The 54546-nt window shown below is 68.4% G+C and carries 58 protein-coding genes and 1 tRNA gene (2 of these 59 cut by a window edge); 23 read left to right on the forward strand and 36 right to left on the reverse strand.

The features are described from left to right. Window positions 1-221, forward strand: the 3' end of a protein-coding gene (locus tag ACO073_RS26445; RefSeq protein ID WP_422001767.1) for a lysozyme. 547 nt of this gene lie to the left of the window's left edge; only the last 221 of its 768 coding nucleotides appear in the window; its start codon lies off the left edge, out of view; it ends in the stop codon at window positions 219-221. Beyond that, complete coding sequence (locus tag ACO073_RS26450; RefSeq protein ID WP_422001769.1) at window positions 218-445, forward strand: hypothetical protein; 228 nt, start codon at window positions 218-220, stop codon at window positions 443-445. Before ACO073_RS26445 ends, ACO073_RS26450 begins: the two co-directional genes overlap by 4 nt. Before the next feature lie 156 nt (window positions 446-601). Here ACO073_RS26450 and ACO073_RS26455 read toward each other — a convergent pair whose 3' ends face one another. The 13 genes from ACO073_RS26455 to ACO073_RS26515 form a co-directional block, all read right to left on the reverse strand. Then, on the reverse strand, window positions 602-1630 hold the full coding sequence (locus ACO073_RS26455; protein ID WP_422001771.1) for a class I SAM-dependent methyltransferase: 1029 nt from the start codon (window positions 1628-1630) through the stop codon (window positions 602-604). Between the two features lie 191 nt (window positions 1631-1821). Further along, on the reverse strand, window positions 1822-2670 hold the full coding sequence (locus tag ACO073_RS26460; RefSeq protein WP_422001772.1) for a phytanoyl-CoA dioxygenase family protein: 849 nt from the start codon (window positions 2668-2670) through the stop codon (window positions 1822-1824). Window positions 2671-2703: 33 nt separating this feature from the next. Further along, window positions 2704-2780: transfer RNA gene (locus ACO073_RS26465), tRNA-Arg, on the reverse strand. A gap of 434 nt (window positions 2781-3214) precedes the next feature. Next, entirely contained in the window at window positions 3215-4078 is an 864-nt protein-coding gene (locus ACO073_RS26470; protein ID WP_422001774.1) for a phytanoyl-CoA dioxygenase family protein, read from the reverse strand. A 120-nt stretch (window positions 4079-4198) separates the two neighbouring features. Continuing rightward, the gene (locus ACO073_RS26475; RefSeq protein ID WP_422001776.1) at window positions 4199-4450 is read right to left on the reverse strand and encodes a hypothetical protein; all 252 of its coding nucleotides are present in this window, start codon (window positions 4448-4450) and stop codon (window positions 4199-4201) included. Window positions 4451-4552: 102 nt separating this feature from the next. Next, window positions 4553-5617 carry an HlyD family secretion protein gene (locus ACO073_RS26480; RefSeq protein ID WP_422001777.1) on the reverse strand — a complete coding sequence of 355 codons (1065 nt, stop codon included), beginning with the start codon at window positions 5615-5617 and terminating at the stop codon, window positions 4553-4555. Between the two features lie 108 nt (window positions 5618-5725). After that, window positions 5726-6244, reverse strand: coding sequence for an invasion associated locus B family protein (locus ACO073_RS26485; protein WP_422001779.1), 519 nt, complete (start codon window positions 6242-6244; stop codon window positions 5726-5728). Between the two features lie 2 nt (window positions 6245-6246). Next, the gene (locus ACO073_RS26490; RefSeq protein ID WP_422001780.1) at window positions 6247-6990 is read right to left on the reverse strand and encodes an RraA family protein; all 744 of its coding nucleotides are present in this window, start codon (window positions 6988-6990) and stop codon (window positions 6247-6249) included. A 134-nt stretch (window positions 6991-7124) separates the two neighbouring features. Then, window positions 7125-8213 (reverse strand): calcium:proton antiporter, encoded by a 1089-nt coding sequence (locus ACO073_RS26495; RefSeq protein WP_422001782.1) that lies wholly within the window; start codon window positions 8211-8213, stop codon window positions 7125-7127. 27 nt (window positions 8214-8240) lie between these two features. Further along, window positions 8241-9176 carry a branched-chain amino acid ABC transporter permease gene (locus ACO073_RS26500; RefSeq protein ID WP_422001783.1) on the reverse strand — a complete coding sequence of 312 codons (936 nt, stop codon included), beginning with the start codon at window positions 9174-9176 and terminating at the stop codon, window positions 8241-8243. Further along, a complete protein-coding gene (locus tag ACO073_RS26505) occupies window positions 9173-10054 on the reverse strand; it encodes a branched-chain amino acid ABC transporter permease (RefSeq protein WP_422001784.1) in 882 nt (293 codons plus the stop codon). The genes ACO073_RS26500 and ACO073_RS26505 overlap by 4 nt, the downstream gene beginning before the upstream one ends. Window positions 10055-10057: 3 nt before the next feature. Beyond that, a complete protein-coding gene (locus ACO073_RS26510; RefSeq protein ID WP_422001786.1) occupies window positions 10058-10792 on the reverse strand; it encodes an ABC transporter ATP-binding protein in 735 nt (244 codons plus the stop codon). Next, window positions 10755-11528 (reverse strand): ABC transporter ATP-binding protein, encoded by a 774-nt coding sequence (locus tag ACO073_RS26515; RefSeq protein WP_422001787.1) that lies wholly within the window; start codon window positions 11526-11528, stop codon window positions 10755-10757. Before ACO073_RS26515 ends, ACO073_RS26510 begins: the two co-directional genes overlap by 38 nt. Before the next feature lie 130 nt (window positions 11529-11658). Between ACO073_RS26515 and ACO073_RS26520 the strand changes: the two genes are divergently transcribed. After that, the gene (locus ACO073_RS26520; protein WP_422001789.1) at window positions 11659-12882 is read left to right on the forward strand and encodes an ABC transporter substrate-binding protein; all 1224 of its coding nucleotides are present in this window, start codon (window positions 11659-11661) and stop codon (window positions 12880-12882) included. Window positions 12883-12959: 77 nt separating this feature from the next. Here ACO073_RS26520 and ACO073_RS26525 read toward each other — a convergent pair whose 3' ends face one another. Next, window positions 12960-13430, reverse strand: coding sequence for a hypothetical protein (locus tag ACO073_RS26525; RefSeq protein ID WP_422001790.1), 471 nt, complete (start codon window positions 13428-13430; stop codon window positions 12960-12962). Between the two features lie 203 nt (window positions 13431-13633). On the opposite strand from ACO073_RS26525, the gene ACO073_RS26530 reads away from it, so the two are divergent. From ACO073_RS26530 to ACO073_RS26545, 4 genes are all read left to right on the forward strand, one after another. Continuing rightward, window positions 13634-14242 (forward strand): RNA polymerase sigma factor, encoded by a 609-nt coding sequence (locus ACO073_RS26530; RefSeq protein ID WP_422001791.1) that lies wholly within the window; start codon window positions 13634-13636, stop codon window positions 14240-14242. A 48-nt stretch (window positions 14243-14290) separates the two neighbouring features. Continuing rightward, window positions 14291-15130, forward strand: coding sequence for a hypothetical protein (locus ACO073_RS26535; RefSeq protein ID WP_422001793.1), 840 nt, complete (start codon window positions 14291-14293; stop codon window positions 15128-15130). Beyond that, a complete protein-coding gene (locus ACO073_RS26540) occupies window positions 15127-19125 on the forward strand; it encodes a CHAT domain-containing protein (RefSeq protein WP_422001794.1) in 3999 nt (1332 codons plus the stop codon). The genes ACO073_RS26535 and ACO073_RS26540 overlap by 4 nt, the downstream gene beginning before the upstream one ends. Before the next feature lie 138 nt (window positions 19126-19263). Continuing rightward, entirely contained in the window at window positions 19264-20520 is a 1257-nt protein-coding gene (locus ACO073_RS26545; RefSeq protein ID WP_422001796.1) for an MFS transporter, read from the forward strand. Window positions 20521-20537: 17 nt separating this feature from the next. On the opposite strand, the gene ACO073_RS26550 is transcribed toward ACO073_RS26545, so the two are convergent. After that, window positions 20538-20987 carry a GNAT family N-acetyltransferase gene (locus tag ACO073_RS26550; protein ID WP_422001798.1) on the reverse strand — a complete coding sequence of 150 codons (450 nt, stop codon included), beginning with the start codon at window positions 20985-20987 and terminating at the stop codon, window positions 20538-20540. Window positions 20988-21048: 61 nt separating this feature from the next. On the opposite strand from ACO073_RS26550, the gene ACO073_RS26555 reads away from it, so the two are divergent. Next, window positions 21049-22032: a Bug family tripartite tricarboxylate transporter substrate binding protein gene (locus ACO073_RS26555; protein WP_422001800.1), complete on the forward strand. Its 984-nt coding sequence runs from the start codon at window positions 21049-21051 to the stop codon at window positions 22030-22032. Between the two features lie 6 nt (window positions 22033-22038). Here the strand turns inward: ACO073_RS26555 and ACO073_RS26560 are convergent, their stop codons facing one another. From ACO073_RS26560 to ACO073_RS26575, 4 genes are all read right to left on the reverse strand, one after another. Then, window positions 22039-22365 (reverse strand): NIPSNAP family protein, encoded by a 327-nt coding sequence (locus tag ACO073_RS26560; protein WP_422001802.1) that lies wholly within the window; start codon window positions 22363-22365, stop codon window positions 22039-22041. A 38-nt stretch (window positions 22366-22403) separates the two neighbouring features. Then, window positions 22404-23291 carry an MBL fold metallo-hydrolase gene (locus ACO073_RS26565; RefSeq protein ID WP_422001804.1) on the reverse strand — a complete coding sequence of 296 codons (888 nt, stop codon included), beginning with the start codon at window positions 23289-23291 and terminating at the stop codon, window positions 22404-22406. Between the two features lie 86 nt (window positions 23292-23377). Continuing rightward, on the reverse strand, window positions 23378-23686 hold the full coding sequence (locus ACO073_RS26570) for a hypothetical protein (protein ID WP_422001805.1): 309 nt from the start codon (window positions 23684-23686) through the stop codon (window positions 23378-23380). Between the two features lie 43 nt (window positions 23687-23729). Beyond that, on the reverse strand, window positions 23730-23888 hold the full coding sequence (locus ACO073_RS26575; protein WP_422002235.1) for a hypothetical protein: 159 nt from the start codon (window positions 23886-23888) through the stop codon (window positions 23730-23732). Between ACO073_RS26575 and ACO073_RS26580 the strand changes: the two genes are divergently transcribed. Further along, window positions 23833-25230, forward strand: coding sequence for an amidase (locus ACO073_RS26580; protein ID WP_422002223.1), 1398 nt, complete (start codon window positions 23833-23835; stop codon window positions 25228-25230). The genes ACO073_RS26575 and ACO073_RS26580 overlap by 56 nt on opposite strands. 28 nt (window positions 25231-25258) lie before the next feature. Here ACO073_RS26580 and ACO073_RS26585 read toward each other — a convergent pair whose 3' ends face one another. Beyond that, window positions 25259-26158 carry an SDR family NAD(P)-dependent oxidoreductase gene (locus ACO073_RS26585; protein ID WP_422001807.1) on the reverse strand — a complete coding sequence of 300 codons (900 nt, stop codon included), beginning with the start codon at window positions 26156-26158 and terminating at the stop codon, window positions 25259-25261. Window positions 26159-26232: 74 nt separating this feature from the next. On the opposite strand from ACO073_RS26585, the gene ACO073_RS26590 reads away from it, so the two are divergent. The 4 genes from ACO073_RS26590 to ACO073_RS26605 are packed head-to-tail and all read left to right on the forward strand — an operon-like array spanning window position 26233 to window position 30284. Next, complete coding sequence (locus ACO073_RS26590) at window positions 26233-27462, forward strand: serine hydrolase domain-containing protein (protein WP_422001808.1); 1230 nt, start codon at window positions 26233-26235, stop codon at window positions 27460-27462. A gap of 14 nt (window positions 27463-27476) precedes the next feature. Beyond that, window positions 27477-28352, forward strand: a complete 876-nt coding sequence (locus tag ACO073_RS26595) for a TauD/TfdA dioxygenase family protein (RefSeq protein WP_422001810.1) — start codon at window positions 27477-27479, stop codon at window positions 28350-28352. A gap of 3 nt (window positions 28353-28355) precedes the next feature. Continuing rightward, a complete protein-coding gene (locus ACO073_RS26600) occupies window positions 28356-29744 on the forward strand; it encodes an MFS transporter (protein ID WP_422001812.1) in 1389 nt (462 codons plus the stop codon). 24 nt (window positions 29745-29768) lie between these two features. Continuing rightward, window positions 29769-30284 carry a hypothetical protein gene (locus ACO073_RS26605; protein WP_422001814.1) on the forward strand — a complete coding sequence of 172 codons (516 nt, stop codon included), beginning with the start codon at window positions 29769-29771 and terminating at the stop codon, window positions 30282-30284. Window positions 30285-30302: 18 nt separating this feature from the next. Here the strand turns inward: ACO073_RS26605 and ACO073_RS26610 are convergent, their stop codons facing one another. After that, window positions 30303-31256: a GlxA family transcriptional regulator gene (locus tag ACO073_RS26610; protein WP_422001815.1), complete on the reverse strand. Its 954-nt coding sequence runs from the start codon at window positions 31254-31256 to the stop codon at window positions 30303-30305. A gap of 78 nt (window positions 31257-31334) precedes the next feature. On the opposite strand from ACO073_RS26610, the gene ACO073_RS26615 reads away from it, so the two are divergent. Further along, window positions 31335-32033, forward strand: a complete 699-nt coding sequence (locus ACO073_RS26615) for a DJ-1/PfpI family protein (RefSeq protein ID WP_422001816.1) — start codon at window positions 31335-31337, stop codon at window positions 32031-32033. Between the two features lie 82 nt (window positions 32034-32115). Here the strand turns inward: ACO073_RS26615 and ACO073_RS26620 are convergent, their stop codons facing one another. From ACO073_RS26620 to ACO073_RS26640, 5 genes are all read right to left on the reverse strand, one after another. Continuing rightward, window positions 32116-32664 carry a hypothetical protein gene (locus ACO073_RS26620; protein WP_422001817.1) on the reverse strand — a complete coding sequence of 183 codons (549 nt, stop codon included), beginning with the start codon at window positions 32662-32664 and terminating at the stop codon, window positions 32116-32118. 52 nt (window positions 32665-32716) lie between these two features. Further along, complete coding sequence (locus ACO073_RS26625; RefSeq protein WP_422001819.1) at window positions 32717-33877, reverse strand: acyl-CoA dehydrogenase family protein; 1161 nt, start codon at window positions 33875-33877, stop codon at window positions 32717-32719. A gap of 9 nt (window positions 33878-33886) precedes the next feature. Continuing rightward, window positions 33887-34924, reverse strand: a complete 1038-nt coding sequence (locus ACO073_RS26630; RefSeq protein WP_422001821.1) for an ABC transporter substrate-binding protein — start codon at window positions 34922-34924, stop codon at window positions 33887-33889. Between the two features lie 3 nt (window positions 34925-34927). After that, a complete protein-coding gene (locus tag ACO073_RS26635) occupies window positions 34928-35701 on the reverse strand; it encodes a YdcF family protein (RefSeq protein ID WP_422001823.1) in 774 nt (257 codons plus the stop codon). Window positions 35702-35832: 131 nt separating this feature from the next. After that, window positions 35833-36129 (reverse strand): HU family DNA-binding protein, encoded by a 297-nt coding sequence (locus ACO073_RS26640; RefSeq protein ID WP_422001824.1) that lies wholly within the window; start codon window positions 36127-36129, stop codon window positions 35833-35835. Between the two features lie 180 nt (window positions 36130-36309). On the opposite strand from ACO073_RS26640, the gene ACO073_RS26645 reads away from it, so the two are divergent. From ACO073_RS26645 to ACO073_RS26660, 4 genes are all read left to right on the forward strand, one after another. After that, window positions 36310-37212 (forward strand): acyl-CoA thioesterase, encoded by a 903-nt coding sequence (locus ACO073_RS26645; RefSeq protein WP_422001826.1) that lies wholly within the window; start codon window positions 36310-36312, stop codon window positions 37210-37212. A gap of 11 nt (window positions 37213-37223) precedes the next feature. Then, window positions 37224-37421: a hypothetical protein gene (locus ACO073_RS26650; RefSeq protein WP_422001828.1), complete on the forward strand. Its 198-nt coding sequence runs from the start codon at window positions 37224-37226 to the stop codon at window positions 37419-37421. Next, the gene (locus ACO073_RS26655) at window positions 37421-38836 is read left to right on the forward strand and encodes an amidase (RefSeq protein WP_422002225.1); all 1416 of its coding nucleotides are present in this window, start codon (window positions 37421-37423) and stop codon (window positions 38834-38836) included. The genes ACO073_RS26650 and ACO073_RS26655 overlap by 1 nt, the downstream gene beginning before the upstream one ends. A gap of 75 nt (window positions 38837-38911) precedes the next feature. Next, window positions 38912-39961, forward strand: a complete 1050-nt coding sequence (locus ACO073_RS26660; RefSeq protein WP_422001830.1) for an amidohydrolase family protein — start codon at window positions 38912-38914, stop codon at window positions 39959-39961. A gap of 19 nt (window positions 39962-39980) precedes the next feature. Here the strand turns inward: ACO073_RS26660 and ACO073_RS26665 are convergent, their stop codons facing one another. The 4 genes from ACO073_RS26665 to ACO073_RS26680 form a co-directional block, all read right to left on the reverse strand. Then, a complete protein-coding gene (locus ACO073_RS26665; protein ID WP_422001831.1) occupies window positions 39981-41474 on the reverse strand; it encodes an aldehyde dehydrogenase family protein in 1494 nt (497 codons plus the stop codon). Window positions 41475-41535: 61 nt separating this feature from the next. Beyond that, window positions 41536-42087 carry a carboxymuconolactone decarboxylase family protein gene (locus ACO073_RS26670; RefSeq protein ID WP_422001832.1) on the reverse strand — a complete coding sequence of 184 codons (552 nt, stop codon included), beginning with the start codon at window positions 42085-42087 and terminating at the stop codon, window positions 41536-41538. Window positions 42088-42092: 5 nt separating this feature from the next. Beyond that, window positions 42093-42632 carry a peroxiredoxin gene (locus ACO073_RS26675; RefSeq protein WP_422001834.1) on the reverse strand — a complete coding sequence of 180 codons (540 nt, stop codon included), beginning with the start codon at window positions 42630-42632 and terminating at the stop codon, window positions 42093-42095. Window positions 42633-42724: 92 nt separating this feature from the next. Continuing rightward, on the reverse strand, window positions 42725-43177 hold the full coding sequence (locus ACO073_RS26680) for a VOC family protein (RefSeq protein WP_422001836.1): 453 nt from the start codon (window positions 43175-43177) through the stop codon (window positions 42725-42727). An 85-nt stretch (window positions 43178-43262) separates the two neighbouring features. On the opposite strand from ACO073_RS26680, the gene ACO073_RS26685 reads away from it, so the two are divergent. Both ACO073_RS26685 and ACO073_RS26690 read left to right on the forward strand, forming a co-directional pair. Beyond that, window positions 43263-44132, forward strand: a complete 870-nt coding sequence (locus ACO073_RS26685; protein ID WP_422001838.1) for an amino acid ABC transporter substrate-binding protein — start codon at window positions 43263-43265, stop codon at window positions 44130-44132. Between the two features lie 23 nt (window positions 44133-44155). Further along, window positions 44156-45163: an LLM class flavin-dependent oxidoreductase gene (locus ACO073_RS26690; RefSeq protein ID WP_422001840.1), complete on the forward strand. Its 1008-nt coding sequence runs from the start codon at window positions 44156-44158 to the stop codon at window positions 45161-45163. A gap of 3 nt (window positions 45164-45166) precedes the next feature. Here the strand turns inward: ACO073_RS26690 and ACO073_RS26695 are convergent, their stop codons facing one another. From ACO073_RS26695 to ACO073_RS26705, 3 genes are all read right to left on the reverse strand, one after another. After that, complete coding sequence (locus ACO073_RS26695; RefSeq protein WP_422001842.1) at window positions 45167-45748, reverse strand: hypothetical protein; 582 nt, start codon at window positions 45746-45748, stop codon at window positions 45167-45169. Window positions 45749-45759: 11 nt separating this feature from the next. Next, window positions 45760-46731, reverse strand: a complete 972-nt coding sequence (locus tag ACO073_RS26700) for a D-2-hydroxyacid dehydrogenase (RefSeq protein ID WP_422002227.1) — start codon at window positions 46729-46731, stop codon at window positions 45760-45762. Window positions 46732-46805: 74 nt separating this feature from the next. Continuing rightward, a complete protein-coding gene (locus ACO073_RS26705) occupies window positions 46806-48047 on the reverse strand; it encodes an NAD(P)/FAD-dependent oxidoreductase (protein WP_422001844.1) in 1242 nt (413 codons plus the stop codon). A 65-nt stretch (window positions 48048-48112) separates the two neighbouring features. Between ACO073_RS26705 and ACO073_RS26710 the strand changes: the two genes are divergently transcribed. Then, window positions 48113-49018, forward strand: a complete 906-nt coding sequence (locus ACO073_RS26710) for an HpcH/HpaI aldolase family protein (RefSeq protein WP_422001846.1) — start codon at window positions 48113-48115, stop codon at window positions 49016-49018. Between the two features lie 46 nt (window positions 49019-49064). Here the strand turns inward: ACO073_RS26710 and ACO073_RS26715 are convergent, their stop codons facing one another. Together ACO073_RS26715 and ACO073_RS26720 are read right to left on the reverse strand one after the other, a co-directional pair. Continuing rightward, window positions 49065-49535: a hypothetical protein gene (locus ACO073_RS26715; RefSeq protein ID WP_422001847.1), complete on the reverse strand. Its 471-nt coding sequence runs from the start codon at window positions 49533-49535 to the stop codon at window positions 49065-49067. A gap of 157 nt (window positions 49536-49692) precedes the next feature. After that, window positions 49693-50088, reverse strand: a complete 396-nt coding sequence (locus tag ACO073_RS26720) for a hypothetical protein (RefSeq protein ID WP_422001849.1) — start codon at window positions 50086-50088, stop codon at window positions 49693-49695. A gap of 336 nt (window positions 50089-50424) precedes the next feature. Between ACO073_RS26720 and ACO073_RS26725 the strand changes: the two genes are divergently transcribed. Continuing rightward, window positions 50425-52539, forward strand: coding sequence for a S9 family peptidase (locus ACO073_RS26725; protein WP_422001851.1), 2115 nt, complete (start codon window positions 50425-50427; stop codon window positions 52537-52539). Window positions 52540-52747: 208 nt separating this feature from the next. Here the strand turns inward: ACO073_RS26725 and ACO073_RS26730 are convergent, their stop codons facing one another. Continuing rightward, complete coding sequence (locus tag ACO073_RS26730) at window positions 52748-54154, reverse strand: serine hydrolase domain-containing protein (RefSeq protein ID WP_422001852.1); 1407 nt, start codon at window positions 54152-54154, stop codon at window positions 52748-52750. 180 nt (window positions 54155-54334) lie between these two features. Here ACO073_RS26730 and ACO073_RS26735 point away from each other — a divergent pair, with 180 nt between their 5' ends. Then, window positions 54335-54546, forward strand: partial view of a serine hydrolase domain-containing protein gene (locus ACO073_RS26735; RefSeq protein WP_422001854.1) — the 5' portion only. Its footprint extends 952 nt past the window's final position; 212 of the gene's 1164 nt are visible here — the first part of the coding sequence; it begins with the start codon at window positions 54335-54337; its stop codon lies off the right edge, out of view.

The raw sequence follows: 54546 nt of genomic DNA on the forward strand, positions 1-54546 counted from the left end.
TCGCCGGCGGCGTCGCCGTGGCGAGCGGCGCGGCCAGCATCGCCGACCAGATCGACCAGGTGACGCCGGTGCTGACCAGCCTCACTTCGGCGGGCGCGTCGCTGCAGGGCCTGATGAAGCTCGGCGGCGCGGCGCTGTCCGTGGTCGCCCTGGCGGCGGTGGGATACATGCTCTGGCGCTACCTGCAGAAGCGCCGGCGCGGCGAGGTCCTGTCGACATGAGCGCGCTGCTGGCACAGCTCCGGTCGAGGCTGCTGGTGGTCGCCGCCATCGCCCTCGGACTTCTGCTCGTGGTTGCCAGGCTGCTGAAGGCCGGACGCGACCAGGAGCGCGCCGATCAGGCCGAACGAAACCAGGTCACGCGACGGAGGATGGAAGATGCGGAAGCTCGCGGCCCTCGCACTGCTGACGACGTGGACCGGCGCCTGCGCGACGGCACCTTCTAGCAACGTTTGTCCGCGCGAGGTCGACTACACGGCGGACCAACAGCGGCAGGCCGCCGAGGAACTCGCCGCCCTGCCAAAAGCGGGAATCGTGCGCGGCACGATGATGCCCGACTATGCCCGGCTTCGCGATCAGGTGAGGGCCTGCCGGGCTGCCGCTCACTGAAATGGCGTCGGCAACGCTGCGAGCGCCAGCGGCCCGGAGTTGCTGTCGCCTTGCCAGCAGAGATCGAACTCCAACGTGAACAAGGCGTCGTCGAATTCGGATGGCGCCACGACGGACAGGGAGCGTTCGAACGGATGATCCAGTTTCATGACGTCATCTCCGGCGTCGATCCGGACACTGCCTTCGATCCGCTCTTCCTTCACCCAGCGATTGCCGTTCGCGAAGCCTCGAAGATGGACCTGATAGTGAAGAATGCCTTTGCAGGGAGCTACGACCTCGAAGCGCAGGCCACGCACCTGAGGCAACGTGGTCCATGCCTGTCCCCACGACTGGGCTTCCGCGCCGATCGACAGATGGTCCGGCGCCTGGAGGATGAGGAAGCTCGTCTCCGGCAAGGAAGCCCGCTCGCGGTTGAACGGCCGCGAAGGATCATAGGCGGCCAGTGCGCCGCCGATTTCCCGCCATGCCGGATTGGCAGCGAGGAAAACGCGCGCGGCCTTGAATGGCCCCGCCTGTTCCGCGTTGTCCATCACGACGATGCCGCCGGATTCGATCAGGCGCGCCGACATCTGCAGGTCGAAGAAGGCATATTCGAAGTCGTGATTCCCGTCGACCAGGATCAGTCCGAACGACTTGTCCTCGAGGACCATCCGCGAAAAGAAATCCATCGAGCTCTTGGCGTGGAACTGCACATGGTGCTGCAGTTCGGCCGGCCACTGTCCGATGATCGGAGGGCAACGGTCGCCGCCGTAGGGGTCCGCCGTGTGCACGACACCTTCTCCGTTCTCCCAGAGGGCACGGGCAAAGACTTCCGTGGTTCCGGCGTGGAGGGTGCCGATCTCGGCGACGAGCCGGGGGCGCATCATCCGCACCAGGCTATAGAGGAGCGTCCGGGAATGGTCGCTCATCAGCGATCGGGCCGGATAGTCCTTGAAGTAGGCCAGAGCATCAGCATAGGCCGGCGTCGACCTCACGCTGGGGACGTCCGGCGACACGCCGGCGAAGGCTGCAATGGTCGTCAATGGCCGAATGTCAGCCACCGGCGGGGACGACGGCGCCGGTGTCGGTTGATGACGCAGCAAACGCGAGAGAAAGGACATGGCCCCAAGATGCCGACCACGGTCCGTGATGGCAATCGAGCCGAAATTCGACCCTTCCCCGCGAAGTGGCCTACACCACCGCCGGCAACGCTTTCACTTCGATTGCCATGCTTCTAACTCAGGACACGAACTGAGAACCAGGATGATACCTGTCGAAGTTGAAGCGAATGACGATCGTATGGTTGCGCCGTGAAGTCCCCCCACTTCATGCTAGCGGGCCGTATAAGAACTTGAAGCGATAGTCGTTCTCTCGGGAAGGGATACGAGGGAAGCGTAAAATGTGGAGTTAGGGACGACCAGATGAAGGCGTCTCCCATTTGAAGTAGCGCCGTAGCAGCTTCTGGAGAGCTAGCGCGCAAATGTGTCGATAGCGCACGCTGGTATCTTTCATAGCGTTCACCTAGCGAACCTTCAGTCGATAGGCCAAGGGCAGCTTCCGTCAAGACGCGACCTATCGGCCAAGCGATGACTGCAGGTGAGCCGGAACGATGATCCAGGTCCTGCAATGGAATCCAGACGGTATGAGAGTGGCCAAGGGGGGCCGTATCGAGTGACCAACTATCGAGATGAAGTTCTGTGGTTTGTGCCGCGAAGAACAACAGAACCTGGTGAATCACATAGTGCTGCTGGCGGTCGAGAATGTTCAGTCGTTCGCCGAGTGCGTCGGATGTCACCAAATCCATCAAAGCCGTGCCGAGGTGACCGCCTAAACTGTCCGCAAGGGAGAGATGCGGATGGAGTAGTGGATTTCGAACGAGTAGCGTTCCGGGGAAAAAGTCGTTGGGGGCTGGCCTTCCATCCTGACGGAGCAGTTCACCGTCAAAGCTCGGAATACTATCGCGTATTAGCTCCGCAATTTCGGCGATGTTTTGAGGAGCGAATGCGTTTCGAAAAACGCAGTATCCGTGCTCGCTATAGCAACGCCGCGCGCTACGGCGGGACCAAAACTTGACGACGCCCATCAGAAGTCGCCCTTGCAATGGCCGATCACTTGATGGCGGACCCGGCGAGATTCGAACTCACGACCTCTGCCTTCGGAGGGCAGCGCTCTATCCAGCTGAGCTACGGGTCCGGCGGGCCGGACCATACCGGAGGGGCTGGATCAGCGCAACGCGCTCGCCTCAATGGTGGGCAAAGAGGCTGAAAGCGGGCATCTGGCGATGCTGTGGGAAGGTTTTTGATGGACCATGCCCGAGCCTGCCCCAGCTCCAGGCAGCCCGCCCGCGAGCTGCCTTGCTTCACGCACCGCTAACCGTTGCGCAGACCTCATGCCGGCATCGGGGGAGTACCGCCAATCACCGGAGATCCGTTCCGACGGGCACGCCGGAGGATCAGATGGGCCGGCATGCCCGCGACCAGCCGCAGGACGTACATCGAAGTTGCGGCGGGCACGAAGATCGCGAGAGGACGGCATTCGCTTTCGGCCACCGCGGCATGGTCCACGGCCGCCCCAGGCGGTGCGACGAGGAAGGCAGCAGAAGCCGCTTCAACGACGTGTCGCCGTCCTCAGGCCGCGCCCATCATCAGCGCTTCCTGGTCCTCGGGCGCGTAGAAGAAGTCGCCCGGGCGGAAGTCGTGGCCGAGGTCGCCCAGCAGGCGGCGCTGGCGCGGCGTGCAGCGGTCGAACAGCCGCGCATAGGGCGCGCCGAAATCGTAGGGACGCATGAACATCTGGCAGTAGTTGTAGAGGATGGTCTTGCGCGGCTTGCCGGAATGGTTGGGCGACGGGCCGTGCCACAGCGCATGCGGAAAGACGTAGGCGTCGCCGGCGCGGCCGAGCAGCGGCACGGCTCCGGGCGAAGTCGGGCCGGGGATGCGCTCGGCGCGCTCGGGGAAGGGCCGCAGGTGGCTGCCGGGCAGCACGGTGAAGTTGCCGCTGTCGGGCTCGGTGACGTCGGTCAGCAGGTACATGACCTTCACCGCCAGCGGCCGGCTGGTCTCGGTCACGCGGATGGCGCGCTGCGCCTCGCCGCCGTCGGTATGGATGTAGCCCGGGAAGGTGTCGGTCGAAGCGCGCACGATCGCCTGGCTCATCGAGAACTGGATGAAGGGGCCCATCAGGTCGAGGATCAGGTCGAAGACGCGCGGCCGGTCGATCAGGTCGATGAAGGACTGGTGGTAGCCGAGGAGATCGCGGCGATCCATGAAGCCGTCGACGGCGAGATCGGCGTGGTCGGTCCAGGCATAGTGGCCGCGCGGCAGACGTCCGGGCGCCGGCTCGTAGCCCGGCTCGCCGCGCACGCGATCGAGCTGGGCCGAGAAGAAGTCGACCTCGGCCGGACTGAGCGCGCCGCGCAGCTGCAGGTAGCCGTCGACGGCCCACTGTTCGCGCTGTTCCTCGGTCAGGATACGCTTGGTGTTGGCCAGCATGCCCGCCTCCCTGCGGTCGTTGCGACGCAGCCCATTCTAGCCGTCCGCGGGCACCTCGCGTCCAGAGGCGGCGGCGCGGGGCAGCCGTCAGGCGAGCGCAAGGCGCCCGGCGCTGGAGCGTCAGCGCGGCCCGGTCGGGTCGAATTGCAGGTCCACGCGGACCAGGCGGCGGCGCCGCAGCGCCACATCGTAGGATTCGAGAAGACCGAGCAGCACCTGCTCGCTTTCCGTGACGGGTTGGCCGTCCATCCGCAGTTGCTGGACCAGCATCCGCTGGGCAGCGATCTGGGCATCGATCTCGGCCAGGTGGCCGTCGACTTCCCTCAGTTCCACTTCGTCGATCTCGGGCAGGCCGGTGTCGTCGCGGGGCATGACACCTCTATGAACGCCTGCTGGCAGGATTGGTTGCAGTGCAGCAACCCCCGACGCGACGGGCCCGTCGCCATCACGGCGCGCGACCCACGGCCCGGGACGTCACAGGAAGGTGACGCGCGCCTCGCGGCCCAGAATCGGCGGAAACGCGACCCCCTTGGCCGGCTTGATCTCGACCTCGACCTGGCGGACGTTGGCCTCGCCCAGGTCGGCCTCGCTGCGCTTGGTGCGCTTGACGCTCATGGGCGCCATGGCCACCTCGCCGGCATAGACGGTCGAATCGCCGCGAAAGACGACCTGGACCGGCTCACCCGCCTTGAGACGATGGAGGTGAAGCTCGTCCAGGGTGGCGAAGACCCTCAGCTCACCCATGTCGACGATCTTGGCGATGCCGGCGCCCGAGGCGATCTCGCCCTGGCGGGAGTTGATCTGGGTCACGATCCCGTTGATCGGCGACCGGATCAGCGCCTCCTCCCGGGTGCCGAGGGCACTGTCGAGCGCGGCCTTCTGGCGCTCGATGTCGATCGCGTTCTGCTTGAGATCGTACTTGAGCTTCACCTTGGCGAGTTCGAGGTTTTCGCGCTGCTGGCGCAGGCTCTCCGCGGCCAGCCAGATGTCGAGCTCCCTCTCCTCGGGCGGCTGGCCCTTGCGGGGACGCAGGATGGTCTGCAGCTTGTCGTTCAGAAGCGCCGACTGATAGGCGTCCTCCTGGAGGGCGATGTCGGTCCGGCGCGTGCCCTCGAGGACGGTCGTCCGGAGGCGCTCCAGCTTGGCGAGGGTGTTCTCGGCCATCTGCACGCTGACCTCGGCCGCCGGGTAGTTGGACAGCACGCCGATGATCTCGCCGCGCTTGACCTCCTGGCCTTCCCTGATGCGCAGCTCGTTCAGCACCGCGCCGCCATTGGGGTTACCCGCGACCATGACCGTCCCGGCCGGAGCCTCGGTGTAGCCGCGCGCCAGCAGGGGACCTTGCGCCTCCGGCGGCGCCGTCCCCGTGCCATTGGCCTGCTGGCTGCGGGCGATCCATGCGCCCGCGACGGCGATGGCCCCGATCGCCAGCGTCCCGGTGAAAAAGCGTCTCAACGTGCCCACCGTCACCTCTGTCTCGCCCGCCACACCGGCGACCGTCCGGTCGCCGACCCGACGGCCCCAAGTCCAGACGCTCATTTGAGGCAAGAACCTTGGCGATTCAATGGGCTGCGTGACGCGGCCGCGTCCAGGCCCCGAGATAGTGGCATTTTTGTGCCGGGACGGCCTACCGGCCGGGGAATCGCCCTATTTGGTGGCCTTGTCGTAGGCGATTCCGAAACCCAGCAAGGGCACGTCGACCGAGAGGGCGGGCTTTCCGGGAGCGCCGAAGGTGAGCTTGAGCGTGGTCCCTGCCCGCAGGCGACCGAGAAGCGGCTCCTTCAGGGGCACGTTCACGATGCAGCCGACCGGGGTGCAGGTCTGCACCGGGAAGCGCTCGACCGGCCCGTTGTCGATCTTGAGCTGGATCGGCTCGGCGAGGCTGATGCCGAGCGGCAGCTGGAGGGCCAGCGTCGGCGCCTTGGTGTCGGGGGCCAGCCCGGCGGCCAGCAGGGCGATCAGCTGCTTGTCGTCGCGGTTGAAAAGCTGCTGGATCGCCCGGCACTCGAGGGTCTTGCCGTCGCCGGCGCAGTCGACCCGCCAGGCGGCGGCACCCTCCTGGGCCCTGGCCTCGGGCGCGCCCGCAGCCCCCGTCGCCAGGGCGAGGCCCAGCAGCAGAAGACGGGCGGCGCGGATCTGCCGCCGCAAGGTCCCGCGCCAACCCACGGTCAGGACTTCTTCGGCGTATACGCGCCGCCGGACGAGGCCGCCCGCACCTCGGCCGCGGTCTTCGCCTGGCGCAGCAGGACCAGCCGGCGCGCCTCGTCGTCGAGCATGGCTCGGGAGTTCTTGACCACCGCCGCGGCGTGCTGCGCGGGAAACTTCACGGCGCCGTTCTCGTCCATGTGGACGAGGTCGCCGGGCGCCACGTCCATGCCGCCGACCGAGACCGGGACGTTCACGGCCTGGACCGCCATCTCGCCGTGGCCGGCCGTGACGCCGCCCAGCAGGAGCTGGAAGCGCAGCTTGCGGATCGCGTCGACGTCGCGCGAGGGGCCGTTGGAGATCATGCCCACGCAACCCACGGCCATCATCGAGCTCACCATCATCTCCCCGGCCAGCCCCGCCTTGGCGTGGATCTCGGGCGGCCACTTCTGCTGCAGCACCAGCACGGTCGGCTTCTGCATGGCGTCCAGCGCGTCGATCACGTCCATGAACGACAGGCGGCCGGAGAAGTTGGGGTCGGGCAGGCCGTAGACGCAGGTGACGGCGTAGCCGACGATCGGGCCCATCTCGGGATAGAGGCAGCGGATCGAGCTGTCGGTGTACCAGTTCTCGGTCCAGGGATTGTAAAGTCCGAGGCAGAGCGGGTTCTTCGGGTAGGTCGCGACCACGTTGGTGATGGTCGGCGTGTCGATCTTGCGCAGCTCGGCAAAGGTGTCGTCGGACAGCGTGACGGACGTGTCGGGCATGAGCGTCTCCCCTTCAGCGGTCGCACCCCGTCCGGCCGGTTGCGGCGCGAGGGACGTGCGTTCGTTCGATCGGCACCGGTTCTCGCCCGAATGCGGGCTCGTGGGCAAGAGGCATCCGCCCGCGCTGCGCCCCTTCAGGGCACGAAGACCAGGAAGACGTAGACCACGAACAGCACCAGGTGGACGAAGCCCGGCAGGATGTTGGTGCGGCCGCCGCCGAAGGTCACCAGGCTGATGGCGAAGGTCAGCACCAACAGCACGGTGTCCGCCGTGTCGAGCCCGAGCTCGAGCGGCACGCGCAGCGGCAGGGCGATCAGGGTGACCGCCGGAATGGTGAGACCGATCGTGGCGAGCGAGGAGCCGAGCGCCAGGTTCAGGCTCTTCTGCAGCTCGTTGCGCCGCGCCGCGCCCAGCGCCGACACGGTCTCTGGCAGCAGCACCAGCAGCGCGACCAGCAGGCCGACCGCCTCGATGGGCGCGCCGATCCCCACGACCGCGCCCTCGATTGCGCCGGCGACCCCCTTGGCCAGCAGCACGACGGCCACGAGCCCGACCAGAAGCAGCCCCACGCTCTCCAAGAGCTGGCGCGGGCCGGGCGCCGTCCCGTCGGGATCCGGCCCTTGGTCCGACAGGAAGTAGTCGCGGTGGCGCACCGTCTGGACGTAGAGGAAGACGCCGTAGAGCAGGACGGTGGCGAGGGCGACGAAGCCGAGCTGGCCCGGCGTGTAGTACGGGCCGGGCTCGCTGGTCGTGTAGGCCGGCAGGATCAGCGTCAGCGTGGCGAGCGGCATCAGCACCACGAGGTAGGCGCTGGCGCCGGGCAGCCGGAAGCCCTGCTCGCCATAGCGCAGGCCGCCGACGATCAGGCACAGGCCCACCACGCCGTTGCATACGACCATGATCACCGCGAAGACCGTCTCGCGCGCCAGCGACGGCTGGCCCTGGCCGGCGAGCATGATCGACAGGATCAGCGAGACCTCGATCACCGTGACGGCGACGGTCAGAACCAGCGTCCCGTAGGGCTCGCCCGTGCGGTGGGCGATGACGTCGGCGTGATGGACGCAGGCGAAGACCACGCCCAGCAGCAGGAGCAGCCCCACCACCGGCAGCGCGACCGAGAGGACCGGCGACGGGCCCGCGGCGACGGCGGTCTGGACGACCGCCAGGGCGAGCCCGGCCGGCGGCAGGATCCGCCACAAGGTCTTCCGACGGGCATCCGCCATGCGGCCTCCGGGCTGCGAGGATCGGCGTCAGGCGACGCGGCGGCGCGCCTTCCACCAGGCGGCGACCTCGCCGACCACCCCCTTGCGGAAGGCCATGACGATCACCACGAAGATGAGACCCTGGATCACCAGCACGAACTCGCCGGCGCCCGCAAGGTAGTTCTGCATGGTGATGATAATGAAGGCGCCGATGATCGGGCCCACGATGGTGCCGAGCCCGCCGACCAGCGCCATCAGCACGACCTCGCCCGACATGGCCGCGCTGACGTCTGTCAGCGTGGCAAACTGCAGGACCATCGCCTTGGTGGCACCGGCCAACCCGGCCAGCGCCGCCGACAGCACGAAGGCCAGCAGCTTGTAGCGGTCGGCCTCGTAGCCCAGCGACAGGGCGCGCTGCTCGTTGTCGCGGATCGCCTTCATCACCTGGCCGAACGGCGAATGGATGATGCGATAGATGGCGCCGTAGCCGAACAGGAAGATGGCCAGCACGACGTAGTACAGGACCTGGTCGTCCTTGGTCGGGATCAGGCCGCCCAGCAGCGGCTTTCGGGCGATGCCCTGCAGCCCGTCCTCGCCATGGGTGAACGGCGCCTGCACGCAGAAGAAATAGACCATCTGCGCGAAGGCCAAGGTGATCATCGCGAAGTAGATGCCCTGCCGGCGGATCGCCAGCGCGCCGGTGGCGAGGCCGAGCACGGCGGCGCCGCCGACGCCCGCCAGCAGGCCGAGCTCGGGCGGCATGTCCCAGGCCTTGACGACGTGGCCGTAGAAGTAGCCGGCGATTCCGAAGAACATCGCGTGGCCGAAGCTCATCAGGCCGACATAGCCCAGCAGCAGGTTGAAGGCGCCGGCGAACAGCGCGAAGCAGAGCGCCGTCATCAGGAATACCGGGTAGGCGATGAAGGGCGCGGCGAGCGCCAGCACGGCGACGAGCCCGACGAGGACGAGGCGCTGGCCGCTCATCGGGTCTGCCCGAACAGGCCGGCCGGCTTGACCAGCAGGACCAGCGCCATCACCACGAAGATCACCGTGTTGGAGGCGGGTGGATAGAAGACCTTGGTCAGGCCCTCGACCAGGCCCAGCCCGAAGCCGGTGACGATCGAGCCCATGATCGAGCCCATGCCGCCGATCACCACGACGGCGAACACGACCAGCACCAGGTTGGTGCCCATGAGCGCCGAAACCTGCTGGATCGGCGCGGCCAGCACGCCGGCCAGGGCCGCCAGCGCAACGCCCAGCCCGTAGGTCAGGGTGATCAGCCGCGGCACGTTGATGCCGAAGGCGCGCACCAGGGTCGGGTTCTCGGTCGCCGCCCGCAGGTAGGCGCCGAGCCGCGTGCGCTCGATCCCGTACCAGGTGGCGAGGCAGACCACGAGCGCCGCCACCACGACGAAGCCGCGGTAGGTCGGCAGGAACATGAAGCCGAGATTGTAGCCGCCGGGGATCGGGTTGGGATAGGGCGCGCCCGAGGAGCCCCATTTCCACTGGAACATCCCCTCGATCACCAGCGCCATGCCGAAGGTCAGCAGGAACCCGTAGAGATGGTCGAGATGGTAGATGCGTTTCAGCAGCAGGCGCTCGAGGACGACGCCGAAGAGCCCGACGATGATCGGTGCCAGCACCAGCGAAGCCCAGAACGGCACGTCGAGCAGGCCGAGCAGCAGCCAGGCGGCGAAGGCGCCCATCATGTACTGCGCGCCGTGCGTGAAGTTGATGACGTTCAGCATGCCGAAGATCACGGCGAGGCCGAGGCTCAGCATGGCGTAGAAGGCGCCGTTGATCAGGCCGAGCAGAAGCTGGCCGAACAGCGCCTGGGGAGGAATGCCGATCAGCTCGAACATGGTCTACACCCCCAGGTACGCCTGCAACTTGCCGATGTTCTGGCGCACGTCGTCGGCCGTCATGACGTCGACCACGTGGCCATCTTCCATCACGTAGTGCCGATCGGCCACGGCCGCCGCGAAGTGGAAATTCTGCTCGACCAGCAGGATGGTGAAGCCGCGGCCCTTGAGCTGGCGGATGATCTCGCCGATGCGCTGGACGATCACGGGCGCCAGGCCTTCCGTCGGTTCGTCGAGCAGCAGCAGGTTGGCGCCGGTGCGCAGGATGCGTCCGATCGCCAGCATCTGCTGCTCGCCGCCCGACAGCTTGGTGCCCTGGCTGCGACGGCGCTCGCGCAGGTTGGGGAACAGCTCGTAGATATCGGCCAGCCCCAGACCGCCCGGCCGCACGACCGGCGGCAGCATCAAGTTCTCCTCGACGTCGAGGCTGGCGAAGATGCCGCGCTCCTCGGGGCAATAGGCGATGCCCAGTCGCGCGATCGTGTCGGACGGACGTCCCACGATCTCCTGCCCTTCGAAGACGACGGAGCCGGTGCGCTTCTCGACGATGCCCATGACCGACTTCAGCGTCGTCGTCTTGCCCGCCCCGTTGCGGCCGAGCAGCGTGACCAGCTCGCCGCGGCCGATCTCGAAGCCCACGCCGTGAAGGATGTGCGACTCGCCGTACCAGGCCTGCAGGCCGTCGACCTTGAGGAGCGTCTCAGCCATGGGCCGCTCCCGTCTCGCCGGTTCCGACATAGGCCTCCACGACCGCCGGATCCTTGGAGACGGTCTCGTAAGGTCCCTCCGCCAGCACCTCGCCGCGCGCCAGCACCGTGATCGTGTCGGACAGGTCGGCCACCACGGACATGTTGTGCTCCACCATCAGCACGGTGCGGTCGCGGGCGACCGTCCGGATGAGCGCGGCGATACGCTTGATATCCTCCTGCCCCAGGCCGGCCATGGGCTCGTCGAGCAGCATCATCTCGGGCTCGAGCGCGAGCGTCGTCGCGATTTCGAGCGCCCGCTTGCGGCCATAGGGCAGCTCCACCGCCGGAAGCTCGGCAAAGTCGGCCAGACCGACCGCGGCGACCAGCTCCAGCGCCCGGGCGTCGAGTTCGCCCAGCACGCGCTCGGTCCGCCAGAAATGGAACGAGTTGCCGAGACGGCGCTGCAGGGCGACCCGCACGTTCTCGCGCACCGAAAGGTGCGGGAACACGGCCGAGATCTGGAACGACCGGGCCAGGCCCAGGCGCGCGATGGCCGCGGGCGAGCTGCCCGTGATGTCGCGCCCGTTGAAGCGGATGCGGCCGGCCGTCGGCGTCAGGAAATGCGTCAGAAGGTTGAAGCAGGTCGTCTTGCCGGCGCCGTTCGGCCCGATCAGGGCGTGGATCGTGTGGCGCTGGATGCGCAAATCCACATTCCTGACCGCGACAAAGCCCTTGAACTCCTTCGTCAACCCGGTCGCTTCGAGAATGACGTCTTGTTGTACCATCCGCCTCCCCATGCGGTGCCGCGACTTAAACGGAGGTTGATGCCGCTGTCCAGCACTGGCGTGTCGGGCGCGCGGCCGTTAGATTTCGCGGTGTGCGGGGAGTGTAACCGCCTATGGGAGGAATAAGCGTATGAGTGTTTCAGTCAATGCGTGGCGCGTGGGCGCTGTCGCTGCACTGGTCGGAGCGACGGCGCTCGGCCTGACGGCAGTCGCCCGGGCCCAGGATCCGGCGCCGCTCAAGATCGGCGTCATGGAAGGCTTCTCCGGCGTCTACGGCGATCTCACGGCCGGCGAGGTCGAGGCGATGCAGCTCGCCGTCGAGGATGTCGGCGGCAAGGTGCTCGGCCGCCCCATCGAGATCCTGTCGGCCGACCATCAGACGAAGCCCGACGTCGGCGCGTCGATCGCGCGCCGCTGGTACGACGTCGACGGCGTCAAGATGATCACCGGCATCGGCACCTCGTCGGTGGCCCTCGCCGTGCGCAAGATCGCCCAGGAAAAGGGCATGATCGACATCAACACAGGCGCCGCGTCGGCCGACCTGACCGGTCCGGCCTGCTCGCCGACCGGCGCGCACTGGGTGTACGACACCTATGCGCTGGCCCATGTCACGGGCGATGCGATGGTGAAGGCGGGCGGCGATTCCTGGTACTTCCTGACGGCCGACTATGCCTTCGGGCACGCGCTCGAGCGCGACGTGACCGCGGTCGTCAAGGCGGCCGGCGGCAAGGTCCTCGGCAGCGTCAGGCATCCGCTCAGCACGCAGGACTTCTCGTCCTTCCTGCTGCAGGCCCAAGCCTCGAAGGCCAAGGTGATCGGCCTCGCCAACGCCGGCCAGGACACGATCAACTCGATCAAGCAGGCTGGAGAGTTCGGCATCGTCAAGGGCGGCCAGAAGCTCGCGGGCCTGCTGGTGTTCGCGACCGACGTCCAGTCGCTGACCCTCCCGGTGGCGCAGGGACTGGTGCTGACCGAGTCGTTCTACTGGGACCTGAACGACGAGACTCGCGCCTGGACCAAGCGCTTCCGCGCCAAGAAGGACAAGCTGCCGAGCATGCTGACGGCAGGCGTCTACAGCTCGACGCTGCACTACCTCAAGGCCGTGCAGGCCGCCGGCACCGACGACCCCAAGGCGGTGATGGCCAAGATGCGCGAGATGCCGGTCAACGACGTCATGACCAAGAACGGCAAGCTGCGCGAGGATGGCCGCCTCGTGCGTGACATGTACCTCTTCCAGGTGAAGTCGCCGCAGGAGTCCAAGGGCAAGGACGACATCTACAAGCTCGTCGCCACTGTGCCCGGCGACAAGGCCTATCGTCCGATGAGCGAAGGCAAGTGTCCGTTCGTGAAGTGACGCCACGACCGATCGTATAGCGAAAGGGCGCCTTGAGGCGCCCTTTCTGCTTTCGGAGGCGTGTCGACGGAGCCGAATTAACCGTTCCGGGTAGGATCGAACTGACGCTGGCATTCGAGGAGGGCCAGCAACATCGCGGCGTTGCCAGCGAGAGGGATCCGGGTCGCTTCCATCGCCCGGAAGGAAACGCTGAGCGTGGTCCGCTTCACGAAGTCGGCAACGAAGGGCCGGTCGAGGGTGTCGATCATGACGGTACGACCCTGCGACGGGACCGCCGCCATCGGCCGGACATGCCTGACGGCGTCGTCGAACACGAACTCGAGCGTGTGCATCCGGCCGGACCGGACGACTTGCAGGGCGTCGGCATAGAAGGACAGATAGAGCTGACGACTCCGCATATCGAACCCGATGCGCAGGTCGGTGCCGTCGGAATAGGTCCTGACCGCAAAGCAACCGTCGGCAAGAGTCTTGTCAACCATGATCTCCCACGCCTCGACGCGGCCCCAGGGCTCGACCTCGCCGTCCGCGGCGCTGACCGGCGAGGCCATGGCGAGCGCTCCGAGGAGAGCAAGGATCGCGAAGTAGTAGTTTCTGACCATGATCGTCTCCCACCTTGTGCCCATTCGCAGGAGAGACGAGAGGCGACCGGCCATCGTTACAGCGCTCGCGCAGCACGGCGGACGGCGGAACCGCCAGCGGTTCCACGGGCGTGTGATCTACCCTAGACTACAACCAGTCGCGGAGCACTTTGTTGGCGAGAGCGCCCGTTTCCCCTTCTGCCCAGTCGGACATCGAGCTGGTCGACGACGTGCTCAGGGGCGCTCCCGGGGCCGTCGAGGCCTTCTACGATCGCCACAGCCGCGTCATCTATCATTGCATCCGGTCGCGCGCCGCACCCCAGGATGCCGACGACATCTTCCAGGCATTCTTCGAGCGCATGATGAAAAACGGCTTCCGTGCGCTTCGGCTCTGGCAGCGCGGCACGTCCCTGCCCGTCTATCTTTCAACGGTCGTGCGAAATTTCGTGACCGACGTCCACCGTGCCCGGCGCTTCCGGGAGGAAGCGGTGGGCGGACCGATGGAGCTCGAGCCCCTGTCGGACAGCCAGTCCGAGACAGTGTCTACGACCAGCCAGCTCAAGGAATTGCGGCAGATCGGGGTTCGTGCTTGGGCCGTGCTCGAGCCGCGTGATCGACGGCTGATCTGCGATCGCCTGCATCGCGACCTCGACAACGAGGCGATTGCCGCCCGCCTCGATCTGTCTGCCGGCGCCCTGCGCACGGCGATGTCCCGCGCCCAGGCCCGCTATCTGACCGAGGTGCGCCGCCGCGCCCCCGAATTCTTTCCCGGGGCGGCGTAACGGCATGGCCGGGGCACGCGTCCCCTTCTGCGATGCTAAGGTCGCACCATGACCGATCGCCCGCCCGACGGACATGACGAGCCGGCCACCGATGATCCGGTGATGCTGGCCGTCCTCGCCAATTCCGGGCGCGAATCGGCGCTGCTGTCGCCGGACCAGGAGAAGCTCCTGGACGACTGGATGGCAGGTGCGCTGTCCACCGAGGACGCCGCTCGCGCGGCCGTGCTGGTCAGCCGAAACGCCCTGGCCGCCGAGCGCGTTCTGGAATGCCGCCTCCTCGCGGCAGCCGCAAGCGGCCCTCCCGTGCCGGAGTCTCTTTCCAGCCACGTGCTGAGCCGCCGGGCACCCCCGTCATCAGCCGCGTCGCGCCCCTGGTGGACGACCTTCGGACGCTGGCAATGGATGGGTATAGCCGGCGCCCTGGCCGTCGCCTCGGTCCTGGCCGTCGCCGTCGTGCCGCTGCTCCAGGGACTGCACGTGGTCCCGGTCCAGGTGGCCATGGTGACGATCGGCGACCGCGACGCGCTCTTCGAGCCCTCGGACATACGCCGCCGCGACGGTGCACCGCCGCCCCCGGCGGCGGACCTGCGCTTCCGCGACGTCGAGATCCCGACCTCCGTGTTGGAAAGGCTGCTGGCGCCGCCCTCCTCCTCTCAGGCTCCCGTCGTCGCCCGAGAGCTCGAGACCTACCTCCCGACGGGAAGCGACGAGCCGATACGACTGATCGTCGACCGGGCGCTGAGACAACGCGTGGAGAGCCAGCGCGGGGAGCCCCGCATCGCCGTGCGCCTCTACGATCTCGCTGACCCGCGGTCGGCCGCGCTGCGACGGCTGGTCGACACGCTGCCCGACACCGGCCGCGCCTATCTTCTCACCACGGTTCCGTGAGCGGCCGCAGGATGGCACCGGGCCGCCGCTGGCTCGCCCTGCTGACCGCGCTGTGCGGTCTCGTCAGCGCCCTGCCACCCCCGGCGCCCGCGCAGGTTGCGGAATCCGTCGCTGCCGCCGAGAAGGTCATGCGGCTGATCGGAGATGGCCGCAACCTCGATGCCATCGCCGCGATGAAGTCGACCTTGTCCAGCCTGCCGCCGTCGGAGCGGCAGGACTTCTTCCAGTTCGCGGCTCGCAACTGCCTCGCCCTGTGGGATCTGGACTGCGCTCGCGATGTCGGCGCGCATGGACTTCAGGGGGGATTGCAGCTCGCCCAAGCCCATCCGGCGACCATCGGGTCGAGCCTGCTCTTGGCCGATGCGATTTCCGTCATGACAGGCCAACCCTTCACCGACGTCCAGCGTCGTGGCGCCCCTCCCGCCATCATCAATCCGGCGACCGATCCGGTGCTGTTCGCCGACCTGGAGCTGATGCAGGCGTGGCAGGCCGTGCGCGACCAGGATCTGGACTCCGCGCGCGACCATGTCGACAAGGCGCTGGCCAGCACCCTGTCCCTCCCATTCCAGCAGTTCGACGCCGCGCGACTCCTGCTGGGCATCGGCCGCCAGTTGGTGGCGAACGACGAGATCGAACGGGCCTTTCGCCTGGTCATTGCCGCCGAACCGATCCTGAGGGCCCTGCCACCCCGCAGTTTCCTGCGCTACGAGCATCTCCACCTGCTCGCCATCCTGAATGCCTATGCCAGAAACCATGACGCGGCCGCGCACTTGTTTCGCGAAGCGCTGTCGGTCCTCGACGGGTTGCAGCTTGCGCCCCTGCGTCGCACGGAGCTGAGGGCCGGCGCGCACAGCGATCTGCTCGGCGTCGAGGTGATGCGCGGCGACCGGGTCGCCATCGCAGCGCTTCTGGCGGCGCACCCTCTGGCACCCGGAAAGCCCTCGATCCTCGCCCGGGGTCATTTCGCCAGCGTCGGCGAGTTCGACTTCGCCGCCGCCGAGATCCTGGCGCGGGCCGTCCTTCAGGATCGGAGCGATACCGGCTGGCTGCCTCTTCTGGCGTCGTCCGGCTGGACCAGCGATCCCGACCGGCAACGGGCGGCCCGGGCGCTCCGCGAGATCGCAAGGGGCCTGGCGCTCGAGGCGTCGGACCCTCCGGAAGCCAGGCGAGCGTTCGTCGAAGCCGGCCGGCTGCGCGTGGCAGCCCTTCTGCCGTCCCGTGGGACGGCCTTCCTCTCCCCGCCTGCCTTCTGGACCGACCGGGTGGTGCTTTCCCTGGCTGCGGAGGCGACGTTGTCGTCCGCCGCCCCCGACTTCGCGCTGGTGCTGAGGTCCCAGGTCATTCTCGGCCGCTCGCTGGCGTCGAGCCCGGACGACACCCTGACCCTGCAGGCAAGACAACCCGGCGAAGGGCACAGACGGGCGGTGCAGAGCCTGCGTGCGATGGATTACAGGCGCAGAGCCTGGGAGAAGGAAGAGCTCGCCGTCCTCGCCCGCCGACTCATCGGTGCGGCGGGCCGGCCGCCACCGACGCTGTCGCAGGAGCGCCTCGATCTTCTGGCGGTGGCCAATGACTTCATCGTCGAGCACCGGCGCCTGCTCCAGGTCGTCTCGGCGGGCGCGTCGGAAAAGGATCGGTCCCTGGCCGACCTGTCATCCGTGCAGCGCCAACTGCGTCCGGAAGAGGCCCTGGTCTTTTACCTGCCATTGTTCGGCAAGTTGGGCAAAGTCTGCATCCGCCGCGACGGGGCGGCGGCGGCGCTCCAGCAGCAGGTCGAGGGCGACGCGACGGATGCCCGGCTTCTCTGGTCGGCATTGACGGCGACCCATGCGGCCTCGATCGAAGCCGACAGCGCATTTCCAGCCGAAGCCGCCGTCCGGATGCGGCATCTCCTGTTCGGCGGCCTGGACGGCTGCCTGAAGGCCAGTCCGCGCGTCTACCACATTGCGCCGCGCGATCTCGCGGAACCGGTACCTCCCGCCGTGCTGCTCGATGCGGTTCCTCCCCGGCTTGGATCCGGCTTCGACCTGCGCCAGGCCCGCTGGCTCATCCGCGACCATGCCTTCGTCAGGACCGCGTCGGTCGAGACCTTCGTCGCGACCAAGCTCCTCTCCCGGTCCCGACACGCGACCCTGGACTACCTGGGCGTGGGAGATCCCGTGCTCAGGCCCCGGCAAGCCGCCACACCCTCCCTCGCCGCGCTGCAGGAGCTGCCGGAGACGACCGAGGAGCTGCGCCGCGTGGCCGGCCTGTTCGACGCTTCTCGGGTCCGTGTCCTCGACCGCGATCAGGCGCGTGAGGAGAGATTCAGGCTGCAGCCGCTTTCGGAGTTCGACATCATCCACTTCGCCACGCACGGCGTTTTCCTGCCCGACCTGCCGGGCCTGTCGGAGCCCGCGCTGGTGCTCACGCCGGCGGACCGCGGCGATGCCTTCGACGACGGGCTGCTCACGGCCTCGCAGATCGCCACCCTGCCGCTGCGTACGCGTCTCGTCGTCCTGTCGGCCTGCAACTCGGCGCGGTACGAGGACTCTCTCCGCGACAACGGGATCCAGGGACTGTCGGCGGCGTTCGCCATTGCCGGCGTGCCCGCGACGATTGCCGCCCAGTGGACGATCGACAGCCGCCTGACGCGCGACCTGATCGTCGCGACCTTCGAGCGCGCGCGCGGCCCGGCCGCGCTGCCTGTCGCGGACGCCCTGGTGGCGGCTGTCCGTCGTCACCTGGACGGCTCCACCCCGCGCCCCCTGCTGCATCCACGCTTCTGGGGGGCGCTGATATCGCTTGGCGACGGCGCGTTGCGCCTCGATGCTGCCGACCCGCCGGCGATCCGCGAACTCGGGCCGTTCGCGAACGTCGATGCCTCGGCAGACGGCGAGATCCTGGCGGCCGCCCCTCTCGCCGCCGGATTCGTGAGCTCGGAGATCGGTCCCTGGAACGGCAAGCGCTCGCCGTCCCTGGTGCGCCGGCGCGCGATCGACGGCACGGCAACGTGGCAGGTCGCGGATGCGCTGGTGGGGGCAGGCCCTGTCGCCGCGGCCGAGGGATCGGTCTTCGTCGGCGGCTACGAGTCCTCCGCGACCGATGCCGACACCGTGGAAGCGGTCCTGCGGCGGATCACGGCAGACGGAAAGGTCGCCTGGAAGCGGAAAATACCGGCCAACACGCCCCGTGCGCTGGTCGCCGCCGTTGCCGCGGCGCCGGACGGGCAGGCCCTCGCGCTTGCGGGGCCGATGAACGGACGCGCCGACGGTGCCGACTACACCCTCCATCGCTTCGATGCCGACGGATCGCCGCTCCGGCACCATACGCTCACCTTCACGGGCGATTCGCGGTGGCGCCTCTCGGCCATCCTCAGGGTCCACGGCCGGCGCGGCCTCGTGGTCTCCAACCGCGGCCCCGTCTTGCGCATGCGCGCCGACGGCCTGAACGCGCTCGGCCTGCCGGCGGTTTGCCGGGAAGGCCGGACGGCCGACCTGGTCCTCTTGGATACCGATGGGTTGCGCGAGGAGCGGCGCTCCCGGATCGAGGGATTCGAAGCCCGGGACGCCCTGCCGAGCGGGAGCGGCTGGATCGTGGTCGGAGACGCGTCGTCGGGCTGCGACGGCCAGACGCGCGCCGCCGCCTACGTTCTGACGAACGACGGTGCGGTCAGAAACATATGGACCGACCCGTCGTCCTTCGAGACGACGGCCGTGGCGGCCCGCCAGATCGGGGATGACATCGAGATCGTCGGGCGCCTGCGCCGCTCCTTCGCCGTCCGGGAAGACAGGCGTCCCACCCGCATGCCCGACTTCGCAACACTGCGAAGCGGCAACGAAGCCTTTCTGTCCGACGAGGTCCTTGCCGTGCGCCTCGCACCCGATGGCACCGAGCGGCAGAGGGACTGGGTCGGTGCCGGCCTGCCGATCTGGCCGATGGGCATGGCATCCTCCAGCGGGCACAGCGTGATCGTGGGCTCGGTCGGCGCCCGGCCGCTCTGGCTGCCGCGCTGAATTCCATCCGGCGGTCGCTGCCACCTTGCGCGACCACGGGCGCTGCTGTCTCATGACGGCGAAGGCCCTCGTCGACAGGGGCAAGGGAGTAACGCACGCGTGGCCGCGCCGACTCGTCCGTTGAAGGGCGCCTGGGGCATGACTGCCCTCCTGTTCCTGTTCATGCTCATCAATTTCGCCGACAAGGTCGTGGTCGGGCTGGCGGCCGAACCGATCCGTGCCGAGCTGAATCTTTCACCCGAGCAGTTCGGCCTGCTCGGCTCCTCGTTCTTCTTCCTGTTCGCGATTTCCGCCGTCCTGGTCGGGTTCATCGGCAACCGGGTGCAGAGCCGCCACATCCTGGTGGCCATGGCGCTCGTCTGGTCTCTGGTGCAGTTCCCCATGCTGGGCGCGGTGAGCCTGGAGATGCTGATCGCCTGCCGCATCGTGCTCGGCGCGGGCGAAGGCCCGGCGGCACCGGTCGCCACGCACGCCCTCTACAAGTGGTTCCCCGACTCCCTGCGCGGCCTGCCCACGGCGGTCATCGCCCAGGGATCGGCGATGGGGGTCATCGTGGCGGTGCCCCTGCTCAACTGGATCATCGTCCACCATTCCTGGCACTGGGCCTTCGGCGCGCTCGGCATTGCCGGCCTGATCTGGGTGGTGCTGTGGCTGATCTTCGGCCGCGAAGGCACGCTGGTGGATCCGCCCGTCCGCCAGGCCGCCGGCGGCGAGGAGCGCATCCCCTATCGCCATCTCCTGACCTGCCCCTCCATCCTCGCCACCTGCTGTGCCGGTTTCGCAAGCTATTGGGGGCTGGCGATCGGGCTGACCTGGTTCACCTCCTACCTGGTCGACGGCCTGGGCTACAGCCAGACGGTCGGCGGCAACCTGACTGTCCTGCCCTGGATCTTCGGCATGATCGTGGTCCTGACGGGTGGCTTCCTCTCGCAGCGCCTCATGAGGTCCGGCGTGTCGAGCCGGATCGCCCGCGGCGTGCTCGCCACCGGGACGGTGACGCTGGGCGGGCTGCTGCTCCTCTTCGTCGGGGAAACGCCCGTGCGCGAGCTCAAGCTCGCGCTGGTCGTGATCGGCGGCGCGATCGGCAGCACGATCTTCGTCGTGACGCCGATGATCGTGAGCGAGCTCACCCCGCAGTCCCAGCGCGCCAGCATGCTCGCCATAGCGACATCCGTGGTGACCCTGGCCGGCGTGCTCGCGCCCCTGGCGATGGGGACGGTGATCCAGAACGCCGCGACGCCGCTGGCCGGGTACGAGCGCGGCTATGCCATTCTCGGCGGCCTGCTCCTGTCGGGCGGACTGATCGGCCTGTTCTTCATCCGGCCGGAGGCTGATCGCCGACGGCTGGCGGCGTGCGCCGTGGTCCTCCCCGCCGTCCCGGCGGTGCGCGCTTGAGCGGACAGTCGGAGCGCCTACAGCCGCTTGATCATGAGCCAGGTCGGCACGTCTTGAGGCTGGTAGGAGACCATCCGGTAGCCCAGCCGCTCGTAGAAGCCGCGCGCGGTCAGGGAAGAATGAAGTCTGAGATCGATCACCCCGCAGGCCCGTGCATGGCCCTCGAGATGAGCGACGAGGCGGCGGCCGAGACCGCTTTTCTGGCGCTCGGGGGCGACGAACATCTGGTGCAGGCGATCGCCGCCCAGGCTGATCGTGCCGACGAACACGCCGTCCTCGACGGCGACGAAACAGTCGCGGGAGGCCATACGCTCCGCGACGCGCGGCGGCGCCATCGCCTGCAGCAGGCTCTCGATCGCCGCCGGCTCATAGTCCGGCACGTTCGACGCGAGGATCGTCCGCTCGATCAGCGCCGCCAGGGCGACCGAGTCGTCGGGCACGGCCCGGCGGATGGCGGGGAATGACATGGCGCCATCCTATCACCGCGGCGTTCGCCCGGCGTTTCAACGGCTCCCATAGGCACACACCATGACCCGTCTTGCTCGCCGCCGCGTGCTGTCCGTCCTCGGCAGCCTGCCGCTCGCCGGCCCGCTGGCCGAGGCCCAGCCCGCCGACTTTCCCGACCGCCCGCTGCGGATGGTGGTCGGCTTTCCACCCGGCGGGCCGAACGACCTGCTGGCCCGCATCGTCGCGCCGGGCATCGGCGAGCAGCTCAAGCGCTCCGTCGTGGTCGAGAACCGGGCCGGCGCCAACGGCGAGATCGCCGCTGCGTCGGTCGCGAAGTCACCGCCGGACGGCAGCGTCTTCATGCTGGCCTCCAACGGGTCGACCACCGTGGCGCCCGCCCTCAACCGCAACATGGCCTTCGATGTGCGCACCGACTTCGTGGCGGTGGCGCCGATCGGCATCAACCCCATGCTCCTGGTCGTGCGGAACGACCTGCCGGCCGCGAACGTCACGGAATTGCTCGCCCTGGCCCGCGCCCAACCGGGCAAGCTGAACGGCGCCTCCGCCGGCGCCGGCGGCGCGACCCATCTCGCCCTCGAACTGTTCAAGTCGCTGGGCAAGGTCGACATCGTGCACGTCCCCTACAAGGGTGGCGGGCCGGCGATGGCCGATCTCATGGCCGGCCTCGTGGATGTCTATTTCGGCGGCCTGTCGACCGCGCTGCCGCATGTCCGGGCCGGGAAGCTGAAGGCGCTCGGCCAGACGACGCTGGCCCGGTCGGCAGCCGCGTCCGACATACCGACGATCGCCGAGGCGGGGCTGCCGGGCTACGACGCCGCGATCTCCTACGGAATCTTCCTGCCGGCCGGCGCGTCCCCCGGCCTCGTGCAGCGCCTGCACGCCGCCGTCGACACGACCGTCCGCTCGCCCGAGATCGCGCGCAAGTTCGCCGACCTCGGGGCCGATCCGCAGTTCGGCACGCCCGCGGAGTTCGCCGCCTATGTCGCGGAGGACCTGGAGAAATGGGCCCGCCTCGCGAAGGAGGCGGGCCTCAAGTCGGATTGACCGCGCCTACTGGACCGACGAGAAGGCCGTGGGCGACAGGAACTGGTTCGAGACGTTGGCGACGATGGCGCCGTCCTTCTCCGTCTCCGCCCGCTTCGTCAGCCATTCGGGGTCGCTGGCGAAGGCGTTCCACTTCTTCTCGCGGTCGGCCAGCGATTCCCAGGCCAGCAGGTAATAGAGTTCCTGGTTCGATTCGCCGACCAGCGTGGTCCAGAAGCCGGCCTGCTTGATGCCGTGCTTGTCCCACAGCTTGAGCGTGATGTTGGCGAAGCGGTTGAGCAGTGCGGGCAGGCGGCCCGGGACGCACTTGTAGACGCGCAATTCGTAGATCATGGCTTCCCCCTCGGTGTTTGGGCTCTTGCGGACAGGCTTCAGTAGGCGCCGTCGAAGCGGGGCACGAAGCCGCCGCCCTTGTGATCGATGTGGCAGGTGAACGGCGCGCCGAAGTGACAGGGCATCAAGCGAGCGCCCGAGCCGGCACAATGTTCCAGCGCCTCGCGGCGGCTCCTGCGCGCGCCGTCGGCGTCGGCGCAGGCAAAGCTGTTCCATTCCGGGTGATAGACCTGAAGCGCGTGGTGAAGGATGTCGCCGCAGAACAGAGCCCGGTCGCCGCGCGATTCGAACTTGATGGCGATCGTACCCGGCGTGTGGCCCGGCGCGGGATCGACCCGCAGGTTCTCGTCGATCTGGGCAGCGCCGTCCACCATCTGGGTCAGGCCCGCCTCGACCACAGGCAGGACGGAGTCGCGGAACGATCCCGCGTTGACAGGTCCGGTCCTGGGATCGGAATCGAGCTTCAGATAGTGGTCGTAGTCCGCGCGGCTGAAGACGTACTGGGCATTGCGGAAGGTCGGCACCCACTTTCCGTTCTCGAGTCGCGTGTTCCACCCGACATGGTCGACATGCAGGTGGGTGCACATGACCATGTCGACGTCGTCCGGATCGACGCCCGCCTCCTTGAGACGCTCGAGATAGCGGGTCTCCATCAGATGCCACTTCGGCCGATGGGGTCGCGACTTGTGGTTGCCCACGCAGGTGTCGATCAGGATGCGCTTGCCGCCGATCGTCAGCAGCCAGCTGTGGACGCTGAGCTTCAGGAAGCCCGAGGCCTCGTCATAGTGATGGGGCAGCAGCCAGTCGCGATGCTGCTCGACGACATCCGGACGCCAGTCGGGGAAGAAGACCTTGGCGTCGAAGTTGGGCTCGTAGGATTCCTCGATGCGCCGGACCGTCGCGGCCCCGAGCTGCATGTCCTTCATGTCCAGTCGCCTCCCCCTTGGCGGCGAGCTTATCGTCGCCGGGAGGCTCTCGTGAAGGCTGTCGTTTCGTTACGCCACGCGGCTGCTCAGAACGGCAGCCGGCGCGCCTCGACCCTCTCCAGGTGCCGGAACTCGAGCGCCGCCACCGCGGCGCTGCCCAGCGGCATCGCCAGGAGAAGCACGATGAAGTGGACGCCCAGCGTCCAGCCGTCGAACAGTCCGGGCAGCAGGGCACCGACCGATACGGTCATCACGAAGAAAAGGACGGCGAAGGCCAGGCCGCAGAAGGCGCCCATCATGGCGGCGACGCGCATCGTGCCCGCCATGGAGCGACCGATGTAGTAGCTGAGGGCAAAAGCCAAGCCGCAAGCGACCAGGGCAGTGATGCTCTCCATAACGCACTCCTCCAGTACACTCTCTACAACGAGAAATCAGAGCTCATCCAGTGCCGATGATGTTAGTTTCCCGCCGTTTCCCGATTTCTGGAACCTCCAAAAAACGCATGACTGACTGTCCTTTTGCCTGGATTTCTGCATTTGAAATCACGTCATCGTATCGTCGTGGTGAAACATCGCCCGTCGAAGTCGTGTCTGCCATGCTGGAGCGTGCATCGGCGCTGCAACCTTTGCTCAATGCACTGGTCAGCCTGGACGCCGACGGCGCGCTCGCGGCGGCGAAGGCGTCGGAGGCCCGCTGGCGCGCCGGACGTCCGCTGTCGGCGCTCGACGGGGTGCCGACCACCATCAAGGACACGACACCGGTCAAGGGATGGCCGACGCGCTACGGCTCCCACGCGACCGACGATGCGCCAGCCACAGAGAGTGCGCCGGTGGTCGATCGCTTCCGGGCGGCCGGCGTGGTCCTGCTCGGCAAGTCGACGACCCCGGAGTTCGGCTGGAAAGCGCTGACCGATTCGCCCCTGCAGGGCATCACCCGCAGCCCGTGGAACACGAACCACTCCCCCGGCGGCTCGTCCGGCGGCGCCTCGGCCCTCACGGCGGCCGGGATCAATCCGTTCAACCACGGCAACGATGGCGGCGGATCGATCCGCATTCCCGCCGCCCATGCCGGGCTGGTGGGCCTGAAGCCGAGCTTCGGCCGCATCCCGCAATATCCGGCGGACTCGCCGTTCGCCGACGTCATCAGCCAGGGCGTCCTCGCCCGCTCGGTCCTCGACACGGCCCTCGCCCTGACGATGCTGGCCGGCCCCGACGCCCGGGACTGGCGCTCCCTGCCGGCCGAGGGACGCGACTATGCGACCGGCCTCGAGGGCGGCGTGCGCGGCTGGCGGATCGGCCTCAGCCTCGATTTCGGCCATGTGACGCCCGATCCGGAAGTCCGTGACCTCGTTGCGGCGGCGGCGCGCCGGTTCGAGGCGCTGGGCGCGACGGTCGAGGAGGTCGGCCCGCTGATCGCCCCGCTGCAGGAGAGCTTCGAGCCGCTGTGGATCGGCAGCTTCGCCACGCGCCTGCGCCAGATCCCGACCCAGCTCCACGCCAAGCTCGACCCCGGCTTCCGCGCCGCCGCCGAAAAGGGGCTGTCGATCACGCTGGCCGACTACGCCCGCGCCTACGAGGCCAAGTCCAAGCTGGCCCGCGACCTCGGCCTCTGGCATCGCCGGTACGACCTGCTGCTGGCACCCGTCACGCCGACGGCGCCGCCGCCGGTCGACACGCTCTACAATTCGGCGGACTTCCCCCGCTGGACCAAGGGCGCGCCCTACACCCTGCCCTGCAACCTGACCGGCCAGCCGGCGGCGTCGATGCCGGCCGGGCTGACGAAGACCGGCCTGCCGGTCGGCATCCAGCTCATCGGACCGCCGCGCGCCGATCAGCGCGTCCTGCAGGCGATGCGCGCCTATGAGCTCGCGACGGGATGGGAGTGGCCGCAGCCGAGGGTCGTGGAAACGCTGGCCGCCGCTGGCGGGACGGCGCGCTGAGCGCCTGTCCCGGAGCGGCAGGTGTTGTTCAGTCGAGGTCCATGCCGTCCATGCCGGCATTCTTGCGCGCCTTGCGGGCCAGCTCACCCAGCACCTTGCCGGCCTGGTGCGGGTCCATGATCTGCTCGACCGTCGGTCCCTTGTGCCAGCCCTCGGCGACCGCGAACTGGCCGTTGCCGGCCTGGAAGACGCGGCCGGTGACCTCGCGGCTGTCCTCGCTGACCAGCCAGGTCGCGACCGGAGCGATCCACTTGGGGTCGCGCCGCTTCTTGTCCTCCTCGCTGTAGTCGCGCAGGTCCTCGGTCATGCGCGTGAAGGCCGACGGCGAGATCGAGTTCACCGTGATGCCGTAGCGGCCGAGCTCGCGTGCCGCGATGATCGTGAAGGCGGCGATGCCGGCCTTGGCGGCGCCGTAGTTGGTCTGGCCGATGTTGCCGTAGATGCCCGACACCGACGTCGTGGTGACGATGCGCGCATCGACCGGTCCGCCCTTTGCCTTTGCCTGGTCGCGCCAGTAGGCGGCGGCGTGGCGGGCCGGCGCGAAGGTCCCCTTGAGATGGACCTTGATGACCGCGTCCCATTCGTCCTCGGACATATTGACCAGCATGCGATCGCGCAGGATGCCGGCGTTCAGCACCACCGCATCGAGCTTGCCGAAGGTCGACACGGCCTGATCGATCATGCGCTTGGCGCCGTTCCAGTCCGACACGTCGTCGCCGTTGGCGACGGCCTCGCCGCCCTTGGCCTTGATCTCGTTGACGACCTGCTGGGCGGGGCCGACATCGTGGCCCTTGCCGGCGCGGTCGCCGCCCAGGTCGTTGACCACGACCTTGGCGCCGTGCTCGGCCAGCATCAGGCAGTGCTCGCGGCCGACGCCCCGCGCGCCGCCCGTCACGATGGCCACTCGGCCTTCGCACAATCTTGCCATTGCTCCCTCCCGTTTCTGCCGTGTCTGGTGGCGATTTCCTGCGCTAGTCTAGCGGCTGGCCCAGGAGGATTGCCATGGACACGCTGCCGCTCGTCGCCCCCGAACAGGTCGGACTTTCCGCAGCGCGGCTCGATCGCATCCGCACCTGGATGCACCACTGGGTCGACAGCGGGCGCCTCGCCGGCATGGTCACGGTAGTCATGCGGCGCGGCCAGGTCGCCTTCGCCGACACCGCGGGCAAGGCCGACATCGAGCGCAACAAGCCGATGCGGCCGGACACGATCTTCCGCATCTATTCCATGACCAAGCCGCTCACCTCGACGGCGATCATGATGCTCTACGAGGAAGGCCGCTTTCAGCTCGACGATCCGATCTCCCGGTTCGTGCCCGCCTTCGCCAACCCGCGCGTCTATGCCGGCGGCAGCCGCGGCAAGATCGACACGGTCCCGGGCGAGCGCGAGATCACGTTCCGCGACCTGCTCACGCACACGTCGGGCCTGACCTACGGCTTCATGGAGAGCAACCCGGTCGACGCGCTCTACCGCTCCAGGACAGGCGGCGTCGACTTCCAGACCGGCGACACCAGCCTCAAGGACATTGTCGAGCGGCTGGCGACCTTCCCGCTGATCGCCCAACCCGGCAAGGCCTGGAACTACAGCGTCGCCACCGACGTGCTGGGCTACCTGGTGGAGGTCATCTCGGGCCAGCCGTTCCAGACCTATCTCAAGGACAAGGTGCTGACGCCGCTCGGCATGGTCGACACCGACTTCCACGTCCCGACCGACAAGCACGAGCGCTTCGCCGCCAACTACCAGCCCGGTCCCGACGGCAAGCTCGCCCTGATCGACGATCCGGGGAAGAGCCGCTATCTCGCGCCGCGCAAGGTCAATTCCGGCGGCGGCGGCCTGGTTTCGACGGCCTCGGACTATCTACGCTTCTGCCGCTTCATGCTGAACAAGGGCGAGCTCGACGGCACGCGCCTGCTCGGCCGCAAGACCGTCGAGCTGATGACCATGAACCATCTCAAGGGCGACATGGCCGACATGGGCATGCCGCGCTTCTCCGAATCGACCTACTACGGCGTCGGCTTCGGGCTCGGCTTCTCGGTCATGATCGATCCTGCCAAGGCGCACATCCTCGGCACGCCCGGCGAATATGCCTGGGGCGGCGCGGCCTCGACCGCCTTCTGGTGTGATCCCGCCGAGGACATGGCGGTGGTCCTCCTGACCCAGCTCATGCCGTCCTCGACCTATCCGATCCGTCGCGAGCTGCGGGTCCTCTCCTACCAGGCGATCGTCGACTGAGGGCCAGGCACGCGATGAGAAACACCGGCTCCATCACCGTCACCAGGCTCCACCCGCTGTTCGGGGCGGAGGTCTCCGGGATCGACATCACCCGGCCGCTCTCGGAGCGGGAATTCGGCCCGATCCGCGCCGCCTTCGAGGAGCACTCGGTCCTGCTGTTCCGCGACCAGCCGATGGACGACGAAAAGCAGGTGCAGTTCAGCGAGCTGTTCGGGCCGCTCGAGACGACCGGCCTGTCCAATCCGGCGGCGGGCACCAAGTTCCAGCGGCAGTCGAATCTCGACATCATGACGGGCGAGCCCATCCCGCCCGACGACATGCGCATGATCTACCAGAAGGCCAACTACTTCTGGCATTCCGATTCGTCGTTCAAGCGCGTGCCCTCCCTGTGCTCGATCCTCACGGCGCGCGTCTGCCCGCCGGAAGGCGGCAACACCGAGTTCCTCAGCATGCGCGCCGCCTGGCAGGCGCTGCCGCCGGCGCTGCAGGCCACGATCCACCCGCTGATCGCCGAGCATTCGCTCGAATATTCGCGCAACCGCGTGCAGAAGGGCATCCTGAGCGACCGGGCGCTGGCCGAGCTGCCGCCGGTCAGGCAGCGCCTCTTCCAGGACAATCCGGTGAACGGCCGCCGCGCCCTCTACATCGGCGCCCATGCCGGCTTCATCGTCGACTGGCCGCGTGCGACCGGAGAGGCGCTGCTCTACGAGCTCACCCAGCGCGCCGACCAGCCGGCGTTCCGGCTGTCGCACGCCTGGCGCGAGGGCGACGTGATCGTGTGGGACAACCGCGCCGTCCTGCATCGCGCCACCTACTACGACACCGAAAAGTACAAGCGTCTGATGCAGCGTACGACCATCGCCGGCGACCAGCCGACCGTCGTCCAGTAAGAGATGGCCGAGCCGCCGCCAGGGCCTTCCGCCGCCGACGGAATGCCGCCCGGCCTGCCGCGTGTCCTCGCGGTGGCGACGATCACCATCGGGCTGACCATGTCGGTCCTCAGCAACTCGATGACCAATCTGGCGCTGCCCTACATCGCCCACGATCTCGGCATCACGGCGGAAAGCTCGATCTGGATCGTCAACGCCACTCAGATCGCCCTCATCATCTGCCTGCTGCCGGTCGCGGCGCTGGCCGACATCGTCGGCTACCGGCACGTCTATCGCTTCGGCCTGGTGCTGTTCTCGCTGGCCTCGATCGGCTGCGCCGTGGCGCCGTCGCTCGGCTGGCTGCTGGTCGGGCGTACGCTGCAGGGGCTGGGCGGCGCGGCCATCATGTCGGTCCAGCCGGCCCTGGTGCGCGCGATCTATCCGCGCGCCCAGCTCGGCCGCGGGCTCGGCTTCAACACCACGGTGGTGGCGACCTCGCTGGCCGCCGGCCCGTCGATCGGCGCGGCCCTGCTGTCGATCACCTCGTGGCCGATCCTGTTCGCCGTCTACGTGCCGCTGGGCATCGTCTCCTTCGTCCTGTCCGAGCGCTACCTGCCGCACACGACGCACACGCACCGGCCGTTCGACTTCATCTCCGCCGTCCTCTCCGGCGCCACTTTTGGCCTGCTGATCTTCGGCATCGACGGCGTCGCCCACGGCCATCGGCTTGTCGTGGTCGTGGCCGAGTTCGCCACGGCGGCGATCCTCGGAACGGTCTTCGTCCTGCGCCAGCGCGGCCTCGCCGATCCGATGATGCCGATCGACGTCTTCAGGCGGCCGATCTTCTCGCTCTCGATCTCGGCCTCCACCTGCACCTTCACGGCCCAGGGCCTCGCGTTCGTCAGCCTTCCCTTCTTCTTCCACACGGTGCTGGGACGAGACGCGACCGACACCGGGATACTGCTGACCGCCTGGCCACTGGCGCTGGCCTGCGTCGCGCCCATCGCCGGCCGGCTCGCCGACCGGCACCATCCCGGCCTGCTCGGTGCCATCGGCCTCGCCGGCATGACGGCCGGGCTGGTCCTGACGGCGCTGCTGCCGCCCGACCCGTCGAGCGCCGACATCATGTGGCGGCTCGTCCTGTGCGGCGCCGGGTTCGGAATCTTCGCCTCGCCCAACAACCGGCTGATGATGAACGCCGTGCCGCGCGAACGCAGCGGCAGCGCCGGCGGCATCATCGCCACCGCCCGTACGCTCGGCCAGACGATGGGGGCGGCCCTCGTGGCGGTGGTGTTCGGCCTGTTCGACTTCTCCGGCGGCGGCGCGGCCGAGGCCGCCCAGGCCGCGATCTGGCTGGGCGCGGGCTTCGCCGCCACGGCCCTGGTGATCGGGAGCCTGCGGCTGAGGCACTGACGCCCCTTCGTGCTATCCATGGGCGTGCGCAAGAGATCCTGGCCCAACCCGTCGCAAGCCAAGCTGCTCGCCGGGGCCGTAGTCGTCGGCCTGGCCGCGGGCTACCTGACCGGCCTCTGGTCCGACCTGGCCTACTGGTTCGACGGCCTCGTCGGGCTGCTCGCCGACAGCACGCTCGTGCCCAACTGGCTGCTCGGCCTGTTCGCCGCCTGTGCCGTCATCGTGGCCGGATGGCTCGGTGCCGCGCTCAGGCCTTCCCGCGACTCCCGCCCGTCCTCATCCGTGACCAGCGAGGACAGTTTCTTCAACATCCGCTGGCGCTGGGCCTACGACGGGTCGGGACGCGTCGAGAAGCCGACGCCCCACTGCCTGCGCTGCGGCAACCGGCTGGTCGTCCGGCAGGTCGGCGACGATCGCGGCCCCGAGTGCTACGAATGCCGCTGCGAGCACTGCGGCCACGTGGCCTGCGAGATCGAAGGCTCCGTCGACGACTTCGAGAAGCGCGTGCTCGACCGGATCCACCAGGTCACCTCGGCTTAGGCCGCGGAGCCGGCGGCTCTAGGCCGCGGCGCGGTGCATCTCGCGGAACAGCGACGGCGTCATGCCGAAGCGGCGCTCGAAGGCCTGGCCGAGACGGGCCGGCGAGTTGAGGCCGACCTTGCCGGCGATGGACTTGAGCGGCAGGCCCTGCGCCAGCAGCGTGCGCGCCGCGTCCAGCCGCAGGTCCTCCACGAAGTGCGCCGGCGTCTTGCCGGTGGCCTCGGTGAACTTGCGGTAGAAGCTGCGCTCGGTGAGGCCGGCGCGCGCCGCCAGGCCGGGCACGTCGAGACGCTGGGCGAGATTGTCCTGCATCCAGTCGATCAGCCGGGCGAACGGCGCCTCGGCGGCCGTCTGGGCACGCAGCAGCGGGCTGAACTGCGACTGGTAGCCCGGTCGGCGCGCATAGAGAACGAAATGGCGGGCGATCAGGTTCGCCGTCGCGGCGCCGAGGTCCGCCTCGACGAGCGCCAGCGCCATGTCGATGCCGGTGGTGACGCCGGCCGAAGTCCAGACCTTGCCGTCGACGACGTAGAGCGCGTCGGAGTCGACCGAAAGCGCGGGGAACGATTCGGCCAGCCGGTCGCAGCTCGCCCAGTGCGTCGCGACGCGCCGGCCGTCGAGAAGGCCGGCGGCGGCCAGCACGAAGGCGCCGGTGCAGACCGAGCCGTAGCGGCGGGTGCCCGGCGCCACGCGCAGCAGCCAGCGCCGCAGGTCCGGCCGCTCCATCGCCACCTTCAGGCCGCGCGATCCGCCGGCGACCAGCAGCGTGTCGGGCTGGCCGCCGATTCGCACGCTGTGCAGGGCGACGCCGGCATTCGATACGACCGGACCGCCGTCGGGCGACACGATGCGAAGGTCGTAGAACGGCTCGCCATGGGCCTCGTTGGCGGCGCCGAACACCGCAGCGGGACCGCTGACGTCGAGGAGCTGGCAGCCCGTATAGGCGAGGATGTCGAGGCGGTGCCGGGGCATTGGCAGAAATTAGCCTAAGTTTGTCATTTCTGCCAGAGCGATCCTCCCCTAGTGTCCCTTCGTTCCAAGGAGATCGTCATGACTGAGCCCGTCGAGATCGGCATTCTGCTCTTTCCCAAGGTCACCCAACTCGATGCGACAGGCCCCGCGCAGGTCCTGTCGCTCGTGCCCGGCGCCCGCGTGCACATGATCTGGAAGACGCTGGACCCGGTGCCGACCGACGCCGGTTTCTCGATCATGCCGACGACCACCTTTGCCCAGTGCCCGCGCCTCGACGTGATCTGCGTGCCCGGCGGCGCGGGGCAGGTCGAGCTGATGGTCGACCGGGAGACGCTGGACTTCCTGCGGCGCCAGGCAGAGACGGCCCGCTACGTCACGTCGGTCTGCACCGGCTCGCTGGTCCTCGGCGCCGCCGGCCTGCTGCGCGGCTACCGTTCCGCCTGCCACTGGGCCTGGCGCGAGATGCTGGCCGACTTCGGCGCCGTCCCGGTCGCGGAACGCGTGGTGCGCGACCGCAATCGCATTTCCGGCGGCGGCGTGACGGCGGGCATCGACTTCGGCTTCACCGTTGCCGCCGAGCTGGTGGGCGAGGAGGCCGCGCGGTCGATCCAGCTCATGCTCGAATACGATCCGCATCCGCCCTTCGACTCGGGCTCGCCCGAGAAGGCCGGCGCCGAGCGCGTCAAACGCCTGCGCGAGCGGATGGCACCGATGCTCGAGAACCGGCGCAAGGCCAATGCCGAGGCCGCGGCGCGGCTGGAGCAAGCCGCGTCGTAGGCCGGGGCAACGAGCGTTCGATCGGAGTCGGCCGAACGCTCGATGCCGAGGATGGGGACGGCTCGACTTGCCGCAAGTCGCTCTAGGCGCGCCCCGCCGTCGCGCTTTCGATGGTGACCGCCTTTCCGGCAGCCGTGTCGAACTTCAGCCGCCGGACATGGTCGAGATCGCGACCGGTCACGCGCACGAAGCGGCTGCCCTCGGGATAGTCGATCGCGTGGATGGCGCCGACGTCGTACACGCCTGCATGGCCGGGCTCGAGCCGGTAGCTCCTGATCTTCTCGAGCCGAGCCTCGCCCGGCCCTTCGCCGCCGTCCAGGCGACGGTACTCGCTCATGTCGGTGTGCTTGACGGCCTGTCCGTAGACCGCCCACGAGCTGCCGTGGTCGTGCGGCGGGCTGCGATGGGGCTTGGGATTGCAGTGGGCGAGAACGACGAAGCCGAGATCCTTGTCCTCGTAGAGCTTGCGCGTGCCCACCGGCGCCGCCGGCCCCACCGCCTCGTCGACGAACGCTTCGTTGGCCAGCAGCTTCTCCAGCAGCACCCGCACCTTCTCGCGGCCGGCCGGCCCCTCGGTGCCGGCCAGGGCCGTCGCGGCATCCTTCACGAAAGCGTCGAGCGTGTAGGTCATGGCGGTCCTCCCGGGCGAAGATCGCCATGGTCGGACCGGCCGTCGCCGGCTGTCAACGCCCGCCGAGGACGCGCCGCGCGATCACCATCCGGTGCACTTCCGACGGGCCTTCGTAGACGCGCATGGTGCGCACCTTCTGCGCCAGCCAACTGAGCGGCAGCTCCTGGGTGACGCCCATGGCGCCGAACGCCTGCTGGGCATGGTCGATCACCTCGGTCGCCATCTCGGTGGCGAAGACCTTGATCATCGAGGCCTCCATGCGCACGTCGCGTCCCTCGTCCTGCTTGACCGCGGCGTCCATCACCATCAGGCGGCAGGCATGCAGCTTGGTCGCGGCATCGGCCACCCACCACTGGATGGCCTGCCGGTCGGCCAGCCTCTGGCCGAAGGTCACGCGCTGGTTGGCGTGCTCGACCAGCATGTCGAGGGCGCGCTGTGCCATGCCGATGCACCAGGAGCCCATCTGCAGGCGGCGCACGGTGAGGCGCAGCTGCATGGGCGCGAACCCGGCGCCGATGCGGCCCAGCACCTGGCTCTCGTGGACCCGGCAGTCCTCGAACACGACCTCGTAGGTGCGCTGGCCGGCCAGCATGGGGATGGCACGCGCCACCACCAGGCCGGGCGTATCCTTGTCGATCAGGAAGGCGGTGATGCCGCCGCGCGACCCGCGCTCGGGATCGGTGACGGCCATGGCGATCGTGAAGTCGGCCTTGGCGATGCGGCTGATCCAGATCTTGCGGCCGTTGATCACCCAGTGGTCGCCGTCCTTCACCGCGCGCGTCTTCATGCCGGCCGGGTCGCCGCCGGCGCCGGGCTCGGAGATCGCGATGGCCGAGGTGGTCTCGCCGGCCGCATAGGGCTCGAGGTATTTCTTGCGCTGCTCGGGGCTGGCGGTCGCCAGCAGCATGTGCAGGTTGGGCGAATCCGGCGGGAAGGTGAAGGGCACCGCCGCGTAGCCCAGCTCCTCGTTGACGCCGACCAGGGCCACGGCCGGCAGGTTCGCCCCGCCCGCCTCCTCCGGCACGTCGAGCGCCCACAGGCCGAGCTCCTTGCATTGCTTGAAGAGCTTCTGGTTCTCCTCGTCGCTGAGCGCCGCCGGCTGACCGGCGGCGAAGCGGTCGAGGATGTTCTTCTCCAGCGGCATCAGCTCGTTGCGCACGAACTTCTTCACCAGCTCGCGCAGCATCTCGTGCTCTTCGCTGACCTTGAACATGTCCCTCTCCTATGCCTTTCCGATGCCCTTGTTCACGAATTCCAGCGTGTGCGTGCGCGCGACGTCGATACCCGACGGCAGCACGCCGACCGCGACCATCGACGCGTAGAAATCCTGCCAGCGCCCATCGCTCATCGCGCCGATCCCGTCCTTCAGCGCATCACCCGACAGCACGATCCCGCGCTCGTTCATGACCTTGATCGCGTAGGCGATCCTGTCGTCGGTCTGCTCCGGATTGGCTTCCTTGATCAGCGCGTTGGCGGCGGCGGTCGCCGGGCCGCCCTTGAGGTACTGCGCCCAGCCCTCGAGCGTCGCGTCGACGAAGCGCTGGACGAGGTCCTTCTTCTCGGTGGCCATGCGGCGCGAGATGGCGATCGTCGTCTGGTAGGCGCTGTAGCCGGCGTCTGCCAGCAGCAGCACGACCGGCGGCCGGCCCAGCGCCTTCTCGATCGAATAGGGTTCCGACGACAGGAAGCCCTGCTGCACGGCGTTCCTGTCGGCCAGGAAGGGCGCCATGTTGAAGTTGTACGGGCGAAGCTGCGTGTCGGTGAGGTCGTATTTCCGCCGGATGAACGGCCAGTAGGTCACCCGCCCGCCGCTGCCGATCAGCAGCGTGCGCCCCCGCAGATCCTCGAAGGTCCTGAAGCCCGTGTCCGGATGGCCGATCAGGACCTGCGGATCCTTCTGGAAGATCGCGGCGATGGTGAAGAAGGGAGCGTCGATGTTGACGAAGTTGAACGCCTCGAAGCTGTTCGACATCGCCATGTCGACCCGGCCCGCCAGCAGCAGCTGGCTGACGTTCAGGCTCGGGCCTCCCTGGCGCAGGTCGCACTCGATGCCGGCCTTCGCATAGAGACCGGCGGCGATCGCCTGGTAGAAGCCGCCATGCTCGGCCTGGGCGCGCCAGTCGGTGCTGAAGCTCACCTTGTCCAGCGTCCGCGCCCGGCTCCGCCGCGGCAGGACCGCCAGCAGCGGGCCGCCCAGCGCCAGACCCGCCGCTCCCCGCAGGGCTGCGCGTCGCCGAAGCCGATAGGCGGTATCGCTCATGCCTTATCCTCTCCGACCGTCCAGTAGCATCGCCAAGCGCTCGCGCAAGGCCGTCGTCGACACCTGCATGGCGCCGAGCGTCGGCATCCAGGTCTCCCAGTAGGGCCGCAGCGACGCCGGCGGATACCAGTCGGTGGGAAAGGCCCCGACGGCGAGGTTGGCCCGCCGCGCGAGCTGCAGCGCCCGCGGCATGTGATAGGCCGAGGTGACCAGCGCCACGCGGCCATCGCCGACCAGGCGGCGGACATTGCGGATGTTCTCGACCGTGTTGCGTGCCTCGCCTTCGGCGACGATCGCGGTCGCCGGCACGCCGAGATCGATCAGGAAGCGACGCATGGCCTCGGCCTCGGTCGTCGCCGGGCTGCCCGGCGGCAGCAGCGACCCGCCCGTGACGATCACTTCCGGTGCCAGCCCGCGATGGTAGAGCCTGGCGGCATGCCACACGCGATCGGCCGAATCCGTCAGGCTGGGGTCGGGAAGCTCCGGCGGCGCCGCCGGGACGATGCCGCCGCCCAGCACGACGATGGCGGCATAGCAGCAGGCCGGCGCCTCGGCGGCCGCCGCGCGCGCCTCGTCCTGCAGCGACAGGAGCATCGCATCGCCGACCGGCGGCATCGCGAGCACGAGCGTCTCCGCGACCGCCACTGCGACGCCGAGGGTGGCAAGCCGGCGCAGGCCAAAGACGGCCAGCACGATCCCCACCACCACGGCGAGCGCCAGCGACGCGGGCGGAAAGATGAAGCCGCTGAGAAACTTGAGGACGACGAACGTGTCCATGGATCGGAACCGCGGCCTATGCCCGGCCTGGCCGCGGAGCGCAAAGCGTCCCCGCCAGAAATGGGAAGGGCGGGCCCGGCTGCCGCCGCGACCCGCCCGTCTTCAAAAGACCATCGCGAATCAGGAAATGCCTAGATGGCTTCCTTGAGATCCTTGGCGACCCGGAAGGCGACCTTCTTCGACGCCTTGATCTTGATCGCCTCGCCCGTCGCCGGGTTGCGTCCCATGCGGGCGGGACGGCTGCGGACCTGAAGGATGCCCAGGCCGGTGATGCGGACCTTGTTGCCCTTCTTGAGATGCTTCACGACCAGGCCGATGAAGTCTTCCAGGGCACCGGTTGCGTCCTTCTTGGTCATGCCGGTCTTCTCGGCCAGTTCGGCCGCTACCTTCGACAGCGGAACGGTGGGAGCGGAGGGTTTGGTTGCCATAGTGAGGGGTCCTTACATTTTCGTTCGTCAACGTCTTCCTGACGCCCCAGGGCGCGTTGACGGCCCAAGGTTATCCACGAATCGCTATGCCGCAAGCCCTCAATGCACGAAAAATGTCGATTCTTGGGGCTTTTTCGGCCATTTGGAGCAGTCATCCACAGAATGCGGAGAGCGTAGAGCGTGTCGACTCCCGGCCTGATCCCGACTTTCACCACCGCCGTCAACACCTGGCAGTGCGACGAGAACGACCATCTGAACGTCCAGTTCTACACCGAGTTCGGGCACGAGGCGTCGGCCCACCTGATGGCCGGGCTGGGCCTCGGACCGCGCGCGCGGCGGGCTGCCGGCCTGGAGCTGACCGTGGCGAGCGACCATATCCGCTACCTCCGCGAGTTCCGCGTGGTCGACACGGTGGCCGTCCGCTCCGGTCCGATCGAAATCGGCGAGAGCGACCTTCTCGTCTACCACGAGGTACGGAACGGATCGGACGACAGCCTGGCCGCGACGATCCGGAGGCGGCTCGTCGCCGCGCAGCCGTGGCCGCAGGACTTCCGTCGTCGCAGCGAGCAGGCCCTGGTGACGCTGCCGGCGCAGGCCGCGCCACGCAGCGTGGGCAAGATCGCCCTCCCCGATCTCACGTTGGGCGACGCCGCACGCTGCGGCCTGATCGAGGTGGGACGCGCCGTCGTCGTTCCGGCGGAGTGCGACGAGCAGGGCGAGCTTCTGCCGCATCACCAGTTCGGCCGCTACTCCGACGGCGCCCCGCTCCTGTGGAATCACCTCGGCTTCGACCGCGCCGCCATGCAGGAGCGACAGGAGGGGTCGGTCGTGGTCGAGATGCTGAACCACTATCGCCGGCCGCTGCGCGCCGGCGACCTGCTGGTGGTGATGAGCGGACTCGCCGCCTACAGCGACAAGACCCTGACCTTCACCCATTTCCTGTTCGAGGCCGAGACCGGCACGCTTGCTGCTTGCGCCGAGGCGGTCGGCATGAAGTTCGACCAGAAGGTTCGCAAGATCATGACATTCAGCGACGACGACCAGGCGCGGCTCGACCAGCGCAAGCTGCGCCTCGCCGCCTGAGGAGAGACCCGATGGATGACAAGACGCGCCTGATCGCCGAGACCGCAAAGCAGCTTCAGGGGCTGAGCTACGACGAGAAGCGCCTGGCCGAGATCGCCGCCGAGGTCGAGATCCTGAACGCCGCGGTCCGCAAGGCGGCCGCCGCGCGGCTGACCTTCGACGACGACCCCGCCGCCTTCGCCAGCGTCATGGCGAGGGAAGCGAAATGATCAACGACGATCTCGCCTTGCGCGATCTCAGCGACATCGCCGATGCGATCGCGGCTGGACGGATCACGTCGGTGCAGGCGACGGAAGCCTGCCTGGCCCGCATCGCGGTGTGGCAGCCGAAGACAAATGCATTCCTTCGGCTGAAGGCCGAGAAGGCGCTGGAGCAGGCCCGCCTCATGGACGCCGAACTCGCCGCCGGGAAGCGGCGCGGCCCGTTGCACGGCGTGCCGCTGGCGCACAAGGACATGTACTATCGCGAAGGCGAGCTCTCGACGGGCGGCAGCGCGATTCGTCGCGACTGGGTGGCGCCCGTCACCTCGACCGTGCTGAAGAGACTCGACGACAGCGGTGTCGTCGAGCTGGGCTTCCTCAACATGGCGGAATTCGCCGCCGGCCCGACCGGCCACAACGTCCATCACGGCCATTGCCGCAACCCATGGGACAGAACGCGCGTCACCGGCGGCAGCTCGAGCGGCTCCGGCGCCTCCGTCGCCGCGCGCATGGTCTTCGGCGCCCTGGGCTCCGACACCGGCGGCTCGATCCGCCTGCCGGCGGCAGCCTGCGGCGTTGTCGGCATGAAGGCGACCTACGGGCGCGTCAGCCGCGCCGGCGCCGTGGCGCGATCGTGGACGCTCGATCATGTCGGGCCGCTCACCCGCACCGTGCGCGACAATGCCCGCATGCTGGCGATCGTCGCGGGTCATGATGTCGACGATTCGACGACCAGCGAGAAGCCGGTGCCCGACTACGAGGCACTGCTCGAGGGCGGGGTCGCCGGCCTGAAGATCGGCCTGTCGCTGCCCGAGGCGCTCGTTCCCGTCGACCCGCAGATCGGCGCCGCCGTGCAGGCCGCCGCCGATACGCTCGGCCGCCTCGGCGCCACGATCACGCCCGCCCGCATGCCCGATTTCACCGCGCTCTATCGCGCCGCCGAGGTGATCGTGAAGTGCGAGGCGGCGGCCATGCACCGGCCATGGATGGAAGCGGACGCGCCCTATGCCAACCAGGTGCGCACGCGCATGGAGGCCGGTTTCTTCATCCCGGCGACGCAGTACATCGACGCGCTCCGTCTGCGCGCCCATTTCGTCCGCGAATTCCTGGCGACGGCGATGGACGGCGTCGACGCGGTCCTGCTGCCGACCATCCCCTTCCCCATTCCCACGATCGAGGAGACCGACGTCGAGGCGTCGGGCGGCCCGGCGACCCTGACGATGGTGGCGCGCTTCACCGGCCTCACCCGTCCCTTCAACACGCTCGGCCTGCCGGTCCTCTCGCTGCCCGGCGGTTTCGATTCCAACGGTCTGCCGATCGGCTTGCAGCTCGTCGGGCGTCCGTTCGACGAGGCCGGGCTGTACCGCATCGGCCACGCCTACCAGGAAGCGACCGACCACCATCGCCGGTTGCCGCCGGACTGACCCCCCTGCCCGCGATTTTTCCGACGCCGCGGAAACGCCCGTGGCATGATCGGCAAAACTTCGGGAGGAAAAGGAATGGCGGATGCACCCAGCGTCGAGCGCCAGCGGCGCGCCCATGTGCCGGACGAGGCATGGCTCGCGCGGCAGGCGGCGGAGACGATCCTCGAGCCCGATCTGCCGATCGTCGATCCGCATCATCACCTGTGGGATCACGCCAATCATCGCTACCTGCTGGACGAGCTGCTGGCCGACACCGGCTCGGGCCACAATGTCGTGGCGACCGTCTACATCGACTGCCGCTCGATGTACCGCGCCGACGGCCCCGCCGAGATGCGCCCGGTGGGGGAGACCGAGTTCGCCAATGGCGTCGCCGCGATGGGCGCCAGCGGGGTCTACGGCCGGACGCGTGCCTGCGCTGGCATCGTCTCGTACGTCGACATGACCCTGGGCGCTCGGGCACGCGCCGTGCTGGAGGCGCACATCGCCGCCGGCAACGGGCGCTTCCGCGGCATCCGCCACGCCGGCGGCTGGGATCCCAGTCCGGACGTCCGCAACAGCCACACCCACCCGCCCGAGGGCCTGTACGGCCGGCCGGACTACCGCGAGGGGGTGGCCCAGCTCGGTGCGCTCGGCCTCACCTACGAGGCCTGGCAGTACCATCCACAGCTCAAGGAGGTCACGGCGCTGGCCCGAACCGTGCCGCAGACGACGATGGTGCTGAACCACTGCGGGGGCCCGCTGGGCATCGGCCCCTATGCCGGCAAGGCTGACGCCGTCTTCGCGGCCTGGAAGGCCGACCTCGCGGAACTCGCCCGCTGCCCCAATGTCGTGGTGAAGCTGGGCGGCCTCGGCATGGACATCGGCCTGTTCGTCGACCAGATGAAACGCCCGGCACCACCATCCTCGGAGGAGATCGCCGCGGCCTGGAAGCCGTGGATCGAGACCTGCATCGAGGCGTTCGGCGCCGAGCGCTGCATGTTCGAGAGCAACTTCCCCGTCGACAAGCTGTCGACGGGCTATGCGGTCCTGTGGAACGCCTTCAAGCGCCTGGCCGCCGGCGCCTCGGCGGCCGAGAAGACGGCCCTGTTCAGCGGCACGGCCCGGAGCATCTACAGGCTGCCGTAGATCGGGCCCCTCCTCCCGATCACACCGTGAGGTTGACCGTCACGTTCTTGCGCTGGGTGAAGCTGTCGAGCATGCCCTCGAGCGAGAACTCGCGGCCGATGCCGCTCTGCTTGAAGCCGCCGTAGGACATGCCCGGCACCTGGCCGAGGCCCTGGTTGACCTGCACCCAGCCCGATTCGACGGCGTGCGCCGCACGCAGGCCGCGGCCGATATCGTGCGTCCAGACATAGGCGGCGAGTCCGTAGTGGCTGTCGTTCGCCATGCGGATGGCCTCGGCCTCGTCGCTCCAGCGGATCGCCACCAGCACCGGCCCGAAGATCTCCTCGCGCGCCAGGCGCCAGTCGTTCGACCGGTCGGCGAACACGGTCGGGATGGCGAAGTAGCCTTCGCTCAGGGGGCCGCTCTTGGGCGGCAGGCCGCCGAACACCAGCTTGGCGTCGGTGCGCTTCAGCCCCTCGTCGACGTACTTGCAGACCTTGGTGAACTGCTTGTTGTTGATGATGGTGCCGATGTCGGTCTTCTCGTCGAGCGGATCGCCGATCTTGAGCGCGGTGGTCTTCTTCTCGAGCTTCCCGAGGAAGGAATCGAAGATGTCCTCGTGCAGGAACAGGCGTGACCCGGCCGTGCAGCTCTGGCTCTGGCGGGTGAAGCGCATGGCGGCGATGATGCCGTCGACCGCCCAGTCCTCGTCGGCGTCGGGATAGACGATCGACGGGCTCTTGCCGCCGAGCTCCAGCGACACCGGAACGATGCGCTCGGCCGCCGCGCGCATCACGATCTTGCCGACCTCGGTCGAGCCGGTGAAGGAGAGCTTGGCGATGCCCGGATGGTTGATCAGCGCGCCGCCACACTCCTCGCCGTAGCCGGTGAGCACGTTCAGCACGCCGGGCGGCAGGAACTCCTGGCAGATCTCGGCCATCAGCAGGACGCCGAGCGGTGCGTCCTCGGCCGCCTTCATGACCATCGTGTTTCCGGCGCACAGGGCCGGCGCGATCTTGAGCGCCCCCAGCATGACCGGCGCATTCCACGGGATCACGGCGCCGACCACGCCCAGCGGCTCGCGGCGCGTGTAGGACAGGACGTTCTCGCCGAGCGGGATCGTCTCGCCCTTGAGCTCGCCGCCCAGCCCGCCGAAGTAGCGGAAGATGTCGGCAGTGAGGTTGGCCTCGCCGCGCGCCTGGGTGCGCAACGCATTGCCGGTCTCGAGCGAGATCGTGCGCGCGATGTCCTCGGCGCGGGCCTGCAGGGCCTCGGCGATCTTGAGCAGCACCTTGCCGCGCTCGCGCGCGGGAACCTTGCGCCAGTCGACCTGCGCCTTGGCCGCAGCGGCCACGGCGCGATCGACGTCGGCGGCGTTGGCGCGCGGCACCTCGGCGACCGGCGTGCGCTTGGCGGGATTCTCGACGGTGATGCGGGCGCCCGACGCGCTGTCGACCCATTGGCCGCCGATCAGCATGCCCTTCGACGAGACGGCGTGTGCCTGCGACTTGCTCTGGGTGGCGGTGCTGGACATGCGAGTCCTCCGGTTACCGTGAAAGGGCCGGAGTGTGGCCCGCATGGCCAGCCGCTACAAGTTACGCCGCGTGCGCGAGCGGCGTCGCCAGCGCCTCTTCCGCACTGAGCGTGCGAGCAACGGCGTGCACCGTTGCCGCAATCCGGACCGATGCCTGGATCTGCTCGATGGAGAGGCCATGCTCGCGGCAGACCTTCTCGTGAGCCTCGAGGCAGAGGCCGCAGCCGTTGACCGCCGAGACGACCAGCGACCACAGCTCGAAGTCGACCTTGTCGACGCCCGGCCTGGCCATGGCGCTCATGCGCAGGCGGGCCGGCAGGGTCTTGTAGTCGGCGCCGTGCACGAGATGCACGAACCGGTAGTAGATGTTGTTCATCGCCATGAGCGACGCGGCGATCTTCGCCGCGTTCAGCGCCTCCGGCGAAAGCTCTCCGGCAAAGGCGCCGACCACGCCCTGCGTGGTCGGTCCGTGGTTCGCGGCAAGTGCCGCGGCGATGAAGCAGCCGGCCCGCTGCGGCGGCGACAGCAGCGTCTCCGACGCGAGGCTCGACAGGTTGAGCTTCAGGTCCCGCGCATAGTCCGGCAGCCGGTCCTTCAGGTCGTCGAGGGTCATGACGGCTAGGCCGCCTTCAGCACGTCGTCGCCCTTCTGCCAGTTGCACGGGCAGAGCTCGTCGGTCTGCAGCGCGTCCAGCACCCGCAGCACTTCCTGCGGATTGCGGCCGACCGACAGGTCGTTGACCGACACGAAGCGGATGATGCCCTCGGGATCGACGATGAACGTGGCCCGCAGGCAGACGCCCTCCTGCTTGTCGAGGATGCCGAGCGCCTCGGACAGCTCCCGCTTGATGTCGGCCAGCATGGCAAACGGCAGCGCCTTCAGGTCGGCATGGTTCTGGCGCCAGGCGAGATGCACGAACTCGGTGTCCGTCGACACGCCGTAGACCACAGCGTCGCGGTCGTTGAACTCCTTGTTGAGCTTGCCGAAGGCGGCGATCTCGGTCGGGCAGACGAAGGTGAAATCCTTCGGCCAGAAGAAGACGACCTTCCACTGGCCGGCATCGGTGGTGTCGGAGACCTGCTTGAAGGCTGTTTTCGGATCGGTGCTCACCACCGCCTTGAGGTCGAACGCGGGGAACTTGTCGCCGATGGTCAGCATGGAACGCTCCTGAACAAAGATTGGAACGATTCCAATATCTCCAATGACCGCCTAATTGCAAGTGCTTCGCAGAGTCATTTAATAATAAGCCATTATTTGTTCTTTTTCAGAGCCTTGCGCTTACGCTTGGCGGTCAGCTCGCCGTACTTCATCCCTTCCAGCTTGATCCCGTCGGGATCCAGGAAGAACACGGCGTAGTAGTCCTCGTAGTACTCGTCCGCCGGATCGACGATGCGCACGCCTTCCTTCTCGAGAAAGGCCTGGAGCGCGTCGACGTCCCGCCGGCTGCGCAGTTCGAAGGCGTAGTGGTGCAGGCCGACATCGCCGATCCGGTAGGTCTTGCGGCCCTCCGCCGGCGCGATCCAGTAGCGCGTCCGGCCGTTGGTCCAGCCGATCGTCTGCGGGTACTCGTCGGAAATCTCGAAGCCGAGGAAGGCGAACAGCCGGCCGTAGAACGCCTTCGACTTCTCGTAGTCGCGCACCCGGATGGAGATGTGGTCGATGCCGACCACCTTGCAGACCGGCTTCGACTTCGACTTCGCCATGCTGCCCTCCTTCGGGATTTCCGTGGCCACAACGGCGGGGATGTCGGAATGTTTCGCGTCGGCCAGAACGACTATGGGGGGCAATATGAGGTCACTGTCGAGGGCCATCGCGGCATTCGCGCTGGCAGGGATCGCGTGGACCGCCATGCCGGCGGAGGCGCAGACCATCGACCGGATCCGCAGCAGCAAGACGCTGCGGCTCGGCTACAATCCCGACGCGCCGCCGTTCTCCTTCCTCGTTCCCGGTGCCTCCGCCACGGCCGAGCCGCAGGGCTATTCCGTCGACCTCTGCCGGTCGGTCGCGCGCAAGCTCGGCGGGCAGCTCGGCCTTCCCGATCTCAAGGTGACCTGGGTCAAGGTCGACACCGCCGACCGCTACGAGGCGATCACCGGCGACAAGGCCGACCTGCTGTGCGAATCCTCGACCGCCACGCTGTCGCGCCGCAAGATCGTGGACTTCTCGATTCCCATCTTCATCGACGGCGCGAGCTTCGCCATCCGGCCCGACGGGCCTCGCGACGTGAAGCTGCTCGCGGACAAGAAGGCCGGCGTGCTGCCCAGGACCACGACCGAGCAGGACCTGCGCCGGGCGCTGGCCCATGCGAAAGTCTCCGCCGAGGTCGTCCTGGTCAAGAGCAACCAGGACGGGCTGGACCAGCTCGACAAGGGAACCATCGCCGCCTATTTCGCCGACCGGGCCACCCTCACCTTCCTGCTCCGGAAGGAGAAGAAGTTCGCCAGCCTGCTGCTGGCGGACACCTATCTCAGCGTCGAGCCGATCGCTCTCGCCCTGCGCCACGGCGACGGGGAGTTCCGCCTCGCCGTCGACACCGCGCTCAGCCACATCTACCGGAAGGGCGAGATCGTCCCGATCTTCAAGGAGGCGTTCGGTCCGCTGGCCAATCCCAGCGCGCTGCTGGCCGCCCTCTACCAGGTCTCGGGCTTGCCTGACTGACCGAGTCGGGCCATCTGCAAGGGATGCGTCTTTCCGTTCTCGATCAGTCGATCGCCGTCGCCGGCCGCCCCCAGGACCAGTCGATCCGCAACACCGTGGCCCTGGCCCGTCATTGCGAGGCCCTGGGCTACGAACGCTTCTGGGTCTCGGAGCATCACAACCATCCGACCATCGTCGGCACCGCGCCCGAGATCGTCATCGCGGCCATCGCCGCCACCACCGAGCGCATCCGGATCGGCAGTGCCGGCATCATGTTGCCGCACTACTCGCCCTTCAAGGTGGCCGAGGTCTTCCGCGTGCTCGATGCCCTGGCGCCCGGGCGGATCGACCTCGGGCTGGGGCGGGCGCCGGGATCGGACGGCCGCACCGCCTTCGCCCTCAACCCGGCGGCCAACGAGCGCCCCGAGCATTTCCCGGCCGACGTCCGCGACCTGATCGCCTGGGTCCACAACGAGCCGCTGGTCGAGCGCCATCCCTTCGCCATGGTGCAGGCCTTCCCGCAGGCCGAGACCGCGCCCGAAGTGTGGATCCTGGGCAGTTCCGACTACGGCGCGCAGGTCGCGGCGATGTTCGGCCTGCCCTACTGCTACGCCTGGTTCTTCAGCGACGGCGCGGGCGGCGAGCGGGCCATCAAGCTCTACAAGGAAAAGTACCGGCCGAGCGCGCGCCATCCCGAGCCTCGATCGGGCCTCTGCGTCTGGGCGCTGGCGGCCGGGACGATGGAGGAGGCGCAGCACCATTTCACCTCGCGCGCCCTGTCGCGCATGAATCGCGACCGCGGCATCCTGGTGCCGCTCGACACGCCCGAGGCGGCCGCCGAAGGCCTCAAGGCCTTCGATCCCGGCCGTGTCGAGCGCTTCCGCCGCGATTCCTTCGTCGGCACCGGCCCCGAGGTCGCCCAGCGCATCGTCGATCTCAAGGAGCACGTGGGCGTCGACGAGATGGCGGTCGTCACCTGGACCCACGACGAGGAGGTGCGGCGCGCGAGCTACACCCACCTCGCCCGGGCCATGGGCTTCGCGCCGGCCTGATCGTCAGCGCGCCTCGGTCCAGCTCTCGGAGAAGGCGAGCGCGCAGGTGCTGAACGGACGGCCCTCGCGTTCGCGCTTCCAGGGCAGACCGCGCGCCTGGCTGCCGTTCAGCGTCAGGCGCGCGCCCATCGCCGGCACAAGCACGGTGCAGACCCCGTAGGGCCGGTTCTGCGGCGGCTGGTTGGGCTCGGTGTGGATCAGCAGCGGCTCGCCGATATCGTGCCAGGTCATGGCGATGTCGGCGTCGTGCGCCTTGATGTGCTCGGTCCAGAAGTAGCGCGGATCGCCCGACTTCGAGAAAGCGGCTTCGATCACCGGGATCGACGTGTCCTTGAGCTCGGCGTTCAGCATGCCCTGCACCGTCTGCTGCAGCCAGCGCGCCATGGCGATGTTGTCGGAATAGATCCGCCAGTGGCCGTGCGTGAGCTCGCTCTTGAGGTAGAGGACGTGGCCGGGGCCGGCCGGGCAGAACAGGATGCGCCAGTAGCTGGCATCGGTCGTGTTCGGCTCGCCGTCCTTCTCGCTGAGGCGGATGAACGGGTTCTCGCCGGTCAGGATCAGGCGATGGGGATCGGCGACGGGCATGATTTGTCTCCCTAGAGAACCTGGTTGCGCAGCGCGGCCTTGTCGTCGCGCCACAGGCGGTCGAGATTCTCGACCAGTATGTCTATCACGTTGTCCTCGTAGGCGCGCGTCTCGCCCGCCGTGTGGGGCGTGACGAAGACATTGGGCAGGGTCCACAGCGGCGATGCCGCCGGCAGGGGCTCGTCGGCCGTGACGTCGAGCGCGGCGGCCCAGATGCGGCCGTCCTTCATCGTCTCGATCAGGGCGGACTCGTCGGCGACCTTGCCGCGGGCAACGTTCACGAACACCGATGACGGCTTCATGGCGGCGAAGGCGGCGGCGCTCATCAGGCCCGTCGTCTCGGGCGTGAGCGCGCAGGTCAGCGCGACGATGTCGGCCTGCGGCACCAGCTTCACAAGATCGCCCATCGCATGGATCTCGTCAGCGCCGTTGGCACCCTGCGACGGGTCGCGGCGGATGCCGACCACTTTCATGCCGAACGCCTTGGCCAGCGTCGCGAGGTGGCTGCCGATGCGGCCCATGCCGACGACCAGCAGTGTCTTGCCGCCCAGCTCGTCCTCGCGTTGCGCGAGGTCGCCGATCATGCCGCGCCACATCTTCCTGTGCTGATTGTCCCGCGCCTCGGGCAGGCGGCGGAAGATCGCGAGGATCAGCGCGATCGCATGCTCGGCGACGGCACGGGCATTGACGCCGGCCGCGCTCGCCAGCCGCACGCCCTTGGCGCCGAGCTGCTCCCTCGAATACTGGTCCATGCCGGAGCTGATCGACTGGATGAATTTCAGCTTCCTGGCGTGGGGAATGAGGTCGTTCTTCCACATGCCGGAGGCCACCACCACGTCGGCCTCGCCGATGCGCTTGACGAGATCGTCGTACGACCAGGTCTGGAAGCTCTTGATCCCGGTGCCGCGCTTCTCGAAGCGGGCCTGCATCTGATACGCCGCATGCGCGAAGCAGATCGTCAACTCGTCCTTGGCTGGAAACATCGGCACCTAAATTCTCCCCTCGCCCCAACCTAGCGCCCGCGCACGCCCCATTGGAAGCGCCATCGCGCTCGGGATCAGAAGCGGTCGGGCCGGAACGGTTCGAGGTCGACGGTGGTCGGCCGGCCGGTCGCCAGCTCGGCGACGAGCTGGCCCGTGATGCCCGCCATGGTGAGGCCGAGATGGTCGTGGCCGAAGGCGAAGAACACGTTGCGATGGTGCGGCGAGCGGCCGATCACCGGCTTGGAATCCGGATGGGAAGGCCGTGGCCCCATCCAGCGCGAGGCCGGCTCTCCGCCAAGGTCCGGCAGCAGCGCCCGGGCGTGCCGGGTGATGCGGTCGGCGATGCGCATGTCGGCCGGCGCATCCGGCGCGGCGATCTCCGAGACGCCGGTGGCGCGGATGCCCTCGTGCATGTGGGAGATCGACACGCTGCGGTCGGCCGACACCACCGCCCGCCGGAGCGCGAAGCCGGGATCGGCGAACATCACATGGTAGCCGCGCTCGGCCTCGAGCGGCACGTGCGTGCCGAGCTGGGCGGCCAGCGAGCGCGACCAGACTCCGGCGGCGATCACGACCGTCTCGACGTCGATCGGGGCGCCGTCGGTGAGAAGCCTGACCGGTCCCTCCGGACCGATGGCGAAGCCGCGCGCCTCGGCGCTGGCGATCTCGCCGCCGCGGCGCACGAAGTCGGCTGCCAGCGCCTCGCACAGCCGGAACGGATCGATGGTGCGGCTGACGTCGGGTAGCGACACCGCCCTGACGATCCGAGGCGACAGCGCCGGCTCCATCTGGCGCGCCTCGTTGCCGTCGAGGATGTCCATGTGGACGCCGTTGCGGCGCCGCAGGTCGAGCGCATAGGCGGCCGCGGCGAACGCCGCCTCGCTCTCGAAGGTCATCATCAGCCCGTCATGCGCCACCCATCGGCCGGCGTCCGCGGCCTCGATCAGCGGGGCATAGCCGGCGAGGGCCTGGATCAGCAGCGAGTTGCGCGCGGCGGCAATGGCCTCGACCCGCTCGGGCCGGGAGGCCTCGACGAAACGCCGGAACCACGGCAGCGCGCGAGGCACATGGTTCCAGCGCAGCTTCAGCGGCGATTCCGGGTCGAGCAGCATCCGCGGCACCCGCTTCAGCACCCCGGGCAGCGCGAACGGCACGCACGACGCGGTGCCGAAACTGCCGGAATTGCCGAACGAGGCGGCGCGCCCCGGCTCGCCGCGTTCGACGAGCCGGACGCCGAAACCCTGGCGCTGCAGATGGAGCGCGCAGCAGATGCCGACGATTCCGCCGCCGATCACCGTCGCATGCCTGGTGTTCATCGCGTCGCTTTCCCTGCTTCGGCCGATCGCGCAGTATGCACGCCGCCAACACCAGGGGAACCGCCATGCGCCGCAATCCACTCCGCGAATGCCTGACCGCCGGCAAGCCGACCGTCGGCACGCACATCCTGTCGGCCTGGCCGACCCTGGTGGAGCTGATCGGCCATTCCAAGCAGTACGACTATGTCGAGTTCACCGCCGAGTATGCGCCCTTCACCATGCACGATCTCGACAATCTCGGCCGCGCCTTCGAGCTGATGGACATGGCCGGCATGATCAAGATCGAGCAGACCCAGTACACCCACCAGGCCATGCGCGCGATCGGCGCCGGCTTCCAGAGCGTGCTGTTCGCCGACATCCGCTCGGTCGAGGACGCCCGGCTCGCGGTCGACGCTGTGCGCGCCGAGACGACCATGGCCAAAGGCGCGCGCGGCCGCGGCCGGCTGGGCGTCGGCATGCGGCGCGACGTCGGCACCGTTCGCCAGGGCGGCACGCCGGCCTATGTCGACGCCCTGAACGAGGTCGTCATCGCCATCATGGTGGAGAAGCAGTCCTGCGTCGAAGACCTCGAGGCGATCCTGTCGGTGCCGGGCATCGACATGGTGCAGTTCGGCGCCTCCGACTTCTCCATGAGCATCGGCAAGACCGGCCAGTACGGCCATCCCGACGTGCTGGCGGCCGAGACCAAGACCATCCAGACCGCGCTGAAGATGGGCCTTCACCCGCGGGTCGAGCTGCGCGACCCCAGCCAGGCCGGCAAGTACCTGGCCATGGGGGTCAAGCATTTCTGCATCGGCTGGGACGTCCGCATCCTGGCCGACTGGTGGGACACGAAGGGCGCCGAGATGCGCGACCTGCTGCGCGCCAAGCCGAAGAAGGCGACGGCCAAGGCTGCCTCCACCGCCAGGCGCGGCAAGGGCAAGCCGCAGGGTGGCAAGGGCAACGGCGCGGCCCGCGGCAACTACGCTTAAAGCCCGCTCGCATCGAGACGATCCAGTCTGCGGTCCCGGACTCCAGTCAGCGCTCGACGCCGAAGACCAGCGTGGGCCAAAGGTCGTGCACCCGGGTGACGATGACGCGATCGACGTCGGCACAATGAAGCGGACTGGCGATCCGTCCGGCGCCTTCATGCCAGGATTGAATGCGGTGCCGCCCGAGGAGGAAGAGTTGCACTCGGACCTTCTTGTCGTCGACGAAGATCAGCGCGTGGGTTCCCTCCGGCACGTAGGGTCCCATGGCTTTCAGATGGGCATTGATCCGATCGCTGAACGGCTCCTTCTCGTCGATGCGCGAGGCATAGGACCTCAACTGGCAGACCCTCTCGGCCGGCCTCTTCAGGAGATCCCGCAATCGAACGACGTCGCCGACCCTGATCCTGTCGAGATCCGCCGGATCGATGACCTCGATTTCCCTCTTCTTCGATCGGCAGCCGCTCGCCAACAGGGGAACGGCACAGAGGTTCGCGAGCAGTCGACGGCGCGTGGTCAAGGAACGTTCCTCCCAACCGTGAGCTGATTCGCCCTCGGACGTGGTTGATGCTGTTCACCTGACGTCGTGTCGACGGGCATCGTTACACGTTTCTTTCCCGAATTTTTTCCTAGTCTAGCCGCTGGCCTGCGATAGCCCGATCGCTTGCTGTCGCTGCCTAGAACAATCCTCCTTTGGGCATGCCATTGGTTCGGCGGATCCGCTCGATTTCGTCGTTCGATAGCGGATGGTCCTGCGGTGCCGGCACAAGGAAATCACCTCCAATGTACGGTCCGTAGTACCGGTGAGGTCTGATACGGAAGGTCGGGGTGAACGGCCCTCTCGCTGCGGGGGCCCCGAACGGCGGCGGAATTTTCCCTTCGTAGATGTGATTGCGATCATAGTCGTAGGGAGACGGCACCAGGGTGGGTCCCGTGTAGTAGCGGGCGTCTTGGGACGGATCGAGGATCAGGTCGCCGCGCTTCAGGGCGCCGTGCACGCGGTCCGCAATGTCGTCGTTGTCGACCGCCCCGGCGGCAAGGCCACGACCGGCCGCGTTGTTCCATCGATCCATGTGCTTCGCGTAGCTGTGCTGAGAAGCAGAGCGCCTGTGTTTGAGATCCCCCCATACCTCGTTGACGTCACCGAACAGGTGCGCCGGAAGTGGACCATACTCCCGGGGCCATCGCGGCGCTGGCGTAGGCACGCCCACGCTCCGCACCCATCGTCGATCGCCCTCTCCATCCGGCAGGGCTGTCACGGAACGCGCTCGAATCAATCCGCGTCGGCGGACGGGCATGTCAGCTTCGAATGCCGCTTATTATCAGCACTCCTGTCAATGTTGCATGCGCGCCCGCAAGGTCCACATTCCCGAGAAGCGATCATGCAGGCCGATGACCGAAGTGCAGGAATGAGCCCAGGAATCACGAACGATCGGACAGTCCCCCTTCCCCCGGCGGCCGAGCGGCGTCCGTCGCGGCGCACGCTGCACGGCATCGTGCTGACGGACGACTATGCCTGGCTGAAGGATCCCAACTGGCAGGAGGTGCTGCGCAAGCCCGCCCTGCTCGATCCCGACATCAGGGCCTATCTCGAGGCGGAGAACCGCTACACCGAGGCCTGGCTGCTGCCGCTGCAGGACCTGCAGAGGACGCTGGTCGCCGAGATGCGCGGGCGGATCAAGGAGGACGATTCCAGCGTTCCCCAACCCGACGGGCCCTTTGCCTACTTCTGGAAGTTCAATCCCGGCGGGCAGCACGAGACGATCGGCCGCCTGCCGCGCGACGGCGGCGAGAGCGAGATCCTGCTCGACGGCGACGCCCTCGCCGCCGGGTCGGTCTACTTCAAGTTCGGCGGCACGCGGCATTCGCCGAACCATCGGCTCGAAGCCTGGAGCGCCGACGTCAAGGGCTCGGAATACTTCACCGTCCGGGTGCGGCGGTGGGACACGGGCGCCGATCTCCCGGACGTGATCGACCAGACGAGCGGCAGCGTCGTCTGGGGCCACGATTCGACGTTCTTCTACTACGTCCGGGTCGACGAGAATCACCGGCCCCTCCGCCTCTACCGCCATCGCCTGGGAACAGCGCAGGCCGACGACGTGCTGGTCTACGAGGAGAAGGACAATGGCTGGTTCGTGCGCGCCGAGGAGAGCGCGTCGGGCCGCTTCTGTGTCGTCGCGACCGGCAACCAGGCGACCTCCGAGCGCTGGCTCATCGATCTTGCCGATCCCGACGCCGCGCCGCGGCTCGTGGCGCCGCGCGAGACCGGCGTGCGCTACAGCGTCTACGACCGCGGCGACACGCTCTACATCCTGACCAACCAGGGCGACGCCATCGACTTCCGCGTCGACGTCGCGCCGCTGGCGACGCCCGGCCGGGAGAACTGGCGCGAACTGATCCCGCACCGGCCCGGCATCTACCTCGTCAAGGTGTCGCTGCACGCGGGCCATCTGGTGCGGCTGGAGCGCGAGAACGCGCTGCCCTCGATCGTCGTGCGCGACCTCGCCGACGGGACCGAGCATGCCATCGCCTTCGACGAGACGGCCTACGCGCTCGACATCGTCGACGGCTTCGAATTCGACACGACGCGGCTGCGCTTCGCCTATTCGAGCATGACGACGCCGGCCGAGGTCTACGACTACGACATGGCGGGCCGCCAGCGGGTGCTGCGCAAGCGCCAGGAGATTCCCTCGGGACACGATCCGGCCGACTACGTCACGACCCGGATCATGGCGCCGAGCCACGACGGCGCCCTGGTGCCGGTCTCGATCCTGCACCGTCGCGACCTGCCGCACGACGGCAAGGCGCCGCTGCTGCTCTACGGCTACGGTTCCTACGGCATGGCGATGCCGGCCTCGTTCTCGGCCAATCGCCTGTCGCTGGTGGATCGCGGCTTCGTCTACGCCATCGCCCATATCCGCGGCGGCTCGGACAAGGGCTGGGGCTGGTACCTCGACGGCAAGCTCGACCGGAAGACCAACACCTTCGACGATTTCGCCGCCGCCGGCCGGGCCCTGATCGAGGCGCGCTACACCGCGCCCGGCCGCATCGTCGGGCACGGCGGCAGCGCCGGCGGCATGCTGATGGGCGCCGTCGCCAACCGCGCCGGCGAGCTGTTCGCCGGCATCGTCTCCGAGGTGCCGTTCGTCGACGTGCTCAACACGATGCTCGACGACACGCTGCCGCTCACGCCGCCGGAATGGCCGGAATGGGGCGACCCGATCACCGACCCGGCGGCCTTCCGCCATATCCGGTCCTATTCGCCCTACGACAATGTCGCGGCCCGGCGCTACCCGGCCATCCTGGCGATGGCCGGCCTGACCGATCCGCGCGTCACCTACTGGGAGCCCGCCAAGTGGGTCGCCCGCCTGCGCGCCACCATGACCGGCGGCGGACCGGTGCTGTTGCGCACCAACATGGGCGCCGGCCATGGCGGCGCGGCCGGCCGCTTCGACCGGCTCGAGGAAGTGGCGATCGCCTACGCGTTCGCACTCGCCGTCACGGGCACTGCAGCAGGCGAATAGGGCAAGCTGATGCATGGCGTGCGGCTACAATAACCGAAGTTTTCATTCGACTCAAGGCGCGAGCGGCCGGTCCCATGCGGGGCGACAGATTCTTGCGACTTTTTGGGCTCCAGGAGCCACCGCCGCTGGTGACGAACCTTTGGAAAACACCAGATATCGGTGACTGCACTGCAGTCATCATCGAAAGGTATGGAGCCGCGCGACTGCCCTACCGGTCGCCTTCAGTCTTCGCGTCCTCGACGGTCAACACCAGCTTCTGGATCCCGGGCTGCCGCTCGGGCGACAGGACGATCGAGACGGTGAGCCGGCCGCGCGCGCCGGCCAGCGTGACGCGGCCGGCGAGCGCATGGGTGGGCTCGATCGTCTCGATGTCGGCCTCGCCCACCTGTTCCTTCAAGCGCGCAAGTTCTGCATTGCGCAGGGGCGGCGGCATATCGAGGAAGAAGTTCGAGGCGCAGGCCGACGCCGCATCCTCGATGCGCCCGGACGCCCAGGCGGCCGCCACCGCGTCGACGGCGCGCCGCAGCGCCCGCGAGGGCACGGCCGGCGGCGGCTTCGGCCGCGCCTCGTGCAGGACCCTGGCGAGCTTCGGCGTCAGCTTCGACATCGGCGCGTAGGTTCGGTTGGCGAAGGCGAACACGCCCCAGCCGCGCTCGGGCAGCAGCAGCACGTGCGAGCCGTACCCCGGGAGGCCGCCCGCATGATGCAGGAGACGGCCGAGCACGGGATCGAGCGTGTTGTTCAGCCCGTATCCATAGGCGCTGGGCCGCGGTTCGGGACCGTCGGGCTGGAACGGCGGCGCATGGAACAGGCCCAACTCGCGCACGCTCGCGCGCCGCACCGGCCCCGTTTCGGGATCGTCGCGCGCCGGCCAGGCCGACAGCAGGAAAGCCACCCAGCTTGCATAGTCCGGCGCGGTGGTGACGAGCCCGCCCATCGCGCCGACCTCGCCGTCCGGCTCGATGCGCTCGCGCGACCAGGTCTCGCCGTCGAGCCGGTAGCCGAAGGCATAGTCGCCGCGCGACGCCGCCGGCGCGTCGAAGCCCGTGCGCGTGAGACCGAGCGGCGCGAGGAACAGGCGCCGCACATGATCCTGGTAGGGCTCGCCGCTCACGTTGGTCAGGACCCGGCCGAGCAGCGCATAGCCCAGGTTGGAATATTCGAAGGCGAGGCCCGGCGGCCGGGCGAACAGCGTCCCGGTCGCGATCACGTGGTCGAGCTGGGCCGGCGTCATGCCGAGCACACGGTCGCCCCAGGGATCGTCGGTGACGAAGCCCGCCACATGGCTGAGAAGGTGGCGCACCGTGACCGGCGCGCTGTCCGCCGTGGCGGGCTTCACGGCGGCGAACTGCGGCACGTAGGTCGACAGCGGTGCGTCGAGCGCGAGCTTGCCCGCGTCGCGGAGCGACAGGATCGCCAGCGCCGTCATGTTCTTGGTCATCGAGGCGATGCGGAAGGCGGTGTCCCGTCCCACCGGTCGGCCGGCTTCGCGGTCGGCCAGGCCCAGCATCGTCACATGGACCAGCCGGCCGCCCTCGACGATGCCTGCGACGAGGCCGGGGAGCTTGTGCTCCTCGGCAAAGGCCGCCGAGGCCGCGTCGATGTCAGCGAACATCGAAGCATCATAGCGGGCGGCGTACACGGGCGTCGCCTGGCATCCTTACCGCAGTCGAGACGGGCATCCACGGCACCTGGAACGGAAGGGTCGACGGCGCGCCTCCATGGGCGCAGGATCGGCGGGCAATGACGGCCCCCGAGGCCGCAGCCAACAAACCGACGATCAGGAGGAACGACCATGAAGGCAGAGGCCGACAAGGTTCTGAAGGACGCCGTCGCCCGGGGCGACGTGCCCGGCGTGGTGGCGGTCGCCACCGACGCGAAGGGAACGACCTACGAGGGCGGCTTCGGCAAGCGCACGCTCGGCGAGTCGGCCGACATGACGCCCGACACGGTCGTCTGGATCGCCTCGATGACCAAGGCCGTCACCGGCGCGGCGGCGATGCAGCT

The organism is Reyranella sp., assembly GCF_965229815.1.
Classification (GTDB): Bacteria; Pseudomonadota; Alphaproteobacteria; order Reyranellales; family Reyranellaceae; genus Reyranella.

Bases quoted from the DNA above. Each gene is read 5' to 3' on its own strand.
- ACO073_RS26450 (WP_422001769.1), top strand. From the start codon at position 218: ATGAGCGCGCTGCTGGCACAGCTCCGGTCGAGGCTGCTGGTGGTCGCC.
- ACO073_RS26460 (WP_422001772.1), bottom strand. From the start codon at position 2,670: ATGGGCGTCGTCAAGTTTTGGTCCCGCCGTAGCGCGCGGCGTTGCTAT.
- ACO073_RS26470 (WP_422001774.1), bottom strand. From the start codon at position 4,078: ATGCTGGCCAACACCAAGCGTATCCTGACCGAGGAACAGCGCGAACAG.
- ACO073_RS26475 (WP_422001776.1), bottom strand. From the start codon at position 4,450: ATGCCCCGCGACGACACCGGCCTGCCCGAGATCGACGAAGTGGAACTG.
- ACO073_RS26480 (WP_422001777.1), bottom strand. From the start codon at position 5,617: ATGAGCGTCTGGACTTGGGGCCGTCGGGTCGGCGACCGGACGGTCGCC.
- ACO073_RS26490 (WP_422001780.1), bottom strand. From the start codon at position 6,990: ATGCCCGACACGTCCGTCACGCTGTCCGACGACACCTTTGCCGAGCTG.
- ACO073_RS26495 (WP_422001782.1), bottom strand. From the start codon at position 8,213: ATGGCGGATGCCCGTCGGAAGACCTTGTGGCGGATCCTGCCGCCGGCC.
- ACO073_RS26500 (WP_422001783.1), bottom strand. From the start codon at position 9,176: ATGAGCGGCCAGCGCCTCGTCCTCGTCGGGCTCGTCGCCGTGCTGGCG.
- ACO073_RS26505 (WP_422001784.1), bottom strand. From the start codon at position 10,054: ATGTTCGAGCTGATCGGCATTCCTCCCCAGGCGCTGTTCGGCCAGCTT.
- ACO073_RS26510 (WP_422001786.1), bottom strand. From the start codon at position 10,792: ATGTCGGAACCGGCGAGACGGGAGCGGCCCATGGCTGAGACGCTCCTC.
- ACO073_RS26515 (WP_422001787.1), bottom strand. From the start codon at position 11,528: ATGGTACAACAAGACGTCATTCTCGAAGCGACCGGGTTGACGAAGGAG.
- ACO073_RS26520 (WP_422001789.1), top strand. From the start codon at position 11,659: ATGAGTGTTTCAGTCAATGCGTGGCGCGTGGGCGCTGTCGCTGCACTG.
- ACO073_RS26525 (WP_422001790.1), bottom strand. From the start codon at position 13,430: ATGGCCTCGCCGGTCAGCGCCGCGGACGGCGAGGTCGAGCCCTGGGGC.
- ACO073_RS26535 (WP_422001793.1), top strand. From the start codon at position 14,291: ATGACCGATCGCCCGCCCGACGGACATGACGAGCCGGCCACCGATGAT.
- ACO073_RS26545 (WP_422001796.1), top strand. From the start codon at position 19,264: ATGACTGCCCTCCTGTTCCTGTTCATGCTCATCAATTTCGCCGACAAG.
- ACO073_RS26550 (WP_422001798.1), bottom strand. From the start codon at position 20,987: ATGTCATTCCCCGCCATCCGCCGGGCCGTGCCCGACGACTCGGTCGCC.
- ACO073_RS26555 (WP_422001800.1), top strand. From the start codon at position 21,049: ATGACCCGTCTTGCTCGCCGCCGCGTGCTGTCCGTCCTCGGCAGCCTG.
- ACO073_RS26560 (WP_422001802.1), bottom strand. From the start codon at position 22,365: ATGATCTACGAATTGCGCGTCTACAAGTGCGTCCCGGGCCGCCTGCCC.
- ACO073_RS26565 (WP_422001804.1), bottom strand. From the start codon at position 23,291: ATGAAGGACATGCAGCTCGGGGCCGCGACGGTCCGGCGCATCGAGGAA.
- ACO073_RS26570 (WP_422001805.1), bottom strand. From the start codon at position 23,686: ATGGAGAGCATCACTGCCCTGGTCGCTTGCGGCTTGGCTTTTGCCCTC.
- ACO073_RS26575 (WP_422002235.1), bottom strand. From the start codon at position 23,888: ATGGCAGACACGACTTCGACGGGCGATGTTTCACCACGACGATACGAT.
- ACO073_RS26585 (WP_422001807.1), bottom strand. From the start codon at position 26,158: ATGGCAAGATTGTGCGAAGGCCGAGTGGCCATCGTGACGGGCGGCGCG.
- ACO073_RS26590 (WP_422001808.1), top strand. From the start codon at position 26,233: ATGGACACGCTGCCGCTCGTCGCCCCCGAACAGGTCGGACTTTCCGCA.
- ACO073_RS26595 (WP_422001810.1), top strand. From the start codon at position 27,477: ATGAGAAACACCGGCTCCATCACCGTCACCAGGCTCCACCCGCTGTTC.
- ACO073_RS26600 (WP_422001812.1), top strand. From the start codon at position 28,356: ATGGCCGAGCCGCCGCCAGGGCCTTCCGCCGCCGACGGAATGCCGCCC.
- ACO073_RS26610 (WP_422001815.1), bottom strand. From the start codon at position 31,256: ATGCCCCGGCACCGCCTCGACATCCTCGCCTATACGGGCTGCCAGCTC.
- ACO073_RS26615 (WP_422001816.1), top strand. From the start codon at position 31,335: ATGACTGAGCCCGTCGAGATCGGCATTCTGCTCTTTCCCAAGGTCACC.
- ACO073_RS26620 (WP_422001817.1), bottom strand. From the start codon at position 32,664: ATGACCTACACGCTCGACGCTTTCGTGAAGGATGCCGCGACGGCCCTG.
- ACO073_RS26625 (WP_422001819.1), bottom strand. From the start codon at position 33,877: ATGTTCAAGGTCAGCGAAGAGCACGAGATGCTGCGCGAGCTGGTGAAG.
- ACO073_RS26630 (WP_422001821.1), bottom strand. From the start codon at position 34,924: ATGAGCGATACCGCCTATCGGCTTCGGCGACGCGCAGCCCTGCGGGGA.
- ACO073_RS26635 (WP_422001823.1), bottom strand. From the start codon at position 35,701: ATGGACACGTTCGTCGTCCTCAAGTTTCTCAGCGGCTTCATCTTTCCG.
- ACO073_RS26640 (WP_422001824.1), bottom strand. From the start codon at position 36,129: ATGGCAACCAAACCCTCCGCTCCCACCGTTCCGCTGTCGAAGGTAGCG.
- ACO073_RS26650 (WP_422001828.1), top strand. From the start codon at position 37,224: ATGGATGACAAGACGCGCCTGATCGCCGAGACCGCAAAGCAGCTTCAG.
- ACO073_RS26660 (WP_422001830.1), top strand. From the start codon at position 38,912: ATGGCGGATGCACCCAGCGTCGAGCGCCAGCGGCGCGCCCATGTGCCG.
- ACO073_RS26665 (WP_422001831.1), bottom strand. From the start codon at position 41,474: ATGTCCAGCACCGCCACCCAGAGCAAGTCGCAGGCACACGCCGTCTCG.
- ACO073_RS26670 (WP_422001832.1), bottom strand. From the start codon at position 42,087: ATGACCCTCGACGACCTGAAGGACCGGCTGCCGGACTATGCGCGGGAC.
- ACO073_RS26675 (WP_422001834.1), bottom strand. From the start codon at position 42,632: ATGCTGACCATCGGCGACAAGTTCCCCGCGTTCGACCTCAAGGCGGTG.
- ACO073_RS26680 (WP_422001836.1), bottom strand. From the start codon at position 43,177: ATGGCGAAGTCGAAGTCGAAGCCGGTCTGCAAGGTGGTCGGCATCGAC.
- ACO073_RS26685 (WP_422001838.1), top strand. From the start codon at position 43,263: ATGAGGTCACTGTCGAGGGCCATCGCGGCATTCGCGCTGGCAGGGATC.
- ACO073_RS26690 (WP_422001840.1), top strand. From the start codon at position 44,156: ATGCGTCTTTCCGTTCTCGATCAGTCGATCGCCGTCGCCGGCCGCCCC.
- ACO073_RS26695 (WP_422001842.1), bottom strand. From the start codon at position 45,748: ATGCCCGTCGCCGATCCCCATCGCCTGATCCTGACCGGCGAGAACCCG.
- ACO073_RS26700 (WP_422002227.1), bottom strand. From the start codon at position 46,731: ATGTTTCCAGCCAAGGACGAGTTGACGATCTGCTTCGCGCATGCGGCG.
- ACO073_RS26705 (WP_422001844.1), bottom strand. From the start codon at position 48,047: ATGAACACCAGGCATGCGACGGTGATCGGCGGCGGAATCGTCGGCATC.
- ACO073_RS26710 (WP_422001846.1), top strand. From the start codon at position 48,113: ATGCGCCGCAATCCACTCCGCGAATGCCTGACCGCCGGCAAGCCGACC.
- ACO073_RS26720 (WP_422001849.1), bottom strand. From the start codon at position 50,088: ATGGATCGATGGAACAACGCGGCCGGTCGTGGCCTTGCCGCCGGGGCG.
- ACO073_RS26725 (WP_422001851.1), top strand. From the start codon at position 50,425: ATGAGCCCAGGAATCACGAACGATCGGACAGTCCCCCTTCCCCCGGCG.
- ACO073_RS26730 (WP_422001852.1), bottom strand. From the start codon at position 54,154: ATGTTCGCTGACATCGACGCGGCCTCGGCGGCCTTTGCCGAGGAGCAC.